Annotated in this window: 41 protein-coding genes; 6 read left to right on the top strand and 35 right to left on the bottom strand. The window is 61.8% G+C overall.

Annotation, left to right across the window (positions count from 1 at the left end):
* The 4 genes from CQ041_RS24575 to CQ041_RS24590 all read right to left on the bottom strand — a co-directional run.
* A partial coding sequence (locus CQ041_RS24575; RefSeq protein WP_146116095.1) for an ATP-binding cassette domain-containing protein occupies positions 1 to 172 on the bottom strand: 172 nt, incomplete at its 3' end.
* Complete coding sequence (locus CQ041_RS24580; RefSeq protein ID WP_105525026.1) at positions 169 to 1,149, bottom strand: substrate-binding domain-containing protein; 981 nt, start codon at positions 1,147 to 1,149, stop codon at positions 169 to 171. The genes CQ041_RS24575 and CQ041_RS24580, both read right to left, overlap by 4 nt.
* 35 nt (positions 1,150 to 1,184) lie before the next feature.
* Positions 1,185 to 2,006, bottom strand: a complete 822-nt coding sequence (locus CQ041_RS24585) for an SDR family oxidoreductase (protein ID WP_105525027.1) — start codon at positions 2,004 to 2,006, stop codon at positions 1,185 to 1,187.
* 176 nt (positions 2,007 to 2,182) lie between these two features.
* The gene (locus CQ041_RS24590; protein WP_105525028.1) at positions 2,183 to 2,662 is read right to left on the bottom strand and encodes a GNAT family N-acetyltransferase; all 480 of its coding nucleotides are present in this window, start codon (positions 2,660 to 2,662) and stop codon (positions 2,183 to 2,185) included.
* 184 nt (positions 2,663 to 2,846) lie between these two features.
* Between CQ041_RS24590 and CQ041_RS24595 the strand changes: the two genes are divergently transcribed.
* Positions 2,847 to 3,179, top strand: coding sequence for a hypothetical protein (locus CQ041_RS24595; RefSeq protein ID WP_105525029.1), 333 nt, complete (start codon positions 2,847 to 2,849; stop codon positions 3,177 to 3,179).
* 65 nt (positions 3,180 to 3,244) lie between these two features.
* Here the strand turns inward: CQ041_RS24595 and CQ041_RS24600 are convergent, their stop codons facing one another.
* From CQ041_RS24600 to CQ041_RS24695, 20 genes are all read right to left on the bottom strand, one after another.
* Positions 3,245 to 4,150 (bottom strand): PfkB family carbohydrate kinase, encoded by a 906-nt coding sequence (locus tag CQ041_RS24600; protein WP_105525030.1) that lies wholly within the window; start codon positions 4,148 to 4,150, stop codon positions 3,245 to 3,247.
* Positions 4,143 to 5,609, bottom strand: a complete 1,467-nt coding sequence (locus tag CQ041_RS24605; protein WP_105525031.1) for a cytosine permease — start codon at positions 5,607 to 5,609, stop codon at positions 4,143 to 4,145. The genes CQ041_RS24600 and CQ041_RS24605 overlap by 8 nt, the downstream gene beginning before the upstream one ends.
* Before the next feature lie 94 nt (positions 5,610 to 5,703).
* A complete protein-coding gene (locus CQ041_RS24610) occupies positions 5,704 to 6,705 on the bottom strand; it encodes an ADP-ribosylglycohydrolase family protein (protein ID WP_105525032.1) in 1,002 nt (333 codons plus the stop codon).
* Positions 6,702 to 7,415 carry a GntR family transcriptional regulator gene (locus CQ041_RS24615; protein ID WP_105525062.1) on the bottom strand — a complete coding sequence of 238 codons (714 nt, stop codon included), beginning with the start codon at positions 7,413 to 7,415 and terminating at the stop codon, positions 6,702 to 6,704. The genes CQ041_RS24610 and CQ041_RS24615 overlap by 4 nt, the downstream gene beginning before the upstream one ends.
* Before the next feature lie 69 nt (positions 7,416 to 7,484).
* On the bottom strand, positions 7,485 to 8,045 hold the full coding sequence (locus tag CQ041_RS24620) for a DUF1285 domain-containing protein (RefSeq protein WP_105525033.1): 561 nt from the start codon (positions 8,043 to 8,045) through the stop codon (positions 7,485 to 7,487).
* A gap of 16 nt (positions 8,046 to 8,061) precedes the next feature.
* Complete coding sequence (locus CQ041_RS24625; protein WP_105525034.1) at positions 8,062 to 8,667, bottom strand: DUF4823 domain-containing protein; 606 nt, start codon at positions 8,665 to 8,667, stop codon at positions 8,062 to 8,064.
* Positions 8,668 to 8,776: 109 nt separating this feature from the next.
* On the bottom strand, positions 8,777 to 9,745 hold the full coding sequence (locus CQ041_RS24630) for a GTP 3',8-cyclase MoaA (RefSeq protein WP_105525035.1): 969 nt from the start codon (positions 9,743 to 9,745) through the stop codon (positions 8,777 to 8,779).
* 115 nt (positions 9,746 to 9,860) lie between these two features.
* Positions 9,861 to 10,514, bottom strand: coding sequence for a TetR/AcrR family transcriptional regulator (locus CQ041_RS24635; protein WP_105525036.1), 654 nt, complete (start codon positions 10,512 to 10,514; stop codon positions 9,861 to 9,863).
* 429 nt (positions 10,515 to 10,943) lie between these two features.
* Entirely contained in the window at positions 10,944 to 11,729 is a 786-nt protein-coding gene (locus tag CQ041_RS24640; RefSeq protein ID WP_105525037.1) for a TatD family hydrolase, read from the bottom strand.
* 63 nt (positions 11,730 to 11,792) lie between these two features.
* On the bottom strand, positions 11,793 to 12,782 hold the full coding sequence (locus CQ041_RS24645; RefSeq protein ID WP_105525038.1) for a DNA polymerase III subunit delta': 990 nt from the start codon (positions 12,780 to 12,782) through the stop codon (positions 11,793 to 11,795).
* Positions 12,775 to 13,407, bottom strand: coding sequence for a dTMP kinase (tmk, locus tag CQ041_RS24650; RefSeq protein ID WP_105525039.1), 633 nt, complete (start codon positions 13,405 to 13,407; stop codon positions 12,775 to 12,777). Before tmk ends, CQ041_RS24645 begins: the two co-directional genes overlap by 8 nt.
* 19 nt (positions 13,408 to 13,426) lie before the next feature.
* Complete coding sequence (gene mltG / locus CQ041_RS24655; protein WP_105525040.1) at positions 13,427 to 14,524, bottom strand: endolytic transglycosylase MltG; 1,098 nt, start codon at positions 14,522 to 14,524, stop codon at positions 13,427 to 13,429.
* A gap of 1 nt (position 14,525) precedes the next feature.
* Positions 14,526 to 15,341 carry an aminodeoxychorismate lyase gene (gene pabC, locus CQ041_RS24660; protein ID WP_105525041.1) on the bottom strand — a complete coding sequence of 272 codons (816 nt, stop codon included), beginning with the start codon at positions 15,339 to 15,341 and terminating at the stop codon, positions 14,526 to 14,528.
* Positions 15,341 to 16,585 (bottom strand): beta-ketoacyl-ACP synthase II, encoded by a 1,245-nt coding sequence (gene fabF, locus CQ041_RS24665; protein WP_105525042.1) that lies wholly within the window; start codon positions 16,583 to 16,585, stop codon positions 15,341 to 15,343. The genes pabC and fabF overlap by 1 nt, the downstream gene beginning before the upstream one ends.
* Before the next feature lie 127 nt (positions 16,586 to 16,712).
* The gene (gene acpP / locus CQ041_RS24670) at positions 16,713 to 16,949 is read right to left on the bottom strand and encodes an acyl carrier protein (RefSeq protein WP_007987170.1); all 237 of its coding nucleotides are present in this window, start codon (positions 16,947 to 16,949) and stop codon (positions 16,713 to 16,715) included.
* Between the two features lie 191 nt (positions 16,950 to 17,140).
* The gene (gene fabG, locus CQ041_RS24675; protein WP_105525043.1) at positions 17,141 to 17,884 is read right to left on the bottom strand and encodes a 3-oxoacyl-ACP reductase FabG; all 744 of its coding nucleotides are present in this window, start codon (positions 17,882 to 17,884) and stop codon (positions 17,141 to 17,143) included.
* Between the two features lie 19 nt (positions 17,885 to 17,903).
* Positions 17,904 to 18,842: an ACP S-malonyltransferase gene (gene fabD / locus CQ041_RS24680; RefSeq protein ID WP_105525044.1), complete on the bottom strand. Its 939-nt coding sequence runs from the start codon at positions 18,840 to 18,842 to the stop codon at positions 17,904 to 17,906.
* A gap of 126 nt (positions 18,843 to 18,968) precedes the next feature.
* Positions 18,969 to 19,979 (bottom strand): phosphate acyltransferase PlsX, encoded by a 1,011-nt coding sequence (gene plsX / locus CQ041_RS24685; RefSeq protein WP_105525045.1) that lies wholly within the window; start codon positions 19,977 to 19,979, stop codon positions 18,969 to 18,971.
* A 4-nt stretch (positions 19,980 to 19,983) separates the two neighbouring features.
* On the bottom strand, positions 19,984 to 20,166 hold the full coding sequence (gene rpmF, locus CQ041_RS24690) for a 50S ribosomal protein L32 (protein ID WP_003179396.1): 183 nt from the start codon (positions 20,164 to 20,166) through the stop codon (positions 19,984 to 19,986).
* 13 nt (positions 20,167 to 20,179) lie between these two features.
* Positions 20,180 to 20,710, bottom strand: a complete 531-nt coding sequence (locus tag CQ041_RS24695; RefSeq protein ID WP_010566563.1) for a YceD family protein — start codon at positions 20,708 to 20,710, stop codon at positions 20,180 to 20,182.
* A 105-nt stretch (positions 20,711 to 20,815) separates the two neighbouring features.
* Here CQ041_RS24695 and CQ041_RS24700 point away from each other — a divergent pair, with 105 nt between their 5' ends.
* Positions 20,816 to 21,394 (top strand): nucleoside triphosphate pyrophosphatase, encoded by a 579-nt coding sequence (locus CQ041_RS24700; protein ID WP_105525046.1) that lies wholly within the window; start codon positions 20,816 to 20,818, stop codon positions 21,392 to 21,394.
* Between the two features lie 137 nt (positions 21,395 to 21,531).
* Here the strand turns inward: CQ041_RS24700 and CQ041_RS24705 are convergent, their stop codons facing one another.
* From CQ041_RS24705 to rluC, 3 genes are read right to left on the bottom strand one after another with little or no spacing between them, the layout of a single operon-like run.
* Positions 21,532 to 22,515, bottom strand: coding sequence for a S49 family peptidase (locus tag CQ041_RS24705; protein WP_105525047.1), 984 nt, complete (start codon positions 22,513 to 22,515; stop codon positions 21,532 to 21,534).
* A 21-nt stretch (positions 22,516 to 22,536) separates the two neighbouring features.
* Entirely contained in the window at positions 22,537 to 23,199 is a 663-nt protein-coding gene (locus tag CQ041_RS24710) for an HAD-IA family hydrolase (RefSeq protein ID WP_105525048.1), read from the bottom strand.
* On the bottom strand, positions 23,186 to 24,145 hold the full coding sequence (gene rluC, locus CQ041_RS24715; protein ID WP_105525049.1) for a 23S rRNA pseudouridine(955/2504/2580) synthase RluC: 960 nt from the start codon (positions 24,143 to 24,145) through the stop codon (positions 23,186 to 23,188). The genes CQ041_RS24710 and rluC overlap by 14 nt, the downstream gene beginning before the upstream one ends.
* A gap of 768 nt (positions 24,146 to 24,913) precedes the next feature.
* Here rluC and rne point away from each other — a divergent pair.
* Complete coding sequence (gene rne / locus CQ041_RS24725; RefSeq protein ID WP_205899725.1) at positions 24,914 to 28,084, top strand: ribonuclease E; 3,171 nt, start codon at positions 24,914 to 24,916, stop codon at positions 28,082 to 28,084.
* A 65-nt stretch (positions 28,085 to 28,149) separates the two neighbouring features.
* Here the strand turns inward: rne and CQ041_RS24730 are convergent, their stop codons facing one another.
* The 3 genes from CQ041_RS24730 to CQ041_RS24740 all read right to left on the bottom strand — a co-directional run bounded on the left by CQ041_RS24730 (position 28,150) and on the right by CQ041_RS24740 (position 31,194).
* Positions 28,150 to 28,740, bottom strand: a complete 591-nt coding sequence (locus CQ041_RS24730; RefSeq protein WP_105525052.1) for an NTP transferase domain-containing protein — start codon at positions 28,738 to 28,740, stop codon at positions 28,150 to 28,152.
* Positions 28,737 to 29,723, bottom strand: coding sequence for an XdhC family protein (locus tag CQ041_RS24735; RefSeq protein ID WP_105525053.1), 987 nt, complete (start codon positions 29,721 to 29,723; stop codon positions 28,737 to 28,739). Before CQ041_RS24735 ends, CQ041_RS24730 begins: the two co-directional genes overlap by 4 nt.
* A 139-nt stretch (positions 29,724 to 29,862) precedes the next feature.
* Positions 29,863 to 31,194 (bottom strand): dicarboxylate/amino acid:cation symporter, encoded by a 1,332-nt coding sequence (locus CQ041_RS24740; RefSeq protein WP_105525054.1) that lies wholly within the window; start codon positions 31,192 to 31,194, stop codon positions 29,863 to 29,865.
* 339 nt (positions 31,195 to 31,533) lie between these two features.
* Here CQ041_RS24740 and CQ041_RS24745 point away from each other — a divergent pair, with 339 nt between their 5' ends.
* Positions 31,534 to 32,532, top strand: a complete 999-nt coding sequence (locus CQ041_RS24745) for an AraC family transcriptional regulator (protein ID WP_105525055.1) — start codon at positions 31,534 to 31,536, stop codon at positions 32,530 to 32,532.
* 67 nt (positions 32,533 to 32,599) lie between these two features.
* Here the strand turns inward: CQ041_RS24745 and CQ041_RS24750 are convergent, their stop codons facing one another.
* Together CQ041_RS24750 and CQ041_RS24755 are read right to left on the bottom strand one after the other, a co-directional pair.
* A complete protein-coding gene (locus CQ041_RS24750; protein ID WP_105525056.1) occupies positions 32,600 to 33,946 on the bottom strand; it encodes an ATP-binding protein in 1,347 nt (448 codons plus the stop codon).
* The gene (locus CQ041_RS24755; protein ID WP_105525057.1) at positions 33,943 to 34,620 is read right to left on the bottom strand and encodes a response regulator; all 678 of its coding nucleotides are present in this window, start codon (positions 34,618 to 34,620) and stop codon (positions 33,943 to 33,945) included. Before CQ041_RS24755 ends, CQ041_RS24750 begins: the two co-directional genes overlap by 4 nt.
* A 137-nt stretch (positions 34,621 to 34,757) precedes the next feature.
* Here CQ041_RS24755 and CQ041_RS24760 point away from each other — a divergent pair, with 137 nt between their 5' ends.
* The gene (locus CQ041_RS24760) at positions 34,758 to 35,474 is read left to right on the top strand and encodes a 4'-phosphopantetheinyl transferase (protein WP_105525058.1); all 717 of its coding nucleotides are present in this window, start codon (positions 34,758 to 34,760) and stop codon (positions 35,472 to 35,474) included.
* Between the two features lie 40 nt (positions 35,475 to 35,514).
* Here the strand turns inward: CQ041_RS24760 and CQ041_RS24765 are convergent, their stop codons facing one another.
* Together CQ041_RS24765 and CQ041_RS24770 are read right to left on the bottom strand one after the other, a co-directional pair.
* Complete coding sequence (locus CQ041_RS24765; RefSeq protein WP_105525059.1) at positions 35,515 to 37,125, bottom strand: ATP-binding protein; 1,611 nt, start codon at positions 37,123 to 37,125, stop codon at positions 35,515 to 35,517.
* The gene (locus CQ041_RS24770; RefSeq protein WP_105525060.1) at positions 37,122 to 37,844 is read right to left on the bottom strand and encodes a response regulator; all 723 of its coding nucleotides are present in this window, start codon (positions 37,842 to 37,844) and stop codon (positions 37,122 to 37,124) included. Before CQ041_RS24770 ends, CQ041_RS24765 begins: the two co-directional genes overlap by 4 nt.
* 654 nt (positions 37,845 to 38,498) lie before the next feature.
* Between CQ041_RS24770 and CQ041_RS24775 the strand changes: the two genes are divergently transcribed.
* Positions 38,499 to 41,393, top strand: a complete 2,895-nt coding sequence (locus CQ041_RS24775) for a ribonucleoside-diphosphate reductase subunit alpha (protein WP_105525061.1) — start codon at positions 38,499 to 38,501, stop codon at positions 41,391 to 41,393.
* Positions 41,394 to 41,485: 92 nt separating this feature from the next.
* On the opposite strand, the gene CQ041_RS24780 is transcribed toward CQ041_RS24775, so the two are convergent.
* A partial coding sequence (locus CQ041_RS24780; RefSeq protein ID WP_105649060.1) for a hypothetical protein occupies positions 41,486 to 42,197 on the bottom strand: 712 nt, incomplete at its 5' end.

Raw genomic sequence — 42,197 nt, forward strand, 5'->3', positions numbered from 1 at the left:
TGGGGATGTAGGCGCCGCCGAGAATCTTGAGCAGCGTGGACTTGCCCGCGCCGTTCTCGCCCATCAGCGCGTGCACCGCGTGCGGCCGCGCTTCAAAGCTGATCTGCGCCAGGGCTTTCACCCCCGGAAAGTCTTTGCCGATGCCGTTGAAGCGCAGGGCCGCGCCGGTCATTTCCACAGACCGATCTTGGTCAGCTCTTCCTGGAAGTTGGCGCGGGTGATCAGCGTCACTTCGTCCATGGCCGTGTATTTGGCCGGTTCCTCACCCGTGGTGACCCACTTGTACATTGCCAGCGCCGTGTTGTAGCCCTCGATATGCGGGCTCGGCAACATCGAGCCGAAGAAACCACTGTCGGCTTTCTTCAACTCGCCGATGGCGTCGGTGCCATTGATGCCGATGCCGATCACGTTGGCGGCCTTGAAGCCGGCGCTTTCGGTGGCACGCACGCCGCCGAGCACGGTGTTGTCGTTCATGCCGCCGATGATCAGGTTCTTCGCGCCGCTGGGCAGTTTCACCAATGCCGAGTTGGTGGCGTCCATGCTCCCGGGTACGTCGAGCGTCTTGAGCGCGGCCGTGAGGATGTGCTCCTTCGGAATGCCGGCCTCCTCCAGGGACTTGATCGAACCGTCGGTGCGTTTTTTACCGGTGTCGAGTTCGTTGTAGGTGTTGATCACGGCGTAGGTGTCTTTCCAGTCCCAGCCGCGTTTTTTCGCTTCGGCGGCCATCGCGGCGCCTTGTTTCTGGCCGACCTCAAAGGCGGCCATGCCCAGGTACGGCACGTCTTCCATGAAGTTGCCCTTGGCATCGACGAAGCGATCATCCACGGCCATGACTTTCAAACCATTGACCTTGGCCTTGGCGACGATGGCCGGGCCGAGGGACACGTCCGGCGGGCAGATCACGAAGCCCTTCGCACCGTTGGCAGCGAGGCTGTCGATGGCCGACAAGGTTTTCTCGCCGTCAGGCACGGCGATCTTGATCACCGTAAAGCCGTGTTCCTTGCCGGCTTTTTCGGCGAAGGCCCACTCGGTCTGGAACCAGGGTTCTTCGGCCTGCTTGACCAGAAAGCCGATCTTCACTTCTTCGGCGAGCGCCACACCGCTGAATGCCATCGCGAGCGCCACTGCGCCTAGAGTCTTCTTGAACATGAGCTACCTCTTGTTGTTATTGAGAGCTGCAGGTTTTAGTCGTGGTACATCACAGACCGCCCGCCATCGATCATCAGGCAGGTGGCATTGATAAAGGGCGCTTCATCGGTGGCGAGGAACAGCGCACTCATGGCCACCTCGACCGGCTGCCCGATGCGTTTGGGCGGGTGCAGGTCGAAGGCGCGCTGGCGCTCGGCGTGGGGGTCGGGGAAGCCGTTCCAGTAGTCGACGTTGAGCTGGGTTTCGATATAGCCCGGCGCAATGGCATTCACGCGGATGCCCTTGGACGCGTATTCGATGCCCAGCGCACGGGTCAGCCCGAGCAGGCCGTGCTTGGCGACGGGATAGGGAAAACAGCCGGGGATGATGTGGCTGGAATGGGTGGAAGCAATGTTGATGATGTTGCCGATGCCCTGCTCGATCATGTGCGGCAGCACCGCACGGCAACCGAACCAGGCACCGTCGAGGTCGATGGCGAAGCAACGGCGCCAGTCTTCGTCGCTCATCTGCAGCGGGTCGCGGAACACATTGACGCCGGCGCAGTTGACCAGCACGTCCACGCGACCGAAGCGCTGGATCGTTTGGTTGACCAGTGCCTGCCACTGCTCATTGACGGTGATGTCGATCGGTTGCGCGTGAACGTCAGCGCCACGTTCGCGCCAATGGGCAGCGATTTTCTCGATCTTTTCAGCCTGGATATCCGCGATGACCAGCCGCGCCTGCTGGGCCTGGAAACACGCGACGATCGCTTCGCCAATGCCTTGGGCGGCGCCAGTGACGATCACCACCTTGCCGTTGAGCCGCTCGCCATAGGTAGGCTCGGGCACGGCAGGAAGTGACAACGGTTGTGCCTGCATCGCTTCACCTGTTTTATTTTTGGTAGTGAGTGCTGATGCCGCCGACTATAAACCGATCTTTTGAAATATCTCAATATATAAATTTGCGTCCCATATATTGATCACAACTGTAAAAAAATGTGGGAGGGGGCAAGCCCCCTCCCGCATTTGAATTTCAGGATTTTCCTAAAGTATTTTCAACCCAAGGCGAAGTCTCGCAGCGCATCGCCTTCCATGCGATAGCGTACCCACTCTTCCTGGGGCTGGGCGCCGATGGATTTGTAGAAGGCAATGGCCGGCTCGTTCCAGTCCAGCACGCTCCATTCGAAGCGCCCACAGCCGTTGTCGCAGGCGATCTTGGCCAGGTGGCGCAGCAACTTCTTGCCCGCCCCGCCACCGCGCTGCGCCGGGTTGATGTACAGGTCTTCGAGGTACAGGCAGTTGCTGCCCAGCCACGTGGAATAGCTGAAGAAGAACACTGCAAACCCGATCGGCAAGCCGTCGCGCAGGCAGATCAGCCCGTGGGCAGTGGCCCCCTCGCTGAACAGGCTGCGCTCGATATCCACCACGCTGGCGATCACTTCATGGCGGGCCTTTTCGTACTCGGCGAGCTCAGTGATAAACGTCAGGATCTGCGCAGCATCGCTGGGCACGGCGGGGCGAATCTCGATGGTCATGGGCGAACCTTGGCAATTTCAAAGCACACATACTAAGGGGGATTCATGACCGGAGGAAATCGCCCAAGGCCGGCACACAAAATCTTACAGGTACGCCGACACCGTTCGTCGCCATCGAGGCACCAACGACAAATGCCGACGGACCAATAGAGGGTAAGGACAATAACCCTATGGAGACACCCTCATGAAGCATTCCAAGTTTACTGCCCTCGCTCTGGCTGGCCTGTTGTCTTCGGTTTCGCTGAGCGGTTTTGCGGCGACCTCGTCCACTGGAACCACCACCCCTGATGCCACCACGGAATCTCAGAAATCCATGGGTACCGGGCTGGAAATCAACAACGGTGCGGTGATCGAGAATTCCAACGGCGCCGATCCACACACCAAGGGCCACGACGCAGAGCGTCAGGCACCCTCGGCTGTAGGCAATGGCAAGATGGGCCCGTCTATCAATGAGCCGAAGATCAACAAAGGGGATGATTCGAACCTGCCAGGTGCGCCGAAACAGCCTGCGCCTTAGCAGTGGATCTGCTCCGCTAGACAGTGTGGGAAGGGGTACTCCCCCTCCCACCGTTTTGTCCCGTTTCAATCAGTGACGAGCGCATCCACTTCGGTGGTGCCGGGCGAGGTGGCCGGCCCCCAGCGTGTGACCGCGAGCGCGGCGGCTGCATTGGCACGGCGTGCGGCGTCAGTGGCCGTCAGGCCTTGCGCCAAGCCGGCAATGAACACCCCCGCATGTGCATCCCCTGCCCCATTGCTGTCCACCGCTTTCACGTTGAAGCCCGGTACATGTACGGCATTGACCCAGCAACCGTTGGGCCCATCACGTACCACGCGCAAGGCGTCCTCGGGCAAATGCCGTCGCAAGTCATTCAATGCCTGCGCCAAGGTCTCGGCACCGGTGAACGCCAACGCTTCCGGACCGTTGCTGGTCCAGATGTCAATGCGCGGCAGCAACGCTACCATGAGCGCTGAATCCGGCGCCTTCACCAACGGTCCCGGATCGAACACCACCGTGATTTCACGCGGCAACGCCAGTACCCAGTCGAGCAACGCCTGGGCCTTGCCCTCCAGTAGCAGGCTGTAGCCGCTGACATACACGTAATCGCCCGTCCGTGGCTCGATACGCGCCAGGTCCTCGGCACTCAAGTCGCCCTCGGCGCCAAGGTGGGAAATGAACGTGCGCTCGGTGGTGGCCTCGGTCAGTGACACGCACAGGCCAGTGTCTTTATCGGTGCTGGGCTGCTGAGCCATCTCCACGCCTTCGGCCTGCATGGCCGCACGCGCCAGGTCGCCAAAACGCCCGTTGCCGTGACGCCCGAGGTAAACCACCGGCAGGCCATTGCGTCGCGCAGCCGCCATCACGTTGAACCCACCTCCGGCTTCGAACTGGGCGGATTGCGCCAGCACGTCACCGCCGCTGGCGGGTAAGGTATCCAGGGCCATGACCAGGTCAATGATGACCTGGCCGGTGTGCAGCAATCTAGACATTGGGGCGCCCTACCAAGGCCGGACGACGATCCGTTGCTCCGCCGAGCAGCGCATAAATCCCACCGGCTACCAGAAAGGTGACGATCCAGCCCAAGCCGTTGTGGCCCAGCCAGGAGTCGGACAACGGCCCGGCGAACCAGACGTTCTCGGCGGTGGTGCCGATGGTGGTGAAGCTGAAACCCAATGCAATCGCCACCGCCCAGGCACCGAACGCACGCCATTCCACGCCACCGCGATACCAATAGGCGCTGCTGGGGCTGACGTCCAGCAAGTCAGTGGGGCTGTAGTAGTGGCGGTGAATCAGGTCGACCACGAAGATCCCGACCCATGCAGTGATCGGCACTGCCAGCAGCGAGATGAAGGTAATGAACGGGCCGTAGAAACTGTCGGCGATCAGCATGAAGTAGATCGAACCGGCGAAGATCGCCACGATGTCGACAATCACCGCGTGCACGCGCTTGACCTTCAAACCGAGGGTCAAGGTGGTGAGGCCGGCCGAATACACCGACAGGTTGTTCGACAGCAGCAGCCCGCCGAACGCGGTGATCAGGTAGGGCACGGCCATCCAGGTCGGCAGCATGTCGCGAATCGCGATGATCGGGTCGGTGGCCGCGGCCAGGTCATTGTTGCCCACCGACAACAGGCCGCCGAGGGTGATCAGCAGCACCAGCGGAATGCCGGCGCCAAATGCCGCAGACGCCACCAGACGCACGGCCTTGACGCTGCGATGCTGGTAGCGCGACATGTCGGCACCGGCATTGGCCCAACCGATGCCCGTACCGGCAGCCATGGTCCCGACGCCGATGATCATCGCACTCAGCGGTGCCGGGGTGGCATTGAAGACCGCGCTCCAGTCGATGGTGGCGCAGAGGAAGCCGCCCACCAGAATGTTCAAGCCGCCGAACACGTAGGTGGCCCACTTCTGGATCACCAGCAGCGTGGCGTGGCCAAGGCCGGACACGGCGAGGGTCAGCAGCACGAAAATACCGATGAAGATCAGGGTAAGCAGCGGTGCGCTTTTCGCCTCGACGGCGGAGCCGAACAGGATCGAGCTCAGCGACAACAGCACGAACGCTGCGGTGGTGGTGTTGACGGTTTCCCAACCCAGGCGCGACATCAGCGAAACCAGTGTGGGGCCTATGTTGCCACGCACGCCAAAGATGGCGCGGGACAGGGTCAGGCTTGGCGCACGGCCGCGTCGGCCGGCAATGGAGATGATCCCCACCACGGCGAAAGAACCGGCGGCGCCGAGGATCGCAACGATGATCGCCTGCCAGATGGCCAGGCCACGGAAGGCTACCAGCGTCGCCCCCAGCGGCAGGCCGAGGATGCTGATATTGGCGGCGAACCATACCCAGAACAGCTGCAGCGGGTGGCCGTTGCACTCACCTTCCGGGACCGGTTCGATGCCGCGTGTTTCCAATTGCCCGGCGCTCTGGCCGGAAGAGGTGTTGCTCATGAGGAATGCTCCTGATGCCTGTCTTATTGTGGTTGTGGCAGGTGTTTATCGGGTCTTCCTGACCCGATGCGATCAACCTGTGGAGCGGTAGTCGTCAACGCAATTCGAGCAACCCTTGCGCCAACGGCTGCAGGTCCAGGCCATTGACCCGCTTGACCTGCTCTACCATCGCCTCCGGCCAGCACTGCATGCCCAGGCAGGCACCCAGCATGGCGCCCAGGATTGCGGCGATGGTATCGGTGTCGCCACCCAGGCTGGCGGCCAGGCACAACGCTTCGAACGCATTCATGTCACCCACCGCCACTTGCTGGGCCAGGGCGAACGACACCACCACCGATTCCTGGGACGCGACTGAGGTGCCAATCAATTCGTAGAGCAGGTCGGCGAACAGGGCCTGGTCGGTACTGCCCACACTCAAGGTACGCGCCCAGCTGATACGCGTGGAAATGCGCCCGCCCGCAATCCAGTGACCGTGCTTTTCCGCTTGCTGGGCGATCTGCACGCCGATGTTCAGGGCTTCGCCAAGGTCCACACCCTGGATGCCGGCCGACACCACCGCCGCCACCGCCGCCGCGCTGGAGATGCCCAGGCTGGTGTTGTGGGTGACCTGGCAGGCCTGGATCACGGCCTGGATAAACTGCGCCGGGTGGCTGACATCCGCGGCGATCCCCACCGGGGTGATGCGCATCGCTGCACCATTGGTGGTGCCATAGCGGCCGGACTCTTCCGGCGTGTGGCCGGCGAGGATCATATCGATGGCCCGCTTGGTCGATGGGCCAAGCAGATCCTGGGAGCCTTTTGCACGCATCGCCGCTTCCCAGTCGATCAGGCGTTGGGCAAGCACAGTGGGCGCGATGGTGCCCTGGCCCTCCACCAACAACTCACCCACGAGGATGGCCTGTTCAGTGTCATCGGTGATGGAGCCTGCCGGCATGTTGGGGGCGATGGGCTGATCGGCCGCCGCATCCTCCAGGCCCGTGATGGCGCCAAAGCGCGCACGAACCTGCTCGCGGCTCAGGGATTGGGTGGGCATGCCCAGGGCATCGCCCAAAGCCAGACCGTAGAAGGCGCCGAGGGCGCGATTGAGCGGGGTCATTTCGAGCTTCCAAATTGCAGGTGCAGGCGAAAGTGCAGAGGGTCGAGCAGGCTTTCGACGTGCTCCATGAAGCGTTCGCGACGGTCGTAGGTAGTGCGCGAGGCCTTGAGGAACACCGTGCCAGCAGGACGGCCCAGCAGTTCGGCATCTTCGTCACTGAGGGCCTCGGCGCCGATCCACTGGTCACCTTCCGCGCCGACGTAACCGTAGGCCGCCAGGGTGATGGTCAGGGAGTCGTCGATCAGCCCGACTGTCGGCAGGCTCTCGAGGCCACCGGAGGCGGGCATCAGCGAGCGCTCTAGGGACACGGCGACACCGTCGAGGGTGCTGCGGAGGCGGTCGAGCGTGACGAATTGGTCAGTGCCGAAACGGCTGAACAGGCCCGGGCGGGTCACCGCTTCCAGACGCACAATCTCGGTGATGACCCGCGCGCCGGTATCGGCCAGGGCTTGGGCCCAGCCGCTGTGCTGGTCGAGCGCCATGCCGTCAAAGGTGACAATGGAGCCCACGCCACTCTGGGTCGCGATGTAGTTGCGACGCTTGAGCTCAGCCAGGGCTTCACGCAGGGTGCCGCGACTGACCGCGAACTCCTCGGCCAACTGATGCTCACCTGGCAGCAGGAAACCATCGGCCATCACGCCGCCCTCGATGCGGCGGATGAGTTCGTCGACGACGCGTTTTTTCTTATCAAATCGGACATGTCTAATCATGTACAAATTGAACGCCAAAGCGTCGGCTGCCGGCAAGGGAATTATTTCAAGGAACGAGTAAAACCGGCCTCAGGGCTCCAGGCCGATAGGGAAAAATACCCCGCCGCTCCAGACGCCAAGCCAGTTCTGACCGTTGATCGGACGGCTCACTGCCAGTTCCACCAGTTGGTAGAACACATTGCGATGCACCAAGGCTTCAAGGTTGGTGCGCACGCGCAGATAGGGCGACGGTTCCTGGGTGACGGGGTCGATCACGACCCGCAGCGGATGCTCAAGGCCGGCTTCGACGGGTTCGTCGACGTTAGTGGTGAATCGCAGCAACTGGCTTTCGCCCTGCCCTTCGACTTCCAGGGTAACGGCGACAAAGGGCGCGTCTTCCACGACGATGCCGACTTTTTCCACCGGGGTTATCAAAAAGTAGGCATCGCCATCGCGGCGCAGGATATTGGAGAACAACTTGACCATCGGTTTGCGCCCGATCGGCGTGCCCTGGTAGAACCAGGTGCCATCGCGGGCAATACGCATGTCGATGTTGCCGCAGAAATCCGGGTTCCACAGGTGCACCGGCGCCGGTCCCTTGCCTTTGGGCAATTGGGCCAACAGATCGTTGGCCTTGGCGGAATCGGTCATGGGGATCTCCTGTTACTTATTGATTGCTCATGCCCAGCAGGCCGCGAGCGTATTGCGCCAGGGGGCGGGCAATCAGGTCTTCGGGCTTGTTGTCGTGGAACGTCAGTAAACCACCACGACTGCGGATACGTGCAGTATCAATCAAATACTGGGTGCTGGTCTCGATCAACATGATCTGAATCACGCCACTGTCCAGGCCGACGCGGTCAAGGGCTTGCTGGTCAGTCCATTCGTCGGCATTGCCGATGCGGTCATCCGCTTTGGCGAACCGGCAGTACAGCAGGTAGTGGGCGCCCGCCGCACGGGCTTCCGCCATTGCCTGCTCGAGGCCTTCGGGCTGGCGCGCGCGGCGGACCATGGGGAAGTATTCGACAAAACCGTTGAAGGCCTCTTCGGCCACCACATTCGGGCGCGGATAGGCGCTGCCCGGCGGAACGAATGCGCCTTGGGCGATAAAGATAAAGGAGTCCGGCTGCACACGAATCGACGCGGTTCGACGCGTATCGCTATGGTCCAGCAACCCGGCATCGCTCATCTGATAGCGGGTGCCTTCGGCCATATCGCTGACGGTCATGCAACCACTGAGCGTCAACGACGCCAGCAACAACAGCAGACTACGCATCCAAATCCTCCAGAGGCCGGTGACGGAAAACCGGCGAATGGGCGTGAGATGCAGGTTTTGCGCCATCTTGGCAGCGGTACATGTCAAATGTGGGAGAGGACTTGCCGGGTCAGCCGCCGATAATCTTCATGACGGTGGCACCGCCAGAGAACGCGACTTCCTGCTTGTCCCCCAGCGCTTTCATCAACAACCCCTGCAACGCCGGCAGTGCCTGATGGCGTGGCTTGTCCAGCAAGTCGCCGACATAGTGGCGGTTGCTCGACGACAGACAGCCATGCAGCCAGCCAGTGGACGACAGCCGCAGCCGCGAACAGGTGCGGCAGAACGGCACGCTTTCGTTGGCGATCACACCGAAATGACCCTTGCCCGGGATTTCATAGCGGACGGCCGTGGCGTCAACCGGCGCATTGGCCTGCAGGTACTCGTGGCGTTCGCCGATCAGGCTGAGCAGTTGTTGCAGGCTGACGAATTGTTGCAGGAAGGCATTCGAGTCCTTGGCCAGGTGGCCCATGCGCATCAGCTCGATGAAGCGCAGCTCGTAGCCCCGCTCCAGGCAGTAGTCGAGCAGCGGCATCACCTGGTCCAGGTTCTGGCCGCGCAACGGCACCATGTTCACTTTGATCTTGATCCCGGCGGCGCGGGCCTGGTCCATGCCGTCGAGCACGGTGGCCAGGTCGCCGCCACGGGCGATGCTGCGAAAGGCATCGGCGTCGAGGGTGTCGAGGGAAACGTTGATGCGCTTGATGCCAGCCTCTACAAGCAGCGGCAGTTTGCGCGCCAACAGTTGGCCGTTGGTGGTCAGGCTGATATCACTGAGGCCCATCTGCCCCACCGCGCCCATGAAAGCTTCCAGCTTGGGGCTGACCAACGGCTCGCCGCCGGTGATACGCAGACGGTCGATGCCCGCCGCTTCGATCAGGTACTCGACGCCACGGGCCATGGCCTCGGCGGAGAGTTCGTCCTGGGCAGCCACCAGCCGCTTGCCGTTGGGCACGCAGTAGGTACACGCATAATTGCAGGCTGAGGTCAGGCTGATCCGCAAATTGCGAAAACGCCTGCCTTGACGATCAACGATCATGGATCACTCCGGCAGAGGATAACTCGGGCGCGCTAAAAGCTGACTGAAAAATCAACTTTTAGCAAGCGTCCTTGCCTGAGTATATTCCTGGGTTACTGCGCGTGGCAGCAAATCATTAGGTGGCGGGGGTTTGCGCCGGCGGTGGCTCGATGCTGTGCTTGCGCTTGTTGCCCATGCGCACGCCGATGTCCATCAGGAACTGGAAAAAGCCCTCCTGATCTTCCAGCACGTTGCTCCAGAACGGCGAGTGATACAGCGCAACGGCGCCGTGTACCAAGGCCCAGGCCGCGCAATAGTGGAAATACGGCGGTACGTCTTCGAGCTTGCCTTCGCTGATGCGGCCCTTGATCAACAGGGTCAGGCGCTCGAAGTTGGAGGCGCGGATCTTGTGCAGCTCCTCGACCATCTCCGGCACCTGATGGCCCTTGACCACCTTTTCCTCCAGGCGGTCGAACAGACGATAGCGCTGCGGGTCACGCATGCGGAATTCGAAATAGGCGCGGGACAGAGCTTCCTTGTCCTTGTCCACATCGGCGGAATGCAGCAGCTCGTTCAAATCGCGCTCGTAGTCGAGCATCAGGCGCAGATAGATCTCGGCCTTGGACTTGAAGTGCTTGTAGATGGTGCCTTTGCCGATACCCACGGCATCCGCGATCATCTCGACGGTGACGCTGTCTTCACCCTGTTCGAGAAACAGCTTGAGTGCGGTGTCGAGAATTTCCTGCTCACGGCGGCGAAACTCACGGACCTTACGGGGTTCTTTGTGCATGAGGAAGAGGTCTGCAGAGGTCGGTAGAGGGAGGGTTGCGCAGGGCCACGGATACGTGGCGATACGATTTACCCGATGCGAGGGATTATCCCGACTGAATGGTCGTTGAGCAACGTCTATGTGAACCCGCCCTGCACTTAACTTTCAGCGCACCAACGTTTTGCCTGATTTCAGTCAGAAATAATACGCAATAACCATCACCGTACACCTGCTTGATGAGAACTCAAGCGAAGCGCGCGTATTCCAAATCTGTTTAAAAAACGACCAACCGCGACTGGACTGAATCAGATACTGATCAATACTTGAACTGTCGGCGTGACATCTCCCCCAAGTGACGCGCCGACCTGGGTACCGAAGGACTGTGTGCCCTTGTTTTACTCCTAATGGTCTTAACCCGGATTCACCCCCCAGAACCCGGGTTTTTTTTGCCTACGATTTGACGTGGGCCAAGGGGAACAGACGCTTGAAGTTCTCGGTGGTCTGTTCGGCAAAGCGTTCGCAGGACTCTCCGCGCAGCATCGCCAGGTAGTCCGCCACATCCCGCACATACTCGGGCAGGTTCGGCTTGCCGCGATGGGGGATGGGCGCCAGGTACGGCGAATCGGTTTCCACCAGCAGGCGATCGGCCGGCACCTGGCGCGCGACGTCGCGCAGTGCGTCGGCATTGCGGAAGGTGACGATGCCCGACAGGGATATGTAGAACCCCAGGTCCAGGGCCGCCTTGGCCATGTCCCAGTCTTCAGTGAAGCAATGCAACACGCCGGCCTGGGGCAAGGCGGCTTCGCGCAGCAGGGCCAGGGTGTCGGCGCGGGCGCCACGGGTGTGGACGATCACCGGCTTGCCGGTCTGCTGGGCGGCTTGCAGGTGCAGGCGGAACGAGGCCTGCTGCAGTTCGGCGGCTTCGGGCTCGTAGTGATAATCCAGGCCGGTTTCGCCGATGGCGACCACACGCGGGTGATTCAGCTCGCCCAGCAACCAGTCCAGGGCCGGGGCTTCGCCGGGCTTGAGGTCCAGCGGGTGGATGCCCACCGAGCAGTCCACATCGGCATAACGCTCGGCCAGGGCCTTGACGTCGGCGGCGTTGTCGGCACTGACGCCGATGCACAGGAAATGCCCTACCCCGCGCTGGCGCGCCGCTTCAAGCGCGGCATCGAGGGAACCGCCGTGCTGGGCCAGGTCGAGACGATCAAGGTGGCAATGGGAATCTACGAGCATAGGAAAATACGACTTAAATCACGAGAAATGTCTGGCCAACGATACACCCGTTGGCCACGGAATTTAACGGCGGCCGAGCAAGCCGACCCACTGCACCAGCAGCGCTTCCAGCAGCAGCACGCGGTTGAGGTTGGCCTTGCCGAGTACCTTCTGACGCTGGGCGAGGATCCAGTCCTGGATATTCAGCACCTTGTCCTGAGCACTTTTTTGCGCCAGGTACTGCACGACCTTGCGCATATCCGCCAGGCCCAGACCGTTCTCATCCTGGGTGAGCTGGTAGCGCAGGATCAGGCTGGACCAGTCGCAGAACCAGTCGAACAGCAGCAGCAGCGGGATATCTTTCCAGGCGGTTTCAGCCAGTTGCGTGGCCGACACTTCCTGCTTGATGAGTTTTTTCACCCCATCGACTACCAGCGCGCGCTGTTCACGCACGCCTTGGGCCTGCAACTTGATGGCGGCCAGCGGCGAACCGGCGGCCAGGGTCAGCAGTTCGACACGCTCGTCCGCCGAGCACTCAGGCAACGCCTGCGCGAGCCATTCAAGGCTCATGGCCTCGCTTGGCAACGGGCACGCCTGCTGTACGCAACGGCTGCGGATGGTCGGCAGCAAGCGGCTGGACTGGTGGCTCACCAGCAACAGCACGGTATCGCCGGACGGTTCTTCGAGGCTTTTGAGCAAGGCGTTGGCGGCGTTGATGTTCATCGCCTCCACGGGTTCGATCAGCACCACCTTGCGCCCGCCCATCTGCGCGGTTTGCACCACGAAACTGACGAGGTCGCGCACCTGGTCGACCTTGATCGCCTTGTCGGCTTCCTCGGGTTCCAGCAGGTAGTTGTCCGGGTGGCTGCCGGCCTTGAGCAGCAGGCAGGATTTGCATTCGCCGCAGGCTTCCAGGTTGACCGGCCGCTGGCACAGCAGGCTGGCCATCAGGCGCTCGGCGAGCGCACGCTTGCCGATGCCGATGGGCCCGTGCAACAGATAGGCGTGGGCGTGCTGGGCACGGCCGGCCAATTGTTGCCAGAGGCTGTCCTGCCACGGGTAGGCTTCAGCCACGGGCGCGCTCCAGCAGGGTCGGCAACAGGGCGTCGATGGCGAGCTGCACCTGGGCCAGCGGCTGTGCCGCGTCCAGCAAGTGATAACGCGTGGGCTCGGCCTTGGCGCGCTTGAGAAATGCGCCACGCACGGCCTCGAAGAACGCCTGGCCTTCCAGCTCGAAACGGTCCAGGCGACCACGGGCGCTGGCGCGGGCCAGGCCGACTTCCACCGGCAGGTCGAACACCAGGGTCAGGTCGGGGCGCAAATCGCCCTGCACGAAGGTTTCCAGCGTGGCGATGCGTTCCAGGGACAAGCCCCGGCCGCCGCCTTGATAGGCGTAGGTCGAATCGGTGAACCGGTCGCAGATCACCACGGCGCCGCGTGCCAGCGCCGGGCGGATGACTTCGGCCAGGTGCTGGGCGCGGGCGGCAAACACCAGCAGCAGCTCGGTGTCCGGGTTCATTTGCTCCTCAACCGGGGCCAGGAGTACTTCGCGGATACGCTCGGCCAGTGGCGTGCCGCCGGGCTCGCGGGTCAGCACCACTTCGATGCCGGCGGCGCGCAAGCGCTCGGCCAGGTAATCGCGGTTGGTGCTTTTGCCGGCGCCTTCAGGGCCTTCCAGGGTGATAAACAAGCCAGTCACAGGCAGTCCTTAGTCAGAGTCATTGCGGGCCTGGCTCGGCAGGCGCATCAGTCGGCGCTGCCGGGTCTTGCGCAGGCTTTACTGTCGGCGCCGGGCTCGAACGGTAATCGGCACGGCGCTTGAGCTGGAACTCGCGCACGGCGGCATTATGCGCATCCAGGTCATCGGAGAAAATATGGCTGCCATCGCCGCGGGCGACAAAATACAAGCTGCTGCCCGGCACCGGGTTCAACGCGGCATGGATCGCCTCGCGGCCGACCATGGCAATGGGCGTCGGCGGCAGGCCGGCGACCATGTAGGTGTTGTAGGGGTTGGCTTCCTTGAGGTGGGCACGGGTCAACTTGCCGTTGTAGCGCTCGCCCAGGCCGTAGATCACGGTGGGGTCGGTCTGCAGCAGCATGCCAATCTTCAGTCGGCGCACGAACACGCCAGCGATCTGGCCGCGCTCCTCGGGCACGCCGGTCTCTTTCTCCACCAGGGAGGCCATGATCAGCGCTTGGTAGGGTTCGGTGTACGGCGCGTCGGGCGCGCGTTGGCTCCATTCCTGAGCGAGTACGTCGTCGAGGCGGTTATAGGCTTTCTTCAGGAACTCGACATCGGTCATGCCGCGCACAAAGCGATAGGTGTCCGGGAAAAAGCGCCCTTCGGGGAACACGCGGGGGTGACCGAGCTTGTCCATCACTTCGCTGTCCGTCAGGCCCGCGAGGGTCTGCTCGATCTTTTCGTGCTTGGCCAGGGCTGAACGCACCTGGCGGAAATTCCAGCCTTCCACCAGGGTCAGGCTGTATTGCACCACTTCACCGCGCTGCCACAGCCCGATCAAGCCTTGCGCTGTCATGCCCGGGGTCATGCGGTATTCGCCGCTGTGCAGCGGTTGGCCGTCGAGGTTGAAGCGCCAGTACAGGCGCAGCCAGAAGGCACCCTCGATGACGCCGTCGGCCTCCAGGCGATTGAAGGTGCCGGTAGGCGTCGCGCCCGCAGGGACGTCGAGCATCTGCTCGGCCGTCAGGTTCAAGGGCTGCTTGAGGGCAGAGTCGAATTTCCAGGCGCCATAGCCCAACAGCAATGCTGCCGAGAACAAGCCGGCCAGCAGCAGTACAACCAGTTTTCGTATCAACTCAAATATCCAATAGCGCGCGAACAATGCCCTGCAGTTTACGGGTGAGCGGCCCAACCGGCCAGCTCATCGCAGCACAGCCGCGCACCGGCCAAATGCCATACACGCTGTTGCAGACGAAGACTTCATCCGCCTGCTGCAACTGCTCAAACCTGATATCGGCCACGGCCACCGGGATCCCCAGGGCATGCGCCTGGGCCAGGATCTCGGCGCGCATCACGCCGGCAACCCCGCATCGGCTCAGATCGGCGGTTAGTAACAAACCGTTGCGTACTAGGAACAGGTTGCTGAAAACACCTTCGATGATGCGTCCGGACGCATCCAGCATCAGGCCTTCGGCATGTTCGGCATCCTGCCATTCGGCCCGGGCGATCACTTGTTCAAGGCGGTTGAGGTGCTTGAGACCGGCGAGCAACGGTTGCTCGGCCAAGCGGGTAGCACACGCAAACAGGCGGATGCCCTCGTTTGCGTGGGCCTGGGGATAGGCTGCGGGCGCACTGCCCTGCAGGATTCGGCGCACCGGCGCACCGGGGTTGATGCCGTAACCGCGCAGGCTGTCGCCGCGGGTGAGGATCAACTTGAGCACGCCGTCACCCAGGATGGCGGCATAGGCGAGCATTTCGCTACGGATCAACGTGAGGTCCGCAGCGAACGCCAGGCGCCTGCAACCCTCCTGGAGGCGTTGCAGGTGCCGCTCGAGCAGCACGGGCTGCCCGGCCTTGACGGCGATGGTCTCGAACAAGCCATCACCATAGGCCAGGCCACGATCTTTCAGAGGCACGCTGTCCGCTGGCTGACCGTCGACCCAGCAGTCCATCACTCGGCGAACCGGCGGAACACCAGGGAACCGTTGGTACCGCCAAAGCCGAACGAGTTGGAGATCGCCACGTCGATCGGCATCGGCTGCGCTTCGTGCGGCACGAAGTTCAGGTCGCAGCCTTCGTCCGGCTCATCCAGGTTGATGGTCGGCGGCGCAACTTGATCCTTGATGGCCATCACGCTGAAGATTGCCTCGACCGCGCCCGCCGCACCCAACAGGTGGCCGGTCATCGACTTGGTGGAGCTCACCGCCAGGTTGTAGGCGTGTTCGCCGAATACCGACTTGATGGCCTGGGCTTCCGCCAGGTCGCCCGTCGGCGTGGAGGTACCGTGGGCGTTGATGTACTGCACCTGCTCGGCGTTGACCTTGGCGTCACGCAGGGCATTGGAAATGCAACGCGCCGCGCCAGCACCGTCGGACGGTGGCGAGGTCATATGGTAGGCGTCACCGCTCATGCCAAAGCCGATCAGCTCGGCATAGATGGTCGCGCCGCGTGCCTTGGCGTGTTCCAACTCTTCCAGCACCAGGGCGCCGGCACCGTCGGACAGCACGAAACCGTCACGGCCCTTGTCCCACGGACGGCTGGCACGGGTCGGCTCGTCGTTGCGGGTCGACAGCGCACGGGACGCGCCGAAGCCGCCCATTCCCAGGCCGCAGGCGGCCATTTCGGCGCCGCCGGCAATCATCACGTCGGCTTCGTCATAGGCGATATTGCGCGCCGCCATGCCAATGCAGTGCGTACCGGTGGTACACGCCGTGGCGATGGCGTAGTTGGGCCCCTGTGCACCGAGGTGGATGGACAGGAATCCGGAAATCATGTTGATGATCGAGCCCGGCACGAAGAACGGTGAAATTCGACGCGGACCAGTCTCGTGCAACGTGCGGCTGGTTTCTTCGATATTGGTCAGACCGCCAATACCCGAACCCATGGCCACGCCGATGCGATCACGGTTGGCGTCGGTGACTTCCAGGCCGGCATTACGCACTGCCTGAAAACCGGCTGCCAGGCCGTATTGAATGAACAGGTCGAGTTTGCGGGATTCCTTGATCGAGAGGTATTCCTCGACGTTGAAACCCTTTACCGAGCCGCCAAAACGGGTGGAATAGGCAGAAAGGTCCGTGTGTTCGATCAGACCGATACCACTGCGGCCAGCCAGAATGCCCTGCCAACTGCTCGGCACATCCGTACCCAGTGGCGACAACATACCCATACCGGTGACTACGACGCGTCTACGCGACACAGCACTCTCCTTTTTCTAATGACGACACTTTGCTTCAGAGCTTACTTTTGATCACCGCTAAAGAAAAAACCGCACGCCTTTACAGCAGTGCGGTTTTTCCCTGACAGCAAGCGACGACTACAAACTATTACGCCTGGTGGGCAGTAACGTAGTCGATAGCAGCTTGAACAGTAGTGATTTTTTCAGCTTCTTCGTCCGGGATTTCGGTCTCGAATTCCTCTTCCAGAGCCATCACCAGCTCAACGGTGTCAAGGGAATCGGCACCCAGGTCTTCTACGAAGGAAGCGGTGTTGACCACTTCTTCTTCTTTAACGCCCAGTTGCTCGGCGACGATTTTCTTGACGCGCTCTTCGATGGTGCTCATACCTTGTTTAACTCCTAATGGACAAATTCAGGCAGCTGGCCAGTGGGTAAGTGTATAGAAAGCCTTTTCAGCTTTTCAACTGAAAGCTTCACCACGTACCCGTTCGGCCACCCGCCTCTAAATTAAGTTGCAGCTTTATAACGGATTTTAGACAGCTCGTATGACATTTTTTTGAAGCGATCCGTCACAAATTAACTCATGTACATCCCGCCGTTCACCGGGATTGTAGCCCCAGTCACGTATGCCGCACCCTCGGATGCCAGGAAAGACACCACATTCGCGATCTCTTGAGCCTGGCCCAGACGGCCCAGCGGAATCTGCGTCAGCAAGGCTTCACGCTGTGCTTCCGGCAGTTCGCGGGTCATATCGGTGTCGATGAACCCTGGGGCCACCGAGTTGACCGTAATCGACCGCGAGCCGACTTCACGTGCCAATGCACGGCTGAAACCTTCCAGACCGGCCTTGGCGGACGCATAGTTTACTTGGCCTGCGTTGCCCATGGCACCCACTACGGAGCCAATATTGATAATTCGGCCCCAACGCGCCTTGGTCATGCCGCGCAAAACGCCCTTGGACAGGCGAAACAGACTGTTCAGGTTGGTATCGACCACGTCGTACCACTCGTCGTCTTTCATGCGCATCATCAGGTTGTCGCGGGTGATGCCGGCGTTGTTCACCAGGATCGACGGTGCGCCAAACTCTGCGCTGATCTGCGCCAGTACGGCAGCCACGGACTCGTCGCTGGTCACGTTCAGCTCAAGGCCGGTGCCTTGTACGCCGTTTTCCTTCAGGGTCGCGGCGATACGCTCGGCGCCCGAAGCGGACGTGGCGGTGCCGATCACGATGGCGCCTTGACGGCCCAACTCGAGGGCGATGGCCTGGCCAATGCCACGGCTTGCGCCGGTAACCAGTGCAACTTTACCTTGCAGACTCATGCAGGCTTCTCCTAATTCTTCAGGCCAGGGCTGCGCGAGCGGCAGCGAAGGCATCCGGGGTATTGAGGTTAGCGGTCGACACACCGTCGGCGCAGCGCTTGTTCAGGCCGGCCAGGACTTTGCCCGGGCCGCACTCGACCAGTTCGGTGGCGCCATTGGCGGCCAAGGTCTGGACCGATTCCACCCAACGTACGGGCTTGTAGAGCTGTTCCAGCAGGTCGCGCTTGAGGGTATCGAGGTCGGCGGCCACGGCCGCGCTGACGTTCTGCACCAGCGGGATCTGCGGCGCCTGCCAGTTGATGGCAGCGATGGACTCGGCAAAACGCTCGGCGGCCGGGCGCATCAGTTCGCAGTGCGACGGCACGCTCACGGGCAACGGCAGGGCACGCTTGGCGCCACGGGCCTTGCAGCCTTCGATGGCACGCTCGACGGCCGCCTTGGCACCGGCGATCACCACCTGGCCAGGGGAGTTGAAGTTCACGGCACTGACCACGTCGCCCTGAGCCGCTTCGGCACAGGCTTCGATCACGACAGCATCGTCCAGGCCGAGAATGGCGGCCATGCCGCCCTGCCCGGCCGGAACGGCTTCCTGCATCAGTTGACCACGACGCTCGACCAGCTTGACCGCTTCCGCCAGGGTCAGGCTGCCCGCCGCCACCAAGGCGCTGTATTCGCCCAGGCTGTGACCGGCGACGAAGGCCGGGCGTGCGCCGCCTTCTGCCAGCCACAAACGCCACAGGGCGATCGAAGCGGTCAGGATGGCCGGCTGGGTTTTATCGGTTTGGTTGAGTTGCTCTTCCGGCCCTTGCTGGGTCAGTGCCCACAGGTCGTAACCCAGAGCGTCGGAAGCTTCCTTGAAGGTGTCCAGGATCAACGGGTATTGCGCGCCCAGCTCGGCCAACATGCCGAGGGACTGCGAACCCTGCCCTGGAAAGACGAATGCGAGGGATGTAGACATGTAACAAGCCCCTAATGATCTGGTCGTCAAAAAAGCGCACGCCTACAGCGGGAGCGCGCGAAACTGACAGATTGGATGGTCAATTGAACTGGCCGGTCACATTTAAGCACTCCCGAGCCGATTCGCCTAAGGCAACAGGTCCTCAAGACGCCCGCGCAAGCGTTGCGGCAGGTTTTCCTGAATCTCGATCAGGGCCCGCGCAATCGCGCTCTGGAAGCCTTCGACGCCCGCCGAGCCGTGGCTTTTCACCACAATGCCCTGGAGGCCGAGAAAACTTGCGCCATTGTGCCGCGCCGGTGCCAGGTCCGCCTGCAGTCGGCGCATCAGCGGCAGCGCCAAAGCACCGACCGCGCGTGACAACAGATTCTGCCTGAACAAGGTTTCAATCCGGCTGGCAATCATCGTCGCCAGGCCCTCGCTGGATTTGAGCAGGATATTGCCGACAAACCCGTCGCACACAACCACATCCGCTTCGCCGCGGTACAGGCCATCACCCTCGACGAACCCGATGTAGTTCAAGCCTCGCGCGCCTTGCAACAAGGTCGCAGCCAATTTGACCTGCTGGTTACCCTTGATGTCCTCGGTGCCGATATTCAGCAACGCCACCCGCGGGCGGGTCACGCCCAGCGCTTCGGCAGCCACCGACCCCATCACCGCGAACTGGAACAGGTGATCGGCACTGCAATCGACGTTCGCGCCCAGGTCCAGCAACTGGCAATAGCCCTGTTGCGTCGGAATCGCGGCCACCATGGCCGGACGATCAATGCCGGGCAGCGTCTTGAGCACATGCCGCGACAACGCCATCAGCGCCCCGGTATTACCCGCACTGACACAGGCTTGCACCTTGCCATCGCGCAGCAACTCCAGGGCCACCCGCATCGAAGAGTCGGGCTTGCCACGCAGGGCCGCCGCCGGCTTGTCATCCATGCTGATGGTTTCGCTGGCTGGCGTAATCGTCAGGCGCGCGCGATCCACCGCCGGATGGCTGGCAATCAGTTCTTCAAGTAAGGAGGGTTGACCGACAAGGGTCAGGTGCAGCGAGGGTGTTGCAGACAGGCTGGCAATGCAGGCCTGAACAATGCTGCGGGGACCGAAGTCCCCGCCCATTGCGTCTATCGCGATGACTAGAGCAGACAAGTGATTACTCGTCAGCGCCCTTGTCGATCACTTTACGGCCACGGTATACGCCTTCTGGCGATACGTGGTGACGCAGGTGAACTTCACCGGTGGTCTTTTCTACGGACAGGGTGCTTGCCTCGAGAGCGTCGTGCGAACGGCGCATGTCACGGGCGGAGCGGGATTTTTTGTTCTGCTGAACAGCCATAATTGATTAACTCCTAAACGTTTGGGTCACGCTTTAACTGCGCCAATACACTGAACGGGTTGGACCGCGTTACCTCGTCCTCGCTCGGTTCGGGCTCGTCATCGAGGCCCGCCGGCTGCTGGCATTCTTCCGGATGATGAGCAGGCACAATGGGCAAGGCGAGCAAAAGCTCCTCCTCGATCAGTGCATGCAGATCCAAAGGATCTTCGCCCAGTTCCAGCACGTCATAACCTTTCGGCAACGACTGGGTATTCGCACCCTCCTTCACCACAGCATAACTGCACTCGCTGTGGATCGGCAGGGTGACCAGCTCAAGACAACGCTGGCAAACCATTTTGACTTCGGTGTCGATAAAGCTGTGGATTACCACAGATTTACGTTCATCTCGTTCAAAAACGAATTTAGCCTGGACCGTACCGACGGTGTCGGAAAGCGGGTCGCAGAGTCTCTCCAAATCGGCCAGCAGCAACTCACCTTGAAGGGAAGTGCCACGATCAGCCAATTTGCGCGGGTCAACGTGAGGTGGAATCGGGTCATTCAACATAGGCGCAGCATTATAGGGATGCACCCGGCCATGTCAAAGGAAATTCAGCCCTGTGCGTCAGCCGGTCACGCAGCTAGAATTCCCGGCCGCCCTGAGGAGACGCCCATGCTGCCTTTATTACTCGCATCCAGCTCGGTTTATCGCCGGGAATTGCTGAGCCGCCTGCACCTGCCATTCACCTGCAGCTCGCCGGATATCGACGAAAGCCATCGTGCAAATGAGTCCGCCGTGGAATTGGTCAAGCGCCTGGCCGAACAGAAAGCCCGCGCCCTCGCCGCCAATCACCCAAGGCATTTGATCATCGGCTCCGACCAGGTAGCGGCGCTCGAAGGGCGCATTATCGGCAAGCCCCACACCTTTGAAAATGCCCGCGAACAGTTATTGGCTGCCAGCGGTAAGCGGGTCAGCTTTTTGACCGGCCTGGCCTTGCTCAATACCGAGACAGGCCACTGCCAGGTCGACTGCGTACCGTTTACCGTGCAGATGCGCGAGCTGGACGCTGAACGCATTGAACGCTACCTGCGGATTGAGCAGCCCTATGACTGCGCAGGTAGCTTCAAGGCTGAAGGGCTGGGCGTGAGCTTGTTTCAGAGTAGCGAAGGGCCGGATGCGACCAGCCTGGTGGGTTTGCCGCTCATTCGCCTGGTAGATATGTTGCTGGCCGAAGGTGTGCAAATCCCCTAGCAACACCGCAAAACGAAATGTGGGAGGGGGCTTGCTCCCAATTACGGTGGGCCAGCTACAAACAAGCTGACTGAACCACAGCCATCGGGGGGGGGCAAGCCCCCTCCCACAATTTGAGCTATCCCAGCCTCAGGATCTCAGCGCAGCGTCGGGCCTTGGAAGCCCATGTACAACGCCAGCTTCTCGGCCACGCTGGCGCCGAGCTTCTTGGAGAACCGATCAAACGGCGACTCCTCGACGGTGAAATCCACCAGCTCTTTCTCGCCGATCACGTCCCGCGCCACCAGACTGGCGCTGCCCAGGCCGTCGATCAAGCCCAGCGGCAATGCCTGCTCGCCCGACCACACCAACCCGGAGAACAGCTCCGGATGCTCTTTGTCCTTCAAGCGATCCCCACGGCCCTGCTTCACGCTGGCGATGAACTGGCGATGAGTGGTGTCGAGCACGCCCTGCCAGAACGCGGTTTCATCCGCCTTTTGTGGCTGGAACGGGTCCAGGAAGGATTTGTGCTCGCCCGACGTGTACGTGCGACGCTCCACCCCCAGCTTCTCCATGGTGCCGACAAAGCCGTAACCGGCCGCCGTCACACCTATGGAACCCACCAGGCTGGCCTTGTCGGCGTAGATCTGGTCGGCGGCGCTGGCGATGTAGTAGGCGCCGGAGGCCCCCAGGTCGGAAATCACTGCATACAGCTTGATGTCCGGATGCAGGCCGCGCAGACGGCGAATCTCGTCATACACATAACCCGACTGCACCGGACTGCCGCCAGGGCTGTTGATGCGCAGGACCACGCCCTTGACCTTGGGGTCTTCAAACGCGGCGCGCAGGCTGCTGACAATATTGTCGGCGCTGGCGGGCTCCTTGTCGGCAATCACCCCACGCACTTCGATCAATGCGGTGTAATGGGCACCCCGGGTGGCGCTTTTTTCCATGTCCATCAGCGGGCTGAACAGCGCCAGCATGCCGATAAGCCAGACGAACGTCAGCAGCTTGAAGAATATCCCCCAACGCCGTGCGCGGCGCTGTTCCTGGACGCTGGCCAGGAGGGTTTTCTCCAGCAGTTTCCAGCTCTTGTCGTCACTGCTGTCAGCCTTTTCAGGCGCTTTCCACTCGTCACTCATGCCATCTACCCCAGCAAAGACTTATCGAGCCCGGCTGAGCCAGGCCTGCAATTCGGAAAAATGATCGATCGTCAGCCGTGGCTCGTATTGCTGCAAGGCCTCGGCAGACTGGGCGCCATAACTGACCGCCACGCTGTCCATGCCTGCATTGCGCGCCATCATCAGGTCGAAGGAGGCATCGCCTACCATCAGTGCCTGACGCGGCGATACACCGCAATGAGCCATGATCTGCTCAAGCATCAGAGGATGGGGCTTGCTGGCAGTTTCATCGGCGGCGCGGGTGATATCGAAATAATTTTCCCAGCCATGAGCCTTGAGCACCCGATCCAGCCCGCGACGAGCCTTGCCGGTAGCAACCGCCAGGTGATAACCCTCGGCGCGAAACGCGTCCAGCGACTGCACCACGCCTTCAAACAGCGGCGAAGGCGTGGCCTCCAGCGCAATGTAGTGATCGGCATAGTGGTCACGAAACGCAGCCAGTTCCGTGTCGCTGATTTCGGGATACAACGTGCGGATCGCCTCGGGCAGGCCCAGGCCAATGATGCCCTTGACCGCGTGATCAGTGCACAGCGCATAACCCGAGCGGGTCGACGCTGCATGCATCGACTCGACAATACGGCCAATGGAGTTGGCCAGCGTACCGTCCCAATCGAAGATCAGCAGTTTGTAATCAAGGTGCGACACTCAAACGCTCCACGGTCTTGGCCCACATGTCATCGACCGGCGCCTGCAGCTTCAGCTCGCCACCATCGGGCAACGGCACGGTCAGCATGTAGGCGTGCAGGAACAGGCGCTTGCCGCCCAGGTCGCGGATCTCCTTGGAGAAACCCTCGTCGCCGTACTTGGTGTCGCCGGCAATGCAATGGCCCGCATGCAGGGTGTGCACGCGAATCTGGTGGGTCCGGCCGGTGACAGGCTTGGCCTCGACCAGGGTGGCGAAGTCGCCGAAGCGGCGCAGCACCTTGAACAACGTCAGGGCCTCTTTGCCCTCCTCGTCCACTTCTACCATGCGTTCGCCAGAGCGCAGGTTGCTCTTCTGCAACGGCGCGCGGACGCTCTTGATGGAGCTGGCCCAGTTGCCACGCACCAGCGCCATGTAGCGTTTGTCCACGCCATCGCCACGCAGGGCGGTATGCAGGTGGCGCAACATGCTGCGCTTCTTGGCAATCATCAGCAGGCCGGACGTGTCGCGGTCCAGGCGGTGGACCAGTTCCAACTCCTTGGCGTCCGGACGCAACTGGCGAAAGGCTTCGATCACGCCGAAGTTGAGGCCGCTGCCACCGTGCACCGCAATGCCGCAGGGCTTGTTGATCACGATCAGCTTGTTGTCTTCGAAGACAATCGAGGCCTCCAGGCGCTGCAACAGGCCCTGCGCCAGCGGCACGGGTTCGTCACGTTCAGGCACGCGCACCGGTGGCACACGGACGATATCGCCCGCCTGCAGCTTGTACTCGGGCTTGATCCGGCCTTTGTTCACCCGCACTTCACCTTTACGCAAGATGCGGTAAATCAAGGTCTTGGGCACGCCTTTGAGCCTGGCCAGGAGAAAATTGTCGATGCGTTGGCCGGCATATTCCGGCGAGACCTCGAGCAGCTGGACGCTGGGGGTCTGGGGGGCGGTAGTCGTCATGGCGGCGATGATAACAATTTTTTATGGAATTGAAGCACTTAATCATTGCTGCTATAGTCGCGAACGCCGCCAAAAGCGGCCTGGCCAGAGGACATGCGGCATACAGCCGGCCCTGACCATCGCAATTCATCAGGACGCGAGGCCGTCCTACGGGGCTTTCGCCACCCTGGAAGGCTCAAGATTGTAACAAGCGCAGGTGACATGAGGCCTGAAGCGAGTGCAGAAAGCAGAGTGAATACTCGCGTTTTGCGCCGATATTTACGGCCAGTTCACAAAGTGCAGTCAGTCTTGGACCAGACCACGGCGAATACTTCGGAAACAACGCCTGTTAAGAGCTGAGCGAGAGCGCAGTCGCCCTCGCCCAGTCTTGTTTAGCCATGAGCGTGGACTCCCCATTGGAGAACACGGTAAATGCCAACCCGCTGCGGATTCTGCGCGCGGCAGCACCCGAATTATCAGGGATACGTGTAGGGTGGAGATGCACAACCGTCGGACCGTGTAGCACTAGGCTTATATTTAGACGCTTCATCTCGTCCACAGTCGCCGGTTGATTCCTCCTCCTGACCTTAGCTTTTGTTGAAGTGGTGCCTTTGTCACCACCGCTAACAAGCAGGACGCGTCCGTCGCGATACCGGCCCAATTGGCCGGTGTTTGCTGGACACTGGAGTGGCCAACCACTCTTGACGCACCTGACACCGACCGTGAGAAGTCGTGTGTGCCGAACGCCGTTTCCGGCAGCCCGGAAACCGACGGTACAACATGAAAAGAATGCTGATTAACGCAACTCAACCCGAAGAGTTGCGTGTTGCACTGGTAGATGGCCAGCGCCTCTACGACCTGGACATCGAATCCGGTGCACGCGAGCAAAAGAAGGCCAACATCTATAAAGGCCGTATTACTCGCATCGAACCAAGCCTTGAGGCTGCCTTTGTCGATTTCGGCTCCGAGCGCCACGGCTTTCTGCCCCTCAAAGAAATCTCCCGCGAATACTTCAAGAAAGCCCCTGAAGGCCGCGTGAACATCAAGGACGTCCTGAGCGAAGGCCAGGAAGTCATCGTCCAGGTCGAGAAAGAAGAGCGTGGCAACAAGGGCGCAGCCCTCACCACCTTCATCAGCCTGGCTGGCCGTTACCTGGTCCTGATGCCAAACAACCCACGTGCCGGCGGTATCTCCCGTCGCATCGAAGGCGAAGAGCGCAACGAACTGCGCGAAGCGCTGAACGGCCTCATCGCACCGGCCGACATGGGCCTGATCGTTCGCACTGCCGGCCTGGGCCGCAGCAGCGAAGAAATGCAGTGGGACCTCGACTACCTGCTGCAACTGTGGACCGCCATCAAAGAAGCGTCCCTGGACCGTTCCGCGCCATTCCTGATCTACCAGGAAAGCAACGTGATCATCCGCGCCATCCGCGATTACCTGCGCCAGGACATCGGCGAAGTGCTGATCGACAGCGTTGAAGCCCAGGACGAAGCCCTGACCTTCATCCGCCAGGTGATGCCGCAGTACGCCAGCAAGATCAAGCTGTACGAAGACAGCGTGCCGCTGTTCAACCGTTTCCAGATCGAAAGCCAGATCGAGACCGCCTTCCAGCGCGTCGTCGAACTGCCTTCCGGTGGCTCCATCGTGATCGACCCGACCGAAGCCCTGGTGTCCATCGACATCAACTCGGCGCGTGCGACCAAAGGCAGCGACATCGAAGAAACCGCCCTGCAGACCAACCTGGAAGCGGCTGAAGAAATCGCCCGCCAACTGCGCCTGCGTGATATCGGCGGCCTGATCGTGATCGACTTCATCGACATGACCCCTGCCAAGAACCAGCGCGCCGTGGAAGAAAAAGTCCGCGAATGCCTGGAAGCTGACCGTGCCCGCGTACAAGTCGGCCGCATCTCCCGCTTCGGCCTGCTGGAAATGTCCCGTCAGCGCCTGCGTCCATCCCTGGGCGAGAGCAGCGGTATCGTCTGCCCGCGTTGCAACGGCACCGGCATCATCCGTGACGTTGAATCGCTGTCCCTGGCGATCCTGCGCCTGATCGAAGAAGAAGCCCTGAAAGACCGCACCGCCGAAGTCCGCGCACAAGTGCCGATCCCGGTGGCCGCGTTCCTGCTCAACGAAAAACGCAACTCGATCACCAAGATCGAACTGCGCACCCGTGCTCGTATCGTCATCCTGCCGAACGATCACCTCGAGACGCCGCACTTCGAAGTGCAACGCCTGCGTGATGACAGCCCGGAAGCCCACAGCGGCCAGTCCAGCTACGAAATCGCTGCTGCCGCTGCCGAAGTGGAAGAAGTCCAGCCAGCCGCTGCGACCCGCACCCTGGTACGCCAGGAAGCCGCCGTGAAAACCGCGCCAGCCCGTGCCAACGCACCGGTGCCGGTTGAAGCCGCTGCCCCGGTTGCTGCGCCGGCCGCCCTGCCTGAGCCAAGCCTGTTCAAGGGCCTGGTGAAGTCGCTGGTGAGCCTGTTCGCCACCAAGGAAGAGCCAGCCGCTCCGGTCGTGGTCGAAAAACCCGCCACCGAGCGTCCAGCGCGCAACGAAGAGCGTCGCAACGGTCGTCAACAGAGCCGCAACCGTAATGGTCGCCGCGACGAAGAGCGCAAGCCGCGCGAAGAACGTGCACCGCGTGAAGACCGCGCGCCACGTGAAGAGCGCCAGCCTCGCGAAGCCCGTGAAGACGCCCCGGCCGTAGCCCGCGAAGAACGTGCACCGCGTGAAGAACGCGCACCACGTACACCCCGCGCACCGCGTGAAGACCGCAAGCCACGTGGCGAGCGCGAAGAGCGTGTGCGTGAACTGCGCGAACCGCTGGACGCCGTCCCTGCCGTCGCCGGTGCTGCCGTGGTCGCTGAAGAGCGCCCGGCCCGCCAGCCGCGTGAAGAACGTGCCCCACGTGAAGAGCGTCAACCGCGCGCACCGCGTGAAGAACGTCAACCACGTGCCGAGCAAGCCGCTGCCGCCAGTGAAGAAGAAGTGCTGACCGGTGAAGAGCAACTGCAGGAAGACGGTCAGGAAGGCGCCGAAGGCGATCGTCCACGCCGCCGCTCCCGTGGCCAGCGTCGTCGCAGCAACCGTCGTGAGCGTCAGCGTGACGCCAACGGCAATGTGATCGAAGGCTCGGAAGAGACCGGCGAAAACGCAGAAGCTGCCAGCAGCGAGCCGACCGGCGCCGACCTGGCTGCCGGCCTGGCCGTTACCGCTGCCGTTGCAAGCTCGGCGATCAGCGCACCGGCTGAAGCCCAGGCTCACGAGCAGGCTGAGCGCGCCACTGCTGCTGTCGAGGAACATGTCGCAGTAGAAGCACCGGCTGCCGAGACCCCAGCGGTTGAAGCGCCTGTTGCTGAAACGCCAGTCGTCGAAGCACCGGTTGCTGAAACCCCAGTGGTTGAAGCACCGGTTGTCGAAGCGACCACCCCGGTGGAAGCACCCGTTGTTCCGGAAGTGGAAGTGGCACCGGTTCAAGATGCCCAGCCTGAAGTTGAAGTGGCCGCGATTGAGTCCGCTCCGGCGGTTGAGCCTGAGCCAGTGACTGAAGCCGTGGTTGAAGCGCCTGTTGTCGAAGCCGCCCCAGAAGTGCGTGAAGTTCGTGAAGTTCGTGAAGTTCGTGAAGAACAGACCGCCTTCCAGTGGCATGCCGAGCCAACTGCTCCGGTTGAAGCGCCTGCCCCGGCGGCAGAAGAAGCGCCAGCACCGATTGCCGAAGTGATTGTCGCCGAACCAGCCCCTGTGGTTGAGCCCGCTCCAGTCGACGAGCCTGCGCCAGTGGTTGAAGCACCGGTGGTTGCCGAAGTGGCAGCCCCCGTGGTTGAAGCCGCCCCGGCCAGCGCCCTGACCGAAAACGGCCGTGCGCCGAACGACCCACGTGAAGTGCGTCGCCGTCGCAAGGAAGCTGAAGCTGCCGCAGCACTGAAAGCAGAGCAAGAGAGCAATCCTCTGGTCTGATTCCAGCTGCAACTGAAAAGCCCCGCCTGATCACTCAGGCGGGGCTTTTTTATGGGCTCTCACAGTCAGATGTGAGCAAAATTCAGCGAGTGCGGCAGATCGACATCCCAAAGCACACCAGGGTCCTTGACCAACACTTCGTGCACGGTCGCCTGAGCAAACAGCGGCTTGGCGCCACGATCACCGGTCAAGGCCATCAGCCCCGGCCCAAATGCCTGGCCAAACGCCACAGGATGCCCATAGCGCCCCTCCTGCACTGGCACACTGATGCTGCCCTGCCCCAGCCCATCAATTACCCGCTCGATGCTCGACGGCCGAATAAACGGCATATCCCCCAGCACCACCAGCCAGCCATCCGCCGGACCACTGGCCGCAACCGCCGCCGCAATACTCTCGCCCATACCGGTTGAGCGCAGCAGCAGGACTTCGCAGCCATAGGCTTCGGCCAACCGGACAACGTCCGTGCGATCAGGGGAGGTCACCACCCAGCGCTTCACGACACACTCAGGCAGGTTCACGAGCACCTGCTCGATAACCGGCCGCACCACACCGTCCAGGCCAACGCAGTCCACCCACAACTTATCCTGGTCGGCCCCGGCTTCGGCCCGGAAGCGACTGCCCTGCCCCGCCGCCAGCACAATCGCAGTGACGGTCACTCAGCGACCACCGGCAACGGTTTCTTCTGCATCGGCGCCACGCCGTTCTTGATCGCGACAATTTCCGCCATCAACGACAGCGCGATTTCAGCGGGCGTGTGGCTGCCGATGTGCAAGCCGATCGGCCCGTGCAGGCGTGCAATCGCTTCCGTCGACAGCCCCAGCGCCACGAGGTTTTCACGGCGCTTCTGGCTGTTGACCCGGGAACCCAGGGCGCCAATGTAGAACGCCGGGGAATTCAGCGCCGTCAGCAACGCCATATCATCCAGACGCGGGTCATGGGTGAGGCAAACAATGGCCGTGCGCTCATCGGTCTGGATGTTCAACACCGCTTCATCGGGCATGCCCGGTACAAAACGACCGTGCTGGGCCTCCCAGCCGTAGACAAACTCTTCGCGGGGATCACAGATCAACACTTCGAAATCCAGCAACCGCGCCATCTCGGCCACGTAGCGCGACAACTGCCCTGCCCCGATCAACAGCAAACGCCAGCGTGGGCCGTAGATGGCCCGCAGGCGCTCACCGTCGAACGTGACGCTGTCGGTCTTGCTCGCGGCACTCAAGGTCACCGCGCCGGTTGCCAGGTCCAGCTCGCGGGCGACAATCTGATGGTCTTCACAGCGCGCCAGCAACTGCGCCACCCATTCCCATTCGTCCACGCGTTCCTCGGTCAGGCGCAACGTGCCGCCGCAGGGCAGGCCGAAGCGCGCCGCTTCATCGCGGGTGACGCCGTAGGTCACCAACTGCACCGGCGGCCCGTCAGCCGGCAACCGGCCGTCGTGCAGGCGCGCGATCAAGTCATCCTCGATGCAGCCGCCAGACACCGAACCAATCACCACGCCGTCGCCACGCAACGCGAGCATCGCGCCCGGTGGCCGCGGTGCGCTGCCCCAGGTCTGCACGACGCTGTACAACACCACTCGCTGCCCGGCGCGGCGCCATTCGAGCACGCTGCGCAGGACATTCAAATCCACACTGTCCACAAAACCTCCTGCAAGCGTTACAACCGATTCACTTACTGTAAAACAAAAGCCGCCAAAGTAATGTGCCAGAAACGCAAACGCCCCGAACCAGTCGGGGCGTTTGTGGGTTGCCGTGGCGTCAGGTCACGCCATCAGCGACTTACTTGACGACAGGTGCAGGGCCTTCGGCCACGCCCAGGTCGTCGATTTCGCGGGTTTCCGAGATACCGGTACCGCCGGACGCCAGCTCGCTTTGCAGCTTGTCGGTGTCCAGTTCCTTGACCCACTTGGCCACGACGATGGTGGCAACGGCGTTACCCACCAGGTTGGTCAGTGCGCGGGCTTCGGACATGAAGCGGTCGATACCCAGGATCAGCGCCAGGCCGGCAACCGGCAGGTGGCCTACGGCCGACAGGGTTGCAGCCAGTACGATGAAGCCCGAACCGGTCACGCCTGCAGCGCCTTTGGAGGACAGCAGCAGCACCAGCAGCAGGGTGATCTGGTGGGTGATGTCCATGTGGGTGTCAGTCGCCTGGGCGATGAACACGGCAGCCATGGTCAGGTAGATCGAGGTACCGTCGAGGTTGAAGGAGTAGCCGGTCGGGATCACCAGGCCTACTACGGATTTCTTCGCACCCAGACGCTCCATCTTGATCAGCATGCGTGGCAGTGCGGACTCGGAGGAGGAAGTACCCAGTACGATCAGCAGCTCTTCACGGATGTAGCGAACCAGCTTCAGCACGCTGAAACCGTGAGCGCGGCAGATACCGCCCAGCACCACCAGCACGAACAGCAGGCACGTGATGTAGAAGCAGATCATCAGCTGGCCCAGTTGCACCAGCGAGCCAACGCCGTAGGCACCGATGGTGAACGCCATGGCGCCCAGGGCACCGATTGGCGCGAGCTTCATGATCATGTTGATGATGTTGAACATCACGTGGGCGAAGCGATCGATGAAGTCCAGTACCGGCTTGCCGTAGGCACCCAGGCGGTGCAGGGCGAAACCGAAGATCACCGAGAACATCAGCACTTGCAGGATGTCGCCGTTGGCGAAGGCGCCGACGATGGTGTTCGGGATGACGTTGAGGATAAAGCCGACGATGCTCTGATCTTTACCGGCAGTCACGTAGGCCGCGACTTTGGAGGCGTCCAGGGTAGCGACGTCGATGTGCATGCCGTTGCCCGGTTGCACGACGTTGACCACGATCAGGCCGATCAGCAGCGCGATGGTCGAAACGATTTCGAAGTACAACAACGCGTAGCCACCGGTCTTGCCCACCGACTTCATGCTTTGCATGCCAGCGATGCCGCTGACAACAGTGCAGAAGATGATGGGGGCGATGACCATTTTGATCAGTTTGATGAACCCGTCACCCAGTGGCTTGAGGGCCACACCGGTCTGCGGGTAGAAGTGCCCCAGCAGGATACCGATAACGATTGCGACGATTACCTGGAAATACAGGGTTTTGTAGAATGGCTGACGAGTCGTCATTGCAAAATTCCTCAATCGTCCCGTGTGGCAAAGATCCGCCATTGCCCACGACACTTCAATTGCGAACCCTCCTGCACTGGAGGGATTTGTTGTTTGCGAGACCTGTAGGTTCAGGCCTGCGCTGTAATCCTTATCGCAAACGCCGTGCCACTTTGCTGAAAACCCCCCAAGCCCTTCTGACACCGGGGTTGCAGGTTTGGAGGCGCCCTCCAACGCGCCGAACCAGGTGGCGGTTTTCCGCCCCCTTGCCCAATCCCGTCCTACAATTTGGCGGATATCCGCCTTGTTCGGTCATGACCCGGTGACTACCATCCGCCCTTCCATGGATGAGGCTTTCGCATGCGTGAACGTACCATCGCCAGTCACTACGCCCGAGCCGCCCTTGGCGGTGCGCGCCGGGCCGGTCATGATTTTTCGGCGCTGCTGCAACAGGTGGGGATTACCCCCGAGCTGCTGAGCGAGCCCCGCGCGCGCATCGCTCCAGAACAATTTACCCGGTTGCTGCAGTTGCTCTGGCTGGCGCTGGACGACGAGTACCTGGGCTTTGCCCAAGCGCCCAGCAAACGCGGGACCTTCGCCATGATGTGCCACGCGCTGATCCATTGCCGCACCTTGGAGAAGGCTCTGGAACGCGGCTTTTTATTTTATAGCCTGTTCCCACAAGGCCCGCGTTGGCAGTTGACGAGGGAAGGCGAAATGGCCCGCTTGAGCCTGGACGACGCCCACCTGTGGGACCCGGATCACTTCCTCAGTGAGTGCCTGCTGGTGATCTGGCATCGCCTCGGCAGCTGGCTGATCGGCCAGCGTATTCGGCTGCACCAGGTCACGTTCAGCTACACCCAGCCGCCCCATGCCAGCGAATATGACCTGCTGTTTCCCTGCGCCCAGCAATTCGGCGCGCCGAACACCAGCCTGGTATTTCCCACGCGCTACCTGAGCCTGCCGTTGTTGCAGGATGAGCGCACCCTCAAGCATTTTCTCGAACGCTCACCCGCCGACCTGCTGTCGCGTCCCGATGAGGGCGACAGCCTGAGCAGCCAGCTCAGACGCCTATTGAGCCGCGACCGCACGCCCTGGCCGGACCTGGACGCCGTCGCCCAGCATTTGCACATCAGCCCACAGACCCTGCGCCGGCACTTGCGTGAGGAAGGCACCAGCTTCCAGGCCCTCAAGGATGAGCTGCGGCGGGACATCGCCATCTACCATTTGGGGCGAGCGGATTTGTCGCTGCAGGCGATTGCCGAGCAACTCGGGTTCTCGGAACCGTCGGCGTTTCATCGGGCATTCAAGAAGTGGACGGGGCTGACGCCGGGGGCTTATCGCGCGCAAGAGAGCTAGCGGGCTGTTGCCTGGACCGGCCTCTTCGCGGGCGTGCCCACGATGAGGCCAGCACAGCCAGCGATGATCAAACCGCCGGAAAATGAATCTTGAACGCAGCCCCGCCCAACGGCGAATCCCCGAGGGTCAGCCGCGCGCCGTAGCTCTCGATGATGTCTTTGACCACCGCCAGCCCGATACCCTGCCCCGGATGCTGGCGATCCAGCCGCTCGCCGCGCTGCAAAATCCGCGCGCGCTGGTCAGGTGGTACACCCGGCCCGTCATCCTCGATGCACAACTCGATGCCCTCGAGGTTTTCCACCAGGCTGATGCGCACTTCGCTCAGGCACAGGCGGTAGGCGTTTTCCAGCAGGTTGCCGAGCAACTCAAGCAGAGCGCCCTTTTCGATCGGCAGGTCGCAGGCTTCAGGCAAGTCGAAGGCCACCTTGACGTGCTTGTCGCGGTAGACCTTGTCCAGCGTGTCGCACAGGCTTTGCAACACCGGTTCCAGTCGCACCTGATGGCGGACCAGGCCGCTCTTGCGCAGGCTGGCGCGCTGTAACTGGTAGCCGATCTGCTGGCTCATGCGCTCGATCTGGGATTGCAGCACCCAGGCCTGCTCGCGGTTTTCAGGGCGCTGGGCCAGGTCTTCGCTGACGCCTTGCAACACCGCCAGCGGAGTTTTCAGGCTGTGGGCCAGATCGTCGAGGGAGTCGCGATAGCGCGCACGTTGCTCGCGCTCGCTGTGCAGCAAACGGTTGAGGGAGCCGGTCAGGCGCAGCAGTTCGCGAGGGTGTTGCTCGCTGAGGCTTTCGCGGGTGCCACCCTCGATCTGGTCAAGCTCCTGGCTCAGGCGTCGCAGGGCTTGCAGCCCCCAGGTCAGGCCCAGCCACAGCAGCGTGAGCAGCACCAGCAAGGCCGCGCCGAAGCCCAGGTAAAGGTTTTCACGCAGGCCTTCGAGGGTCACTTGGTATTCGCGCACCGGTTGCAGCGCGACGATACTGAACGCGGCGCTTTTGCCGCTCAGCAGCTTGACCTCCACGTCATAGACGAAGAACTCCTGGCCGTTCGCCTCGCGAATCCGTGCGAACTCATTGCCACGCCCGTCGTAGCGCGGCTTGTAATTGATCTTCTCTTCCTTGGTCGCCCGCGAGCGCCACACCAGGTGCCCTTCGCGGTCATAGATGTAGCCGAGCAAGCGGCTGTCCGTCAGGTTGAAACGCTCATCGGGCAACTGCGCCGGCATCTGAAGGCGGTTGTTCTCGACGCGGGCGGCGGAGATCAAGGTCGTGACGTCCGACGCCAGGCGCTGCTCGATGGAGTCCTGCAACGCCAGGCTGAAGGCGCCCTGCATGGCCGGCAACAAGCCGAGCATGAACAGCACGGCCAAGGTGGCGGCCGCCAGCATCAGGCGCACGCGCAGCGAACGAATCAACGGCAGCGCTCATTGAACAGGTAGCCCAGGCCACGCACGGTATCGATCGGCTTGAAACCGGCCGGGCCTTCGAGTTTGCGGCGCAAGCGGCCGACCAGCACTTCGATGACGTTCGGGTCGCGCTCGTCATCATCGGGATACAGCTGTTCCATCAAGCGATCCTTGGCAATCACCTGCTGGTGATGGCGCATCAGGTATTCAAGGATGCGGTATTCGTAGGCGGTCAGCGCCAGGGGTTGTTCGTCGAGGGACGCTTGCTTGCGATTGAGGTCGAGCAGCAAGGGCCCGGCGACGATGGTCGACTGAGTGAACCCGCTGGAGCGGCGCAGCAAAGCGTTCATGCGCGCCTCCAGTTCCTCGAACTGGAACGGCTTGACCACGTAGTCGTCCGCGCCGGCGGCCAGGCCCTCGACCTTGTCCTGCCAGTTGCCGCGGGCGGTGAGGATCAGGATCGGGAAGGTCTTGGCCTGGGTGCGCAGTTGGCGGATCAGGTCCAGGCCGCCCATGCCGGGCAGGCCCAGGTCGATGATCGCCAGGTCGTGATTGAACTGGCCGGTCTGGTACAAGGCTTCCTCGGCGTTGGCCACGGCCTCGACCACATGGCCGCTGTCGGTCAGGCGGGTAAACAGGTGATGACGCAACAGCGCCTCATCTTCCACCACCAGCAATTTCATAAGGGTCTCCAAGGCAAATCAGGGTCCGACAGAGGGATATCATAGCGGCCCTGACACTCAGCGTAAGCAAACACCCCTGAACTTGTGCTGAACGCTGTGCACTATCCTCCGGCCGGGCAACTGGGCAAAATACCGTCATGACACGCCTACCTGCTTGCTGCACCCCACTCGACGCCCACTGGCCGCTGCCCGCCCCCCTGCCCGGCACGGTGTTTTTCAGTACGCGTTTCGATCCGGCCCTGCTGACAGCCGACGACTTCCAGCACAGCGCTGTGCCGCCCCCGGCCAGCATCCAACGCTCGGTCGCCAAGCGCCAGGCCGAATTCCTGGCCGGCCGTGTGTGCGCGCGTGCGGCGCTGCAACAGCTGGATCAACTGGACTGCATCCCGGCCATCGGCGAGGACCGCGCACCGGTGTGGCCCGGGCATATCAGCGGGTCCATCACCCACAGCACCGGGCACGCGGCGGCGATTGTCGGGCTCAAGGCGCAATGGCGCGGGCTGGGCATGGACCTGGAGAACCTGCTCAGCCTGGAACGCGCGGAGCGCCTGGCCGGGGAGATCCTCACACCCGATGAACTGCAACGCATGCAGTTATTGCCACGTGAGCACATCGCCCAACTGGTGACGCTGACGTTTTCGGTGAAAGAAAGCCTGTTCAAGGCGCTCTATCCGCTGGTACTCAAGCGCTTCTATTTTGAGCACGCCGAGGTGCTGGAGTGGACGGACGCCGGGGCTGTAAAACTGCGGTTGCTGACGGATCTGTCCAGCGAGTGGTGTCATGGCAAAGAACTGCCAGGGCAGTTTGTGGTGGAGGATCGGCAGTTGTTGAGCCTGGTGGCCATCGGCGCCTGACCCGCCGTGGATCGGGTTCACCCAGCAAAATCCAGGCATATCAGGGTTTCTCTTGATCCCGAGGCCAACTCAGGCTGAAGCACGCGCCCCCCAGGTTGTTGCTCTTGCCGATCAGTGCCCGCCCGCCATGCCAATGGATGATTCGCCGTACAATCGACAACCCCAGCCCATGCCCGCCCGATGCACGGGTGCGGCTGTCGTCGAGGCGCAGGAACGGCGTGAAGATCCGCTCCCAGGCGCTTTCCGGCACGCCGGGGCCGTCATCTTCCACGTCGATGCGGCAACGCACCTGGCCCACCTGATAACTGATCAACACCTGGCCCTGGGCATGGCGCATCGCGTTGCTCACCAGGTTTTGCAGGGCGCGGTGCAGGTAGCGCGGCTCGGCGTCGACCCAGGCATCGTCCCAGTGCGCCGACGACAGGCAGATCCCCCGCGCCACCTTGACCTGCGGGCGCAATGGCGATAATTCGCCGATCACCTGATCCAGCAGCGCGTCGAGGTCGACACGCTGGAAATTCAAGGCCGGCGAGCCCTGCTCCAACCGCGCATAGGTGAGCATTTCATCCACCAGGCCGTCGAGGTCCTGGATGTCGTGGTCCATGCCGTCCAGGTATTTACGCCGGGCTTCGGGGGTCGCGGCGTCGCCGATCATCTCCAGGCCAAAGCGCAGGCGCGCCACCGGCGTGCGCAGTTCGTGGGAGACCGCGCGCACCAGTTCGCGCTGAATCGCCAGCAACTGCTGCAAATGCTCGGCCATGCCGTTGAACGCCGCCGCCAGCCGCCCCACCGAGTCAGCGCCCCGGGCCGGCACGCGGACTTCCAGGTTGCCCTTGGCGACTCGCGTAGCGGCAGCTTCCAGGCCTTTGAGGCGCCGCTCAAGCTGGCGCACCAGCAGGTACACAATCAGGCCGATGAGGGTCAGGCCGATCAAGGCGATGAGTACCAGCCACTGCACGGGATAAGGGTTCATTTGAAACAGCGGGCCGATCTCCAGCACCCACGGCGTGCCGACCATCCCGGCAAATACACGGATCGAATCGCCGCCCTTGCCCAGGGCCATCACGGTGTCACCCTCCGAGACGCGGCGACGCTGATCATCATCCATGTCAGCCTGATCCAGCGTCATCAGGTGCATGTCGAACCCGAAGCCCTTGGCGTCCTTTATGTCCGCCAGGCGTTGCGGCTGTTCGGCCACCGGGTAACGCACCAGCTCGTCGGCCAGCAGGTAGATCGTCGCGCGGGCCAGTTGCTCACTGATCTGCTGTACCTCGCCCTCCAGCACGAGCTGCTCCTGATCGCTGACCAGCCGAATGACCCGAGCCGCGTGCGGCCCGGTCTGCTGTACCAGCACTTGGCCGCGTTGCAGGCGGTTGCGCTGGCCGAGGTCCAGGCGGGCGTCGGCCAGCGGCCGCAATTCCAGCGGAATACCCAGCAACCGCCCCCAGATCGCCAGCGCGCGCTGGCGTTCGATGCGGCTCATGGGCTTGAGGTTGTCCCCCATCAAGGCAAAGGTGCCGTGAGCCAGGCGTTCGCGGTACTGCTCGCTGCGCGCATCATTGAGCAAATGCAAGGCCAGCACGCCGAGCAGCGCCACGAGGATCAGCGCCGCGCACATGCCGCCGTAGATGCGCAGGAATATCGAGTTCACAACGGCATATCGGCGGCGGCTTCGGGGACGAACAGGTAGCCTTTGCTGCGGATGGTCTTGATCAGGCGCGGGTGAATGGGATCGTCACCTATCTTGGGGCGGATACGCGAGATGCGCACGTCAATGGAGCGATCCTGGCCGTCGTAGCCGATGCCGCGCAAGGCGATGAAGATTTCTTCGCGGGACAGGATGCGCCCGGCATTGGCCACCAGCAGCCATAAAAGGTCGAACTCGGCGCTGGTCAGTTCGATCGCTGCGTTCTGCAACCAGGCTTCGCGCAGGGCATTGTCGACCACCAACGGGCCAAATTGCAGGCGGCGGCTTTCCACCTGGGCCGGTTCCGCCGGTTCGCTGCGCCGCAGCAGCGCCTGGATGCGCGCGAGCAACAGGCGCGGGCGCACGGGCTTGCAGACATAGTCGTCGGCGCCCATGTCCAGGCCAAGCACCTGGTCCATGTCGTCGGTGCGCGCGGTGAGCATCAGGATCACGCCATCATAGTGCTCGCGCACCTTGCGACAGATGCTCAGGCCGTCTTCGCCGGGGAGCATGAGGTCGAGGATCACCAGGTCGGGCTGCTCGGCAATGATGCGCGCCGCCGCCAGGGCGCCATCGCCCTCCACCGCCACGCGCAGGCCGTTGCTCTCCAGGTAATCACGGGTCAACTCGGCCAATCGCTCGTCGTCTTCGACGATCAATATGTGCCAGGTTTCTTGCTCCATGCGCTGCCTCTGTTCTCATTATTGTAGAAGCGGGCTGGCCCGCGAAAAACGCGAGGACGCCGCGTTAAGTCAGGCTGCCAGCGTTATCGTTGACGGCCTTCGCGAGCGAGCTCGCGCCCACAGCAATTGTCATATGACGCAGACAAAATAGCGTAGGAATAATCGCCGATTGTAGCCATGCCTCAGCCCCCTGGCACAAGCCGGGAAATCCATTCGGTAATCGTGTTTTTTTGTGATAGGGTTCGCGCCCTTCGAAAATGGCTCAGCTGTTTTAAGCCGGAAATATTTCATGACAAACGGCGTAACGCAGCAGTAATGCGGCCTACACGCAGGTTCCACCTTTCATACACATTTTACCCACAGCGTTATCCACAGGTTACTGCGTTGCCAACCCCTCGCAAACGCATTATCTTGTACCTCGGCGACAGAGCAGACCCTATATGTAGGGTTTTCGAGCAAATCGCCCAACCACACAAGTGGCTCGAATTTCAAGGGTTTTATTGCTAGCGCAGTAGGGAACCAACCGATTTTCAGTAGACCAAACCGCTCACGCGGATGGCAGCTGTTTCTCCATCCCGATATGGAAAACGGTACGGGTGTTGCAGGAAGAGCCTGGCACTCGCAATCAAATATAGAACGTGGAGACAACCCCCCATGCAAACCGACACAACTCGCGAGAACCCGCAGGGCTCCGTGCCGCAGGCCGCTGATTCGAACCAGGATCTGTCCGCCACTGCACCTGGCCAACTGCGCGTGATCAAGCGTAACGGCACTGTCGTTGCTTACACCGATGACAAGATCACCGTCGCCATCACCAAAGCGTTTCTTGCAGTTGAAGGCGGCACCGCTGCCGCCTCGTCGCGTATCCACGACACCGTTGCCCGCCTGACCGAACAGGTCACCGCGACCTTCAAGCGTCGCATGCCTTCGGGCGGCACCATCCATATCGAAGAAATCCAGGACCAGGTCGAACTGGCCCTGATGCGTGCCGGCGAGCAGAAAGTGGCCCGCGACTACGTGATCTACCGTGACGCCCGCTCCAAGGAACGTGCCGTACGCTCCCCGGCGGAAGAAGCCGCCGTGCAAGCGCACCCGTCGATCCGCATCACCCTGGCCGACGGCAGCTTCGCGCCGCTGGACCTGGGCCGCCTGAACACCATCATCACCGAGGCCTGCGAAGGCCTGGAAGAAGTCGATGGTGACCTGATCCAGCGCGAAACCCTGAAGAACCTGTACGACGGCGTGGCCCTGACCGACGTCAACACCGCCTTGGTGATGACTGCCCGTACCTTGGTTGAACGCGAGCCGAACTACTCGTTCGTGACCGCGCGCCTGCTGATGGACACCCTGCGCGCCGAAGGCCTGGGCTTCCTGAACGTTGCCGACAGCGCCACCCACCACGAGATGGCTGACCTGTACGCCAAGGCCCTGCCGGCCTACATCGCCAAGGGTATCGAATTCGAATTGCTCAACCCGGTCCTGGCCACCTTCGACCTGGAAAAACTCGGCAAGGCGATCAACCACGAGCGTGACCAGCAGTTCACCTACCTGGGCCTGCAAACCCTGTACGACCGTTACTTCATCCACAAGGACGGTATCCGCTTCGAACTGCCGCAAGTGTTCTTCATGCGCGTGGCCATGGGCCTGGCGATCGAAGAGAAGCAGAAAGAAGACCGTGCCATCGAGTTCTACAACCTGCTGTCGTCCTTCGACTACATGTCGTCGACCCCGACCCTGTTCAACGCCGGCACCCTGCGTCCACAGCTGTCCAGCTGCTACCTGACCACCGTGCCGGATGACCTGTCGGGCATCTACCACGCGATCCACGACAACGCCATGCTGTCCAAATTCGCTGGCGGCCTGGGCAACGACTGGACCCCGGTGCGTGCACTGGGTTCGTACATCAAGGGCACCAACGGCAAGTCCCAGGGCGTCGTGCCGTTCCTGAAAGTCGTGAACGACACCGCTGTAGCCGTTAACCAGGGTGGCAAGCGCAAAGGCGCTGTCTGTGCCTACCTGGAAACCTGGCACATGGACATCGAAGAGTTCATCGAGCTGCGCAAGAACACCGGTGATGACCGTCGTCGTACCCACGACATGAACACCGCCAACTGGATCCCTGACCTGTTCATGAAGCGTGTCTTCGACGATGGCCAGTGGACCCTGTTCTCGCCCTCCGAAGTGCCGGACCTGCACGACCTGACCGGCAAGGCCTTCGAAGAGCGCTACGAGTACTACGAAGCCCTGTCCCAGTACCCTGGCAAGATCAAGCTGTTCAAGACCATCCAGGCCAAAGACCTGTGGCGCAAGATGCTGTCCATGCTGTTCGAAACCGGCCACCCATGGCTGACCTTCAAGGACCCGTGCAACCTGCGTAGCCCGCAGCAGCACGTGGGCGTGGTCCACAGCTCGAACCTGTGCACCGAGATCACCTTGAACACCAACAAGGATGAGATCGCCGTTTGCAACCTGGGCTCGATCAACCTGCCGAACCATATCGTCAACGGCAAGCTGGACACCGCCAAGCTGGAGCGCACTGTCAACACCGCAGTCCGCATGCTCGATAACGTGATCGACATCAACTACTACTCGGTGCCACAGGCGCAGAACTCCAACTTCAAGCACCGTCCGGTCGGCCTGGGCATCATGGGCTTCCAGGACGCGCTGTACCTGCAGCACATTCCTTACGGTTCGGACGCTGCGGTCGAGTTCGCCGACAAGTCCATGGAAGCGGTCAGCTACTACGCGATCCAGGCTTCCTGCGACCTGGCCGACGAGCGCGGCGCCTACGAGACGTTCCAGGGTTCGCTGTGGTCCAAGGGCATCCTGCCGCTGGACTCGCAACAGATCCTGATCGAAGCCCGTGGCCAGAAGTACATCGACGTTGACCTGAACGAGTCCCTGGACTGGGCGCCGGTACGTGCCCGTGTGCAGAAAGGTATTCGTAACTCCAACATCATGGCCATCGCACCGACCGCCACCATCGCCAACATCACTGGCGTGTCGCAGTCGATCGAACCGACCTACCAGAACCTGTATGTGAAATCGAACCTGTCGGGCGAATTCACCGTGATCAACCCGTACCTGGTTCGCGACCTCAAGGCCCGCGGCCTGTGGGACTCGGTCATGATCAACGACCTGAAGTACTACGACGGTTCCGTGCAGCAGATCGAACGCATCCCGCAGGAGCTCAAAGAGCTCTATGCGACCGCCTTCGAAGTGGACACCAAGTGGATCGTTGACGCCGCCAGCCGTCGTCAGAAGTGGATCGACCAGGCCCAGTCCCTGAACCTGTACATCGCCGGCGCCTCGGGCAAGAAGCTGGACGTGACCTACCGCATGGCGTGGTACCGTGGCCTGAAAACCACTTACTACCTCCGTGCCCTGGCCGCGACCAGCACCGAGAAGTCGACCATCAACACCGGTAAGCTGAACGCCGTTTCCAGCGGCAACCACGGTGATGATTCGGTCCTCGCAGCGCCAGCCGGCCCGGCACCTGTGCCAAAAGCCTGCGCGATTGACGAGCCGGATTGCGAAGCTTGCCAATAAGCTGAGCCGGTCCCGGGCCTGAATGCCCGGAATTGAAAAACCCGTTAAACCCCGACTGCTTAGGGTTTAACGGGTTTTTTTATGCGCAGCATTCAGACCAATGCGTAGGCAATGCCTTGTTCAGGGCGACCGCCACGCTGCCCCCACAACTCGACCCGCCCACCAATGACGGCCATTGAGTGTTGGTTGTAGGCCACCACCCCTAGTTGACCGTTAGCCAGCTCATCGCTTGACGATTGACGGTAACGGCCTTTCAACCCGAGGCGGTCCAGCGCCTCGTGGGGCATTTCACCGTTATTCAGGCTTTGCATCGCATGGGCGAAACTGCGTTTTGAATCGTTGGGATTGTCATCCAGACCATTGCCTTCCATCTGGGCACGCTTGGCACTCGCCGCGTACATGAAGTTAGCGTTGGTCAGCATCTGCGGATCATCGCCTTCGAAACCTGCATAGGCTGCCGCCTGCTTAAGCTCATTCTTGGACAACTGCAGCTTGAACCCATCCTTCATCGTGACGTCGTAGCCCTGACCCGTATCGGTCACCTTGTCAAAGATGTCCTGGGGGTTCTTGCCGTACTTCATCATCGCCGCCTTGATGGCCGAAACGGTCACGCAGCTTCCGTTGAAACCCTGCCTGAAACCGCTCCAGATATTGCCGGCACCGAACTCCGTACTGGGTTTTTCCCCGGGCTTGCCTGTGTCGGTCCTGAAGTCATGAAAGCCAGCCCCCTTGCTGGGCGGCACGTTGGACATGGGTTCCGAACCGCCAAAGTCACTACGGTTGACACCGCCACCTCCTCCGCCA

It is taken from the genome of Pseudomonas sp. MYb60, from assembly GCF_002979555.1.
GTDB lineage: Bacteria > Pseudomonadota > Gammaproteobacteria > Pseudomonadales > Pseudomonadaceae > Aquipseudomonas.

Coding starts and splice junctions, on each gene's coding strand:
- CQ041_RS24620 (WP_105525033.1), bottom strand. CDS start 8,045: ATGACCGATTCCGCCAAGGCCAACGATCTGTTGGCCCAATTGCCCAAA.
- CQ041_RS24595 (WP_105525029.1), top strand. CDS start 2,847: ATGAAGCATTCCAAGTTTACTGCCCTCGCTCTGGCTGGCCTGTTGTCT.
- CQ041_RS24610 (WP_105525032.1), bottom strand. CDS start 6,705: ATGACCCCGCTCAATCGCGCCCTCGGCGCCTTCTACGGTCTGGCTTTG.
- CQ041_RS24590 (WP_105525028.1), bottom strand. CDS start 2,662: ATGACCATCGAGATTCGCCCCGCCGTGCCCAGCGATGCTGCGCAGATC.
- rne (WP_205899725.1), top strand. CDS start 24,914: ATGCTGATTAACGCAACTCAACCCGAAGAGTTGCGTGTTGCACTGGTA.
- CQ041_RS24630 (WP_105525035.1), bottom strand. CDS start 9,745: ATGATCGTTGATCGTCAAGGCAGGCGTTTTCGCAATTTGCGGATCAGC.
- rpmF (WP_003179396.1), bottom strand. CDS start 20,166: ATGGCTGTTCAGCAGAACAAAAAATCCCGCTCCGCCCGTGACATGCGC.
- fabG (WP_105525043.1), bottom strand. CDS start 17,884: ATGAGTCTGCAAGGTAAAGTTGCACTGGTTACCGGCGCAAGCCGTGGC.
- fabD (WP_105525044.1), bottom strand. CDS start 18,842: ATGTCTACATCCCTCGCATTCGTCTTTCCAGGGCAGGGTTCGCAGTCC.
- CQ041_RS24600 (WP_105525030.1), bottom strand. CDS start 4,150: ATGTCTAGATTGCTGCACACCGGCCAGGTCATCATTGACCTGGTCATG.
- CQ041_RS24700 (WP_105525046.1), top strand. CDS start 20,816: ATGCTGCCTTTATTACTCGCATCCAGCTCGGTTTATCGCCGGGAATTG.
- CQ041_RS24580 (WP_105525026.1), bottom strand. CDS start 1,149: ATGTTCAAGAAGACTCTAGGCGCAGTGGCGCTCGCGATGGCATTCAGC.
- CQ041_RS24740 (WP_105525054.1), bottom strand. CDS start 31,194: ATGACGACTCGTCAGCCATTCTACAAAACCCTGTATTTCCAGGTAATC.
- CQ041_RS24760 (WP_105525058.1), top strand. CDS start 34,758: ATGACACGCCTACCTGCTTGCTGCACCCCACTCGACGCCCACTGGCCG.
- rluC (WP_105525049.1), bottom strand. CDS start 24,145: ATGACGACTACCGCCCCCCAGACCCCCAGCGTCCAGCTGCTCGAGGTC.
- CQ041_RS24615 (WP_105525062.1), bottom strand. CDS start 7,415: ATGATTAGACATGTCCGATTTGATAAGAAAAAACGCGTCGTCGACGAA.
- CQ041_RS24775 (WP_105525061.1), top strand. CDS start 38,499: ATGCAAACCGACACAACTCGCGAGAACCCGCAGGGCTCCGTGCCGCAG.
- CQ041_RS24640 (WP_105525037.1), bottom strand. CDS start 11,729: ATGCTCGTAGATTCCCATTGCCACCTTGATCGTCTCGACCTGGCCCAG.
- CQ041_RS24770 (WP_105525060.1), bottom strand. CDS start 37,844: ATGGAGCAAGAAACCTGGCACATATTGATCGTCGAAGACGACGAGCGA.
- acpP (WP_007987170.1), bottom strand. CDS start 16,949: ATGAGCACCATCGAAGAGCGCGTCAAGAAAATCGTCGCCGAGCAACTG.
- CQ041_RS24755 (WP_105525057.1), bottom strand. CDS start 34,620: ATGAAATTGCTGGTGGTGGAAGATGAGGCGCTGTTGCGTCATCACCTG.
- CQ041_RS24705 (WP_105525047.1), bottom strand. CDS start 22,515: ATGAGTGACGAGTGGAAAGCGCCTGAAAAGGCTGACAGCAGTGACGAC.
- CQ041_RS24695 (WP_010566563.1), bottom strand. CDS start 20,710: ATGTTGAATGACCCGATTCCACCTCACGTTGACCCGCGCAAATTGGCT.
- CQ041_RS24745 (WP_105525055.1), top strand. CDS start 31,534: ATGCGTGAACGTACCATCGCCAGTCACTACGCCCGAGCCGCCCTTGGC.
- CQ041_RS24585 (WP_105525027.1), bottom strand. CDS start 2,006: ATGCAGGCACAACCGTTGTCACTTCCTGCCGTGCCCGAGCCTACCTAT.
- pabC (WP_105525041.1), bottom strand. CDS start 15,341: ATGGACTGCTGGGTCGACGGTCAGCCAGCGGACAGCGTGCCTCTGAAA.
- CQ041_RS24625 (WP_105525034.1), bottom strand. CDS start 8,667: ATGCGTAGTCTGCTGTTGTTGCTGGCGTCGTTGACGCTCAGTGGTTGC.
- CQ041_RS24605 (WP_105525031.1), bottom strand. CDS start 5,609: ATGAGCAACACCTCTTCCGGCCAGAGCGCCGGGCAATTGGAAACACGC.
- CQ041_RS24635 (WP_105525036.1), bottom strand. CDS start 10,514: ATGCACAAAGAACCCCGTAAGGTCCGTGAGTTTCGCCGCCGTGAGCAG.